Raw genomic sequence first — 56,272 nt, forward strand, 5'->3', positions numbered from 1 at the left:
ATATTTGCTGGCTCTCGAAGCGAGACACTCGCCCTTACTGAAGCCATAAAAAGCTTGTCGAATGTCTCAGGGCGTGATATGAAAAGAGTATTCGTTGCCGGCGCGATTCTGCTGCTCGCGGGCTGTAGCATCACCCGTAAGGCTGAGGTCAGCAGCATAGATGTACCTGGCGGGATAGTCCGACTCGACTACGGTCAGGCCATGCTGCAAAACGCCCATTATGATGACTATGTCACCAACGGCACGGCAACCCGCGAATGCCAAAATATGGGTTATGCAACCGCTTCTGCGTATGGCCAGCCAATCAAAACCTGTACCCTCACCAGCGGCTCTCTGTGTCTGAATGAGAGCATGACGATCCAGTACAAATGTTTGGGTTATGCCGTTAACCCAAATGCAAACCACACCTACTATTAATAATAGCTGCCAGCTCAGGCTGGCAGTATATTCAAACACGAACCAGAATAATTCTCATTAATAAATAAAAGATCGCCAATGCGTTTTATTCCCATTCGTATTTTTAATAAATAAGATATTTATTTTACTTTTTGCAAATAATTAAATAACAAATTATAGTGTCGTTCATCGTGAACCATAAATAATAACCCGGAGCAGCACCATGCTAAAAACTGAAATGATCGACAAGCTCAATGCGCAGATGAACCTTGAATTGTATTCGTCCCTGCTCTATCAACAGATGAGCGCCTGGTGCAGCTATCACAGCTTTGAAGGGGCCGCAGCGTTTCTTCGTCGTCATGCTCAGGAAGAGATGACGCACATGCAGCGCCTGTTTGATTATCTGACTGACACCGGTAGCCTGCCACGTATCAACACGGTTGAATCACCGTTTGCTGAGTACAATTCTCTTGATGAGCTGTTCCGCGCGACTTACGAGCACGAGCAGTTGATTACAGCGAAAATTAACGAACTGGCACATTCCGCAATGACCAACCAGGATTATCCGACCTTTAATTTCCTGCAATGGTACGTTGCTGAACAGCACGAAGAAGAGAAGCTGTTTAAATCTGTTCTGGATAAATTATCTCTGGCCGGTAAATCAGGTGAAGGTCTTTACTTTATTGATAAAGAACTCTCTACGCTCGATACTCAAAATTAATTATCCTGCGGTGCTGACTCTTCAGCACCGCATTATTTCAATGGCGACAGATTTTACTTTCGTGGGTAGAAAACCCTTCCGCTACCGGAATGAATTTTCCGCGTGCCGCCAGAAATGCGACCAGCTCTGCTGCCGTCATCTCCTGGGCTGAGCATGTATGAAAACGGGCGCTTTCGCCAAAACGTGTATGAATCGCCTGAACCAGGCTTTGTTCCGTGTATTGCTCACCTGACTCAATCATCATATTGAGTACCTCATGTCCGTGGATTGACATCGTTATCCCCTTAAAAAAACAACCAGATTAAAGGCTCCCGCTCAAACATGCTTTGCGCTGGCACAGGTTTACATACACCCGGCGCAGCTGGTACAACGCCAGTCATGGGGATTGATAGCCTGATAGAAGTAACGATAGTTCTCGGTTTCCAGCGGGATCCCGGCGTCGAAAAATAAATCCGTCACCCACTCAACGTTTTCGATTATCCAGTCATCTTCGGTTAAGCCCTGAGCAAACGTTTCATCCTCCGGGTCAATGATGGAGTAAATTGCCCACGTCCCCATATCTTTTTCCCGTCTGGATTCCGGAAGTACAAGTTCCCTTTCCTGCCAGTTAATCATCCAGTGACCGTGACACAGTAAATTCCCTCCGCGACTCCATGCCGCCCTGAATGGATTTGTCCCCGCCATCACCCCTCACTTTTTTTGATAATTTATCTTTACTCTTTAAGGTACGCCTGATTTTCGCGCGAAAACATTGTCCTTATGAAGTAGTCAAAACCACAAAAACGTTCAGTGAGTTGCCCTAATCACAACGCCCCGAAATCCGTAAATAAATTTTTACATCACTTGTAACGGTGATTTGACGAGATCATGCTTTTCCCTTACTCTGCGCCGCAGATTTTGTCGCGATGTGGAATCGTTGTAGAGGAAAGCGTGAAAAACAGAACCCTGGGAAGTATTTTTATCGTCGCCGGCACGACTATTGGCGCAGGAATGCTCGCGATGCCGCTTGCTGCAGCCGGTGTCGGATTTGGCGTAACACTGTTGTTACTGGTCTGCCTGTGGGCGCTGATGTGCTACACGGCGCTGTTACTGCTTGAGGTTTATCAGCACGTTCCCGCCGATACCGGCCTGGGATCGCTTGCCGCACGCTATCTGGGGCGTTATGGCCAGTGGATCACCGGCTTTAGCATGATGTTCCTGATGTATGCTCTGACGGCAGCCTACATTAGCGGTGCAGGAGAGCTTATCGCCTCCAGCGTAAATGACTGGTTTGGCTCTGCCATTACCCCTGCCACGGGCGCGATCTTCTTTGCCCTCATCGGCGGCGGTGTGGTCTGCGTTGGCACATCGCTGGTCGATCTGTTTAACCGCTTTCTGTTTAGCGCCAAAATTCTCTTTTTAGTGGTCATGCTGGTCTTGCTGGCTCCACATGTCCATCAGGTTAACCTGCTGACACTTCCACTGGAAAAAGGGCTGGCACTTTCGGCTATCCCCGTCATTTTCACCTCATTTGGGTTCCACGGTAGCGTACCCAGCATCGTGAGTTACATGAACGGCGATATTCGCAAACTGCGCCGCGTCTTCGTGGTCGGCAGTGCGATCCCGCTGATTGCGTATATTTTCTGGCAACTGGTCACATTAGGAAGCATCGATTCATCGACCTTTATCGGTCTGATGGCGGCGCATTCTGGTCTGAATGGGTTCTTGCTGGCATTACGCGAAGTCGTGACATCACCGCACGTCGAACTCGCAGTGCATCTGTTTGCTGACCTGGCGCTGGCTACGTCCTTCCTCGGGGTCGCCCTGGGTTTGTTCGATTATCTGGCCGATCTGTTCCAGCGTCGCAACAGCGTCCGTGGACGCCTGCAAACGGGCGCGATTACCTTCTTGCCCCCGCTGGCGTTTGCATTGTTTTATCCGCGCGGTTTTGTCATGGCATTGGGATATGCCGGTGTGGCGCTAGCCGTGCTCGCGTTGCTGCTACCTTCCTTGCTGGCATGGAAAAGCCGTAAACAACATCCGCAACAGGGCTACCGTGTTGCCGGGGGGACGCCTCTGCTTTGCATCGTTTTCGCCTGTGGGATTGCGGTGATTCTCGTGCAGTTCCTGATCGCGACGGGATTACTTCCTGAAGTAGGTTAAAAAAAGGGGCTCATCACGAGCCCCTTTTTTATTAGTGCAGACAGCAGCTTTTAAATTTCTTACCACTCCCGCAGGGGCAAGGATCATTGCGCCCGACTTTAGCGCCGTTCACTACGGGCTTTTGCACCACAGGTTGCTGCGGATTCGCCACCCAGTAGTTATACAAACGCAGTGCCGCAGGTCGTATGCTTTCAATGCTCACGGTATATTCTTCTTCCGTCAGCCCATCCAGCCTTGCACTGCCCTCTTCTGTCCCATGGATCGCAATCACGTCCAAATCAGCTTTCAGCTCATCAGGCAATGTTGACCAGTCTGTCAGTTCAACACCCCGCATATAGCCATAGCACCACTCTTCAACCACGGTATAACTCTTACCATCAACGTCGTTAAAGCCAAACATCGGGTCGAACTGATCCGGGTAATCACTCAGACGTTCTGCAATATCGTTCATATGCTTGAAGCAGAGATCGATAAAACGATTCATTTCACGATCGTTTTTCCAGCGGGGAATGTATTTTTCCCCGCCCCATACCGCCACCAGCCAGGTGTCGGGTTCAACCACGACAGGACCCGATAATACGGCAGTAAGCATGCCGTCGAGCTCGGACACGTCAATCACGGACGCATCTTCATGACCGTAAGACGTTAGCGCCTCTTCCAGCCACTCCATTTCGTTTTCATTTAATGGGCCTTCAGTCATTGCTGACACTCCTGATAAAAAAGGAAAAGATCCTGGCATATATCGCAGTTTATGCATATCTGAAGTTTAGATCTTTATTGGTGCAAATACGCACAAATCGCGACCACTGCATGACTTATGGGCTTTATTGTTAACAAGATGTGATCTCCGCTGTAATTTCACTTCGTGCTGCGAGGCCGCGTAAAACGGCGCTCTATACTCAAATTCGTCGCAACCCAGTCAATGGGCTCACCATTCTGGCAACTATTTTGCTTATTGTTCTGCACGCTAAAAAAGCGTAAGGAAACCTCGCCGTAATCAGCAGGATATTGCCGGGATAGCGTTCGTTTAGTGCATTTTGTTCTTGCTCTTGTTTTTGGATTGACGACGTCTTCAGGCGTTCGGGTTACAACCTGATGCAAAAACCTCTCTGCTAAGGAACATAATAATGTCGCTGAAATTTATCAGAAGTCCTCTTTCTCTTGTATTGGCTGGTTGTCTGGCGACGGCATTTTCCGCCCAGGCGGATATTGTGATTGGTGTCGCGGGGCCATTTACGGGCCCAAATGCCACATATGGCGATCAATACTGGCACGGCGCAACGCAGGCTGCAGAAGACATTAATGCTGCAGGCGGGATCAACGGTGAAAAAATTAAGCTGGTTCAGGGCGATGATGCCTGCGAGCCTAAACAGGCCGTTGCCGTCGCTAACCGATTAGTCGACCAGGACAAAGTGAAAGCCGTCGTTGGCCACTTCTGTTCCTCCTCAACCATGCCGGCTTCAGAGGTGTATAGCGATGCCGGGATCATTGCCATTACTCCCGGTTCAACCAACCCGCTCATCACCGAGCGCGGCATGAGCGATATGTTCCGTATGTGCGGACGTGACGACCAGCAAGGCCAGGTCGCCAGTGATTTCATCATTGACAAGCTGAAAGCCAAACGGGTGGTCATCATTCACGACAAAGACACTTACGGACAAGGCCTTGCCGACGCAACAAAAGCCGCTCTTGCTAAACGTGGTATCAAGGATGTGATGTACGAAGGCTTGTCTCGCGGTGAAAAAGACTTTAACGCGCTAGTCACCAAAATTGGTGCGCAAAAACCGGATGTCGTCTTCTTCGGCGGCTGTCATCCCGAAGCGGGCCCCCTGGTTCGTCAGATGCGCGAACAGGGTGTACAGGCCAAGTTCTTCTCCGGCGACTGTATCGTCAATGAAGAGATGGTTACCGCTGCTGGCGGCCCGCAATATACCAATGGCATTTACATGACATTCGGCAAAGATCCCCGCCTGATCCCGGAGGGTAAAGCCGTTATCGAAAAATTCCGCGCAGGTAAATTCGAACCAGAAGGCTACACCCTATACTCCTATGCCTCCGTCCAGGCCATCGCTGCAGCATTTAAGGCCACCGATGGTACTGATTCAGCAAAAGCCAGCGCCTGGCTGAAAGCTAACCCGGTCGATACGGTGATGGGTAAAAAAGCCTGGGACAGTAAAGGCGATCTTAAAGTCTCTGATTACGTGGTGTATCAATGGGACGACAAAGGTAAGTATAAGGAAGTGCAGTAACGGGACGGAATCACGCTCACCGTCGACCTCTTCTGTCGACGCGAAATACACATCAGGCTGCGCCGTGGCGCAGCCTATATCCCGAATGTTCAGGCTCATGCAACCTGAAATATGACGGGAATACAACACGAGCGCGCGATGATGAGTACATTCTTCCTGCAACAGTTAATAAATGGCTTAACACTGGGTTCCGTCTACGGATTAATTGCCATTGGCTATACCATGGTGTACGGCATTATTGGCATGATTAACTTCGCCCACGGCGAGGTGTATATGATATCCGCTTATCTTTGTGCCATCGGTCTGGCGCTGTTATCGTTCTTCGGTCTGCAGTCCTTTCCTTTATTAATTCTCGGCACGCTGGTTTTCACCATTGTGGTGACGGGAGTCTATGGCTGGACCATAGAGCGCATTGCCTATAAACCGCTACGCAATTCGACACGTTTAGCTCCGCTGATTTCCGCCATTGGGATGTCATTAATCCTGCAAAATTACGCCCAAATTAGCCAGGGTCCCCGTCAGCAAGGGGTTCCGACCATGCTTGATGGGGTGTTGCGTTTTCATCTGGGCGACGGGTTTGTTCAGATAACCTATACCAAAGTGTTTATCTTGATTGCCTCATTTGCAGGCATGCTGCTGCTTACCTGGATAATCAGCCATACCCGCTTAGGACGGATGTGTCGTGCGGTACAGCAGGATCGCAAAATGGCCTCAATTCTGGGGATTAATACCGACAGAATCATCTCTTTGGTCTTTGTCATCGGTGCGGCGATGGCAGGCCTGGCGGGCGTGTTAATCACCATGAACTACGGCACATTTGATTTCTACGTTGGGTTCGTCATCGGCATTAAGGCCTTCACCGCAGCGGTGCTTGGCGGCATTGGTTCCCTCCCCGGCGCAATGCTCGGCGGGCTGATTCTCGGTGTGGCTGAAGCGCAGTTTTCCGGGATGGTGAACTCAGATTACAAAGATGTATTTTCGTTTGGATTGCTGGTCGTGATCCTGATTTTCCGTCCTCAGGGACTGCTTGGCCGGCCCATCGTTGCCAAAGTATGAGGGAGAATGATATGACACCCCATGCGGTTTCACCTGAGCGTTTTTCGCTAAAACGCTGCATCCTGGACACCCTTTTTGCCGGAATGGTCGCGCTCGTTATTTTCGGTCCAATTGCCGGTGTCGTGCTGGATGGATACAGTTTTAACTTCGCTGGGCAACGTCTGGCATGGATTGTTTTCACCGTCATGCTGGGGCGTTTTTTACTCAGTGCGTTTCTGGGAAGCCCGGCTGGCGCGCGTTTCATGGCACGTTTTGAGACGGAAAACACCGGCGTTTACGTCCGTCCACCGGATTATAAGAGCCGCATGCGCTGGATCCTTCCCCTGATCATCGCCCTGGCGGTCTGCTTTCCGTTCGTCGCCACCAAATATGTGCTGACCGTGGCAATCCTGGGACTGATCTACGTGCTGCTCGGTCTGGGGCTGAACATTGTGGTCGGGCTGGCAGGCTTACTGGACCTCGGTTATGTCGCCTTTTATGCCATCGGGGCTTATGGGCTGGCGCTGGGATATCAATATCTGGGGCTCGGTTTCTGGACGATGCTACCGTTAGCGGCCCTAATGGCCGCTGCCGCGGGAGCATTACTGGGTTTTCCTGTACTGCGTATGCATGGTGATTATCTGGCGATTGTCACCCTGGGTTTCGGCGAAATTATCCGTCTCATACTGAACAACTGGCTGACATTTACCGGCGGCCCTAACGGTGTATCTGCCCCACCGCCTACCTTTTTTGGCCTGGAGTTTGGACGACGAGCAAAAGAAGGCGGTGTGCCGTTCCATGAGTTTTTCCATCTGACATATAACCCCAACATGAAGTTCATCTTTATTTATGCTGTTTTGTTGATGGTTGTCTTGCTGGTGCTCTATATCAAACACCGTCTGACGCGGATGCCTATTGGTCGGGCGTGGGAAGCGCTACGCGAAGATGAAATTGCCTGCCGTTCGATGGGGCTCAATCATGTTCTGGTCAAACTGTCGGCCTTCACGTTGGGAGCGTCTACAGCAGGGATTGCTGGGGTGTTTTTTGCCACCTATCAGGGGTTTGTTAATCCCACCTCATTCACCTTTTTTGAATCAGCCCTGATCCTTGCCATCGTCGTATTAGGTGGTATGGGTTCAACCGTCGGTGTGGTGTTGGCCGCCTTTGTGCTCACCGTCACGCCAGAACTTCTGCGCAGTTTTGCGGAATACCGCGTCCTGCTGTTCGGCATGTTAATGGTGGTGATGATGATATGGCGACCCCGAGGGCTGATCCGTATTAACCGCACGGGATTTGCGGTACGTAAGGGAGTCGCACCATGAACGGGACAATATTAAGCGTTGAGCATCTGATGATGCATTTTGGCGGTATCAAGGCGCTAAATGACGTTAACCTTGACGTTCAGCGTGGTTCGATTACCGCCCTCATCGGGCCAAACGGGGCGGGAAAAACCACGGTCTTTAACTGTCTTACGGGGTTCTATAAAGCTTCTGGCGGGAACATTTTGTTCAATACGCGCCATAAAACCACCAACATCATTCAGGTACTCGGGCAAAAATTCCAGCCAGGTGACTGGATAAATCCGGCGCAACTCGGGTCACGTATTTTCTACAAGATGTTTGGAGGTACACATCTGGTTAATCGCGCGGGGCTGGCGAGAACCTTTCAGAATATCCGCCTGTTTCGGGAAATGTCGGTTATCGAGAATCTGTTGGTTGCCCAACATATGCGCGTGAACCGTAACCTGATTTCCGGCGTGCTGAACACACCAGCCTATCGTCGGGCTGAAAGCAGCGCCCTGGATCGGGCCTTTTACTGGCTGGAAGTCGTCGATCTTGTGGATTGCGCTAACCGACTTGCGGGCGAAATGTCTTACGGGCAGCAACGACGCCTTGAGATAGCCCGTGCCATGTGCACCGCGCCAGAGATGATTTGTCTCGATGAACCCGCCGCCGGGCTAAACCCGGTAGAAACCCGCGCCCTGAGCAAAATTATCCGCTTTTTACGGGATCATCACGACATCACGGTACTTCTGATTGAACATGATATGGGTATGGTGATGGACATTTCGGACAACATCATTGTACTCGACCACGGCGATGTCATCGCACAAGGCAAGCCTGAGCAAATTCAACATGACGAAAAGGTCATTGCCGCCTACCTGGGCACGGATGAAAGCGAGATTAGCATATGAGCAACGTGATGCTGGAGTTTCGGGAGGTGGATGTTTTCTATGGCGTGATTCAGGCGCTAAAACAGGTTTCCTTGCAGGTAAATCAGGGGGAAACCGTGGCACTGATTGGGGCTAACGGGGCGGGGAAATCGACCTTGTTGATGTCGATTTTTGGTCAACCTCGCATTCGTGCGGGCCAGATCCTCTTTTGCGGGGATGATATCAGCCATAAATCGACCCATTTTGTAGCTTCCGGTGGTATTGCACAAGCGCCTGAAGGACGACGAATTTTTCCGGATATGACCGTCGAAGAGAATATGTTAATGGGCACAATCCCCATCGGCAACCAGTATGCAGCACAGGATATGCAAAGTATGTTCGACCTTTTCCCGCGCCTCAAGGAAAGGCGCAAGCAGCGGGCAATGACGATGTCGGGAGGCGAACAACAGATGCTGGCGATTGCCCGCGCGTTGATGAGCCGCCCCAAACTGCTGCTGCTGGATGAACCCAGTCTGGGATTAGCCCCCATCGTGGTTAAACAGATTTTTCAGACATTGCGTGAGTTGGCGCGTAACGGGATGACTATTTTTCTGGTTGAACAGAATGCGCACCATGCACTGAAACTTTCCGACCGTGGCTATGTCATGGTGAATGGTCAGATCCGGTTGAGCGGTAGCGGTGAAGAACTGCTGGGAAATCAGGAGGTGCGTAAAGCGTATTTGGGTGGCGTGTAGGCATTGTATCGCTACAGAAAACCGCCCGAAGGCGGTATAAATCAGTGGTGAGTGAGTTGTCCATCACTATGATGCGGGCCTATTCTACCCGCTTCTATCAAGATTTCCGCTATAAGCTCTTCGAGGCATTCCTTACCATGATGATCGCATACAAGATGCACCTGACGAGAAATCTCTTCTGTTTCCATGCCATCACATAATGCGGCTTTCAGCATTAAGGAGGCCCAGCGTTTCGCTTCAGAGTGAGTCAGCATAACCCCTCCTGATATAGGATATCTCTATAAGAATAGCTTACAGGGCGATAATCATGGGATTTTAGTCAGCGACAATTTGCTGAGAAATCCCTGTCATTTCCTGAATTTCAGGCACAAAAAAACCACCCGTAGGTGGTTTCACGACACTGCTTATTGCTTTGATTATTCTTGTCTTTCCCATGGTAGCCGGAGTGGGACTTGAACCCACACAGCGCGAACGCCGAGGGATTTTAAATCCCTTGTGTCTACCGATTCCACCATCCGGCCTCGGGAAGAAAGTGGAGGCGCGTTCCGGAGTCGAACCGGACTAGACGGATTTGCAATCCGCTACATAACCGCTTTGCTAACGCGCCTTAAATCTTTGTCTTTCGACAAGCACTCGCTAAACGCCAATGCTTTTAATTTGGAGCGGGAAACGAGACTCGAACTCGCGACCCCGACCTTGGCAAGGTCGTGCTCTACCAACTGAGCTATTCCCGCATGTCATCAAGCTGTTATCTAATCACTTGATTTCATTATCGTCCGGCTAACTGTGCCGCCGTTCGATGCGTTGCATTCTACTTATATGACGTTTTGAGTCAACGTTATTTTTTGCATCCCAGGATCGTTTGCTGAAAATTACGGCGAAACGATCACTGATCAAGCAAATCTCCGCGTGCAGCATTCAAATATTGCAGCATTGACCACAACGTCAGTACCGCGGCAACCCACAGCAGACCGATTCCCGCCCACTCAACCCACGCGTTTGGACGCCACAGCATCCAGACCAGAGCCGCCATTTGCGCTGTCGTTTTCACTTTACCAATCCACGACACCGCGACGCTGCTGCGTTTACCCAACTCGGCCATCCATTCCCGTAGCGCGGAAATGATGATCTCGCGCCCAATCATCGTCGCCGCAGGCAGCGTTACCCACCACGTATGATAATGCTCAGCAACCAGAACCATAGCGATAGCGACCATCACCTTATCGGCTACAGGATCAAGAAATGCGCCAAAACGTGTGCTCTGATTCCAGCGACGCGCCAGGTAGCCATCAAACCAGTCGGTCACTGCCGCGACGAGAAAAATGAGTGCACATGCGAAAGGCGCCCAGACAAACGGCAGGTAAAACGCCAATACAAAGAATGGGATGAGCACGACGCGAAAGAGTGTGAGCAACGTAGGGATATTAAATCGCATAATGACGGTAACTGTCTGTTGTCAGTAAAATTTAGCTCTATGTTGCTACAGAGCCCTCAATGTTTCAACGAGTAGTAGATCTTTTCTGCCAGGGCTTGCGAAATACCCGGCACTTTTGCAATTTCCTCTATGCTGGCATTGAGTAATCCTTGCAATCCGCCCATATACTTCAGCAACATTTGTCGACGTTTTGGCCCAACACCATCAATCGTTTCAAGGGTGCTGGTGTTTTTTACTTTGGCCCGTTTTTTACGATGACCGCTAATGGCGTGGTCATGCGATTCATCGCGGATATGCTGAATAACGTGTAGCGCAGGTGAATCCGGTGGCAAACTAAAGCCCTCACCTTCTGGCTCGAAAAACAGTGTTTCAAGCCCGGCTTTACGATCAGCCCCTTTTGCTACGCCTAATAACAGCGGGTGTTGCTTATCCCAGGGAACATCCAGGGATTCAAACACCGCTTTCGCCTGGCCAAGTTGCCCTTTGCCGCCATCGATCAAAATAACATCAGGGATCTTGCTCTCTTCAATGGCTTTACCATAGCGGCGTCGCAGGACCTGGTTCATCGCCGCGTAATCATCACCTGGGGTAATTCCGGTAATATTGTAGCGACGGTATTCCGCACGCAGCGGGCCATTAGCGTCAAACACAACACATGACGCGACCGTCTGCTCACCCATTGTATGGCTGATGTCAAAACACTCCATACGTTTTACTTCGGGTAATTTCAGGAGCGTCGCCAGTGCCGTTAAACGCTGGCTAACTGTCGACTGCTGAGACAGTTTTGTGGTGAGTGCTGTCGCCGCGTTTGTTCTCGCCAGCTTCAGGTAACGAGCGCGATCGCCACGTGGCTTTGTCTGCACATTGACGCGGCGACCTGCCAGCTCCGAAAGAGAGTCTGCCAGCAAGGTTTTATCATCAAGATTAAAGTCGAGCAGAATCTCAGAAGGCAACGTTCGCATCTGGCTGCCCTGCAGATAAAATTGCCCAACAAAGGTTTCAACAACTTCGCCCAGTTCCGTCCCACCGGGAACTTTCGGGAAATAGCTACGACTGCCGAGCACTTTACCCTGACGAATAAACAGTACGTGGACACACGCCAGACCCGCATCGAAGGAAACGCCAATTACATCAAGATCATCGCCCGTATTCGACACAAATTGCTTTTCAGTTACCCTGCGAACAGCCTGAATTTGATCTCGAATGCGCGCCGCTTCTTCAAAGGCCAGCGCCTGGCTGGCTTTTTCCATACGCGCAATCAATTGAGTCAGCACCTGGTCATCTTTTCCAGCCAAAAACAGGCGCACATAATCAACTTGCTGCGCGTACTCATCTTCGCTCACCAGGCCGGCGACACAAGGCCCCAGACAGCGACCAATCTGATACTGCAGGCACGGGCGCGAACGGTTGCGGTAAACGCTATTCTCGCACTGACGAACGGGGAAAATTTTTTGCAGCAGAGCCAATGTTTCACGCACAGCATAACCGTTCGGAAAAGGCCCAAAATATTCACCCTTAGCGTGCTTGGCTCCACGATGCATCGCCAGACGCGGATGAGTATCACCGCTCAGGAAAATAAACGGATAAGACTTATCATCTCGCAGCAGAACGTTGTAGCGAGGCTGATACAGTTTGATGTAGTTGTGCTCAAGCAGAAGCGCTTCTGTCTCCGTATGGGTGACAGTGACATCTATATTTTGTATGAGTGCAACCAGAGCTTCAGTCTTGCGTGAGGCAAGATTGCTGCGAAAATAGCTGGAAAGGCGTTTTTTAAGATCTTTCGCCTTACCCACATAGATAACCGTACCGCCAGCGTCATACATCCGATAGACACCTGGCTGGCTGGTTACAGTTTTTAGAAAAGCTTTTGAATCGAACACATCACTCACTGACTTGTTAAGGTCTCCGCATTACACAGACCATGACGAATGGCCAGGTGAGTGAGTTCGACATCGCCGTGAATGTTCAATTTACTGAACATCCGATAGCGGTAACTGTTCACCGTCTTAGGGCTGAGATTCAGTTGCTCAGAGATCTCATTCACCTTCTGGCCTTTGGTGATCATCAGCATAATCTGCAATTCGCGCTCAGACAAACTGGCAAAAGGCGACGCCATTTTATCTGGCTCAATTTGGCTCAATGCCATTTGTTGAGCAATATCTGATGCAATGTAACGTTGTCCGGCAAAGACGGAACGGATTGCATTGACGACTTCCTGCGGCGCAGCGCCTTTGCTTAGATAGCCTGCAGCACCGGCCTGCATGACTTTAGCGGGCAGAGGATTTTCGGTATGAACGGTCAGCATGATGACTTTGGTATCAACAAAGGTACGCGCGATTTTGCGCGTTGCTTCAAGGCCACCGATGCCCGGCATATTCATATCCATGAGCACCACGTCTGCGGAGTTTGCGCGACACCACTTCACGGCATCTTCGCCACAGCAGACTTCACCGGCAACTTTAATACCTTTAATGTCTTCCAGTATGCGTCGTATCCCTGCGCGCACGAGTTCGTGGTCATCAACAAGAAGGACGTTGATCAAAGGAAATGTCTCCAGAATAGGGATAAAGCGACTGACTGTTAATTTGGTTTATATTAACGGTTTTCGCCCCAAGATTAAAATGCTAAAAAAGCCGCTATTCGATTTCGCTCTCGTTTTTGGAAATTAGTCTGTACAGCGAGTGGAAAGAGAATCGATGTTGATTTGACTTTTGCTGTTATTTTTAAGTACCTGTATTCATAAGGTTACAAAAACTGCCCCTGAAATACGCTCAGAAAAACAGCTCTCAAACTTTTGTAACAATAATTAACCATCGTTAAACCGATGCTAAACAATTAATAGTGGAATTACGTGTTCTGACGTTCGTCCACAAATCGTTGTTTACCCAAATAAACGCCGCCCGACAAAGTACAAAAAACAACCATTGCATTTTTTTATCATACCTTGTGGTATACTCCGCCGCCTTAACTTTCATCGTCGCGCTCAAGCGCTGTTTTATAATGAGGAAAATAAATGAGCACACCAGAATTCGCCACCGCGGAGAATAACCAGGAACTGGCACAGGAAGTCTCCTGCCTGAAATCGCTGCTGACACTTATGCTGCAGGCAATGGGTCAGGCCGACGCGGGTCGTGTGATCATTAAGATGGAAAAACAAATCGCGCAGATGGAAGACCAGGCGGAATCAGCGGTATTTGCTAATACTGTTAAGCAAATTAAACAAGCTTACCGCCAGTAAAAAAAACGGCTGGATGCGATGCATTCAGCCGTTGTCTCGTCTGCCACGCAGAACGTTTTTTACATCAGATAAGACCCGTTGCCGCAGCATAGCAGGCAATCTGTGTCTTATTGGGTGCGTTGAATTTCTTCTGCATATTTTTCTGATGGAAATTTACTGTATTCTCCGAAATCGAGAGAATGATAGCTATTTCCGCCGATGTCTTTCCTTCTGCCGTCCACTTCAAAATTTCACGCTCACGTTTGCTGAATTTCATTTCTGGCGGCATGACCATCTCATGTTCAAATCGAAGAAGTGATGTTAAAGCCATCTGCACCAGCATTTGCAGACGCAACTCTAATTCATCATCGTCGATCATATTAACGACCAGGCTAGTACGTGAGACAGAAAGAAATCCTAACGCATGGTTGGGTAACATCAGGCACTGCGTTATTCCCTTGCGTAAACCATAGTCCCGTGCACCATCCCATAATTGCGGGGCATCCGCGAATAATTCATCCGTCCACGGTAAATGCCCCTGCACGAAATTCTCCGGCTTCAACACCGGATCGATGGCGAAATAATTCTCCGACTTATAATGCGCCATCCACTGTTGCGGGTAACTGGAGTGCACAGAAATCTTCGGACGCGTGAATGGTACTGGATGACGAACGCAGAGAGCAAAATAATCGAATTCAAGCGCCTGCGTTTGTCGCTGAAGTTCAAGATAAACCTCATCGGCAGTAGACAACTCCTGAAACCGGAGGAAGCAATCCCGCCGCCATGTGAAAAAGTCTGTATCCCTCATACTTACTGAATAGAGCCTCTGATAAAGATAATCATTATTATGGAAAATATAACGTAACACATAAATCTTATTTATATATACGAAATATCGGCCACAGAACAATTATCTTTAGTTTTGATACGATTTATCCTAACCGAACAGAATAAACGCATGATGAGATGGGTTAATAGGGGGAATATTTTGCTCCAGAGCAACAATCCGGAGCAAAATAGTGCATAAAGGTTACTGCATAAGGAATTTTTCCAGGAACTGCCGTGTGCGTGGCTGCTGCGGATGAGTAAATAAACTTTTTGCGGGTCCTTGCTCCACAATGCGTCCTTGGTCCATAAAAATAGCGCGATCGGCAACGTCACGGGCAAAGCTCATCTCGTGGGTCACAATCACCATCGTACGCTTCTCTTGTGCTAACTGGCGGATGGTGTTCAGCACCTCCCCTACCAGTTCAGGGTCCAGCGCTGACGTGGGTTCATCAAATAAAATGACATCCGGACGCATTGCCAGTGCCCGGGCGATCGCCACGCGTTGCTGCTGCCCACCGGACAAACGTCGTGGGTAGCTGGTCTCTTTACCGGAAAGCCCCACTTTCGCCAGCAGGTCGCGCGCCCTGGCGGTCGCTTCCGCTTTCGACTCCCCCTTCACAATAACCGGTCCTTCAATAATATTTTCGAGTACCGTCCGATGAGGGAAAAGATTAAAGTTCTGAAAAACGAACCCCACATGTTGGCGCAGGCGGCGAATCAGCCCTTTCTGCTGACTCATGGATTTCGCGGTATCAATAGTAATATCCCCGACACGGATCGTACCGCCTTCGGGTTGTTCAAGCAGATTGATACTGCGCAGCAGCGTCGTTTTCCCCGATCCGCTCGGCCCAATAATAGCAACCACTTCCCCCTGCTCGACTTCAAGATCAATTCCCTGAAGCACTGTTTGCCCGTGGAATTTTTTCACCAGGTTTTTGACATCAATCGCACTCATTTCGGATCTCGCTCCTGGCGGTTAAGCTGATTTTCAAAATAGTTTTGCAGTGCAGACAGTACCGTCGCCATCACCCAGTAAATCAGTGATGCCGCCAGATACATCGTAAACACTTCAAGCGTGCGTGATGTGATCAATTGCGCTTGACGGAACAACTCCGGAACCTGGATCGTCGCAGCAAGTGACGTATCCTTCACCAGGCTGATAAAGCTGTTACTCAGAGGGGGCAATGCCACGCGTGCCGCCTGTGGCAGGATAGCGCGTCGCAACGTTTGCCAGGGCGTCATCCCTATACTGGCTGCGGCCTCCCATTGCCCTTTATCAATAGAAGAGATCGCCGCACGCAGCGTTTCAGATGTGTACGCCGCCGTATTAAGTGACAACCCAATCATCGCTGCCGGGATCGGATCCAGTTCAATACCAAACTGAGGTAAGCCGTAATAAATCATAAAGAGTTGGGCGATAAGCGGCGTTCCACGAAACACGGAAATATAGAATCGCGCCAGCCAACGAACCGGCCAGACGGGCGACATCCGCATCAATGCCAGCACAAACCCCAACACCAGGCCAAAGAACATCCCCCCGATACTGAGTTGTAATGTAAACACAGCACCTTTGAGCAGATAAGGCAGTGAATCAATAACTAACTGGACACTTTCTTGCATTATCGTTTTTCGACCCGAAGATTAAACATGAGGGTGATAGGCAAACAGCGCAGGCGCTCCGCCCGTGTGAATAAACAGAATCGGACCTTCATCCTTAAAGCGTTTCTGACTGATACCGTCGACCAATCCAGCCATCGCTTTCCCGGTATACACAGGATCCAGCAAAATGCCCTCAAGGCGAGCCAGCAGTTTTATCGCTTCCAGTCCTTCCTCATTCGGCGTGCCGTAGCCCGGCGCAAAATAGTCATCCCAGAGCACAATATCTGCCTTCGCTTCAAGCTCCAGCTGCTGTGCCACAGCCTGTTGCAACGTGACAACTTTCGGTTTTTGGTCGGCAATGCTGCGCGACACAGTGACACCAATCAACTCAACGTCCGGCATCAGTTGTTCCAGCCCCACAGCAAGCCCGGCATGTGTCCCCGCACTTCCGGATGCCACCACAACAGATGACAGGTTTACCGCCCCTTCACACTGTTGAGCAATTTCCAGTGCGCTTTCAACATAGCCCAGCGCCCCCAGCGCATTTGATCCCCCAACCGGAATCACATAAGGTCGAAAACCTTGCGCCTCTATACGGGTTGCCAGCTCAGAAAGCTGGGCGGTGGGATCGGTCAGAGCATCACACATTTCAACCTGCACGTTGAACAGATCCAGCAACAACCGGTTTCCATTGGTGAGATAGTTTTCCGCCCGCGTACCGATAGGGTTTTCCAGTAATGCCACACAGTGCAAGCCCAACTTTGCCGCCACTGCCGCCGTCTGGCGAACATGGTTAGACTGAATTGCCCCGGCGGTGATCAGTGTGTCCGCCCCTTCACGCAGTGCGTCGGCCGCCAGGAACTCCAGCTTGCGTAACTTATTGCCCCCCATCGCCATGGGCGTCACATCATCACGCTTGATGAAGATATCGCGTCCTACATAATCAGAAAATCGTGGCAAATACTCCAGCGGCGTGGGTGCGCCAATGAACTCAAGACGCGGGAAACGCGTTAAATTCTGCAGTGACATGGAACCTCCGGTAACGCTCTATTTATGTAATATTTTTTATTATGCACACAGACGCGCAAGAAATAAAAAAGGCGCTTATAAAAGCGCCTTTTTTTTAGTCAACGACTTATTTGGTGATATCTGCCCCGAACCACTTCTCGGAGAGTGCCTTAAGACTACCGTCCTTCTGCATGTCCGCAATTGCACCATCAATGGCTTTCACGAGATCGTCATTCCCTTTACGCACAGCAATACCTGACTCCTGACGAGAGAACGCATCACCCGCAACGGCCAGGGTATCATTGGTTTTCTTCACCAGATCCAGCGCAGCCAGACGGTCAACCAGGATGGCATCGATACGGCCTACACGCAGATCCTGGTATTTTGTCGGGTCATCGTCATAAGTGCGAATATCCACGCCCTGGACGTTCTTGCGCAGCCACTCTTCGTAGTTCGTGCCAAGACCCACGCCAACTTTCTTACCTTTCAGATCCGCCGCTGTTTTGATCGTCCCTTCGTTACCCTTCTTCACCAGCGCCTGAATACCAGACACGGTGTATGGCGTAGAGAAATCATATTTCTTCTTACGCTCGTCAGAAATGGTCACCTGGTTGATCACAACATCTATACGTTTGGAATCAAGCGAGGCCAGCATACCGTCCCATTTGGTCGGTTTCAGCGAGGCTTCAACCCCAAGATGTTTTGCCAGTTCTTGTGCAAACTCCACTTCGAAACCGGTCAATTTACCGTCATCACCCTGGAAGCTGAACGGAGGATAGGTTCCTTCCAGTCCAACCAACAACGTGCCACGCTCTTTCACTTTATTCAGCAGATTTTCTGCTGCGAACGTTTTCACGCTCATACCCGCGACCAGCGCAATAGCCATTACACCCATCAGCGCCTGACGACCCAGAAGTGCTAATTTCATAATTACCCCGATATAGTGGAATTTTTGGGTAGTGTAGTGCCTTCATCTATAACGTCAAAGGCGACTGTGCTACATCTTATTCTTTTTTAATATATATCAGAAGTTGTCTCTAGGTGGACTTTCTGCTTCATCATGCCCGGCATTTGTACCTTATATTGTGCATACTTGCGCAGCGCGATACGGTAATTATTGGTACTTGTCGCAGGCAACCACGGTTCCAGATTCTCATCCAGATAACCGGTTTTCAGCAGATCACGAGAAATATTTTGCACGGTCAGATGCTGGCCCAGGCGGCGCAAGCGAACGACATATTCGCGCACCGTACCATGGCTCATCTCCGTTTGTTCAAACAGGAATTGTTTGAAGCCGATGATATCAAAGAAATCGCTCTGCTCTTTACAGTGCAGATCGCCACAGAAACGGCATAATGCCACCCACTCTTTTTGCTCTTCCTGCCATGCTGATTCATCCATCAACGTGTCGAGACGGGAAATCGCAATCTTATTGACGATTTCACCGCGGCGAACCAGCGTGATACGGTCGAGTAACTTGTTGCAATGGGCGCAATGCGTCTGGCTGTGTTTAAAGTCTTTCAGGTAGCGGCTTAAAGGCCGTCTTTTAGATTGCTGCACCGTCATGATAACTCCTGGTTGTCAATACGTTGTGCGGCACTTTTCAGGCGAATCACTCACCTATAACTTACCCAGCTTGGTGCGTAAGCGTTTAATGGCCTGGCTGTGCAGCTGACTAACCCGTGACTCCCCTACTTCCAGTACAGCGCCAATCTCTTTGAGATTGAGCTCTTCCTGGTAATAAAGGGTCAACACCAGTTGTTCACGCTCAGGTAAAGCTTCAATAGCTTCCATCACGCGGTGGCGTAAATTACCTTCCAGTAAATGGTGTAACGGGTTTTCTTGCTGGTGCTCATCGGTCACCAACTCGATACTATCGCCATGCTCTTCACGCCACTCATCATAAGAGAAGAGCTGGCTATTATTGGTATCGAGCAACATCTGGCGATACTCTTCAACAGCAATACCAAGACGTTCCGCGACTTCTGTTTCCGTCGCGTTGCGTCCCAATTCCTGTTCCAGCTGTCCCATCGCATGTGCCACTTCGCGTGCGTTGCGGCGAACACTGCGCGGAACCCAGTCGCGGCTGCGCAGTTCGTCCAGCATCGCACCACGAATACGCTGTACTGCGTAAGTAGTAAATGCCGTTCCTTGCAGAGCGTCGTATCGGTCCACTGCATTCAATAACCCGATACCGCCCGCCTGTAGCAGATCGTCCAGTTCCACGCTCGCCGGCAAACGCACCTGGAGGCGCAATGCTTCGTGACGCACCAGCGGGACATAACGCTGCCACAGCGAGTGTTTATCCATTACACCTTCAGCGGTATAGAGTGAATTCACGATAAACAGCCCTGCGTTAGTTGAGTTATCGGCATGATTATCCGATTCTGCAGGGGTTTTAATCGAGTGAATAGTGGGTGAAATAAGGGGTTATTTTGACAGTTGACCGCCAATGGGCAGCAACCAGGAGCAGTAGCTCCTGTGCTGTTCACCGGAAAAGGCAAATATTACTGACTAGCTATTAACAGCATATTTGCTATGAATAGTCTCTAATATTCTTGTGACCTTTTTCGTATTCTCAATTGTAATATCGACAGTCTGATAGCCATGTTTTTGTATAAAATACTGGTTGGCCACCGCCACGATCGCACGGAATGTCAACTCACCAGAAATCGTAGACTGCTTAACACTCCAGCCTTCATCGCCAATATAATCCTGCGAATCAGGAATATCTGCGAAGTACCCAAATGGAGGATGCATGCCCGCGTTAATGATCGCGATAGTGTGGTCAACATGTTCCAGAGCGTTATAAAAACGCTCATCCATCAGCCCAACCGTATCAAGGGAAAGCGCCGTGTAATAGCTAAATGCCCCGACGCAGGAAGGGAACATAAAGAGTTTATCTCTGCCAAAATCGCAGCGCATGCGCATCCTGGGCAGGCCCTGCTGATCCATGTTTTGTTTACCGTGCTGACTAAAATTGAAATGTTGCACGCCGGTGAGTCTGGACATCTCAATGTAGCGGAAAAAGACATCGCTACGTTTAACAAAAACATCGTCTTCAATCAGAAAGAAATGATCGACATCTCTCCCGCGAAGATAGGAAAGAGCGCGATTTTTGCTAACACCTACGCCAAGGTTTTCCTCATTCAAAATATAATGGCAATCCAGCCCTGCATACTCGGGAAAATGTTCGCCATCATTGACGATCACGAGTTCATCAATACATTCCCGCGGCAGTGAGTTAAATAGCTTGAGCAGCCCATCTTTACAATTATAGGTGACGATACCCACGCCAATCTTTTTACCCTGATACATACGCCACTCATCCGTTAATTAATTTACAGATCGCCAGAGATACGTATCCCCTGACGTGAAAGATGCTTTCCCGGGTGTTAATCGAGCCAGGCACGTTGCCAGTCCTCAAGACCGCTATCTTTTAACATCCAGTCTCGTTGCACTGCATCTCGCAGCGCTTCACCCGCACGATCCAGGGCATTCCAGTCGCTGATGTGTTCGCGAATGGCGGCAATCCAGGCATTCGGGGTATTTCTCACGCGCTGAACAGGCAATCCGCAGCGGTAGGGCTCAATATCGGTGCAAATAATCGGCACGCCACAACTGCCTAACTCAAGGAGACGCAGGTTACTCTTACATTCATTGAAGAGATTCTGCTCCAGCGGCACAAGCGCTAAATCCAGATCCAGCTCACTCAGTTTCTGAGGATAGTGCTCAAAAGGCACTGGAAGGTGGAACTCACATGCCACCCCAGCGGGTTTCATTCCCATAAATACCCATTCAACGTCGTTTTCCAGTTCACGCATAATCGGCAGAAGGATTTCGAGGTCACCCGTATGACTCGATCCCCCCGCCCAACCCACACGTGGCTTCTTGCCTCGGCGTTTGTTGGATTTGAGATGTCCCCAAAGCTCCATATCCAGGCGGTTTTTGGCAACCCGGATATCCGAATGGAAGCGCGAGTAAGCCTCGGCAAGAGGTTCGGTTGAGACAACAACCCAGTCAGCCATTGCCAGGCCCGCGCTCAGGCGATTCTGGATATCTTTTGGCACGTTGTCCCTGAAAATGTTTTTCTCCGGAACATTGAGATAATAATCATCAAACTCCATTATTATTTTTGCATCGCAGACCTGACGATAACGACGGATAGTCTGGGGAATATCATCCGCTATCGGTACTTCAAGGATCAAACGATCCGGCTGGAATTGCGCAACTTCCATCACCGTTGGCAGGCCGAGAATAAGGCCGCCATCAGCTTTCAGTTCCGTCTGTAAGGCCCTGAATGGCTTGATAACGCGATAATTACCACACCCTGTCCAGTTGACATGAGTGCCCATCACTACAGGCAGCGGTTTGCCGGGTAACGCCTCCGGTAAACGTGACATGCGGGTATTGAGGCTAAATGCTGACCCCAGGAGATTCATCCGTGGGTTATAGTAAGGATCACGGGCAAGCGCACTCCCCCATTTTTCGAGCAGTGCATCGAAGCACGTTTCATCCGCATGCGTAGCAACATGGAATTTCTCAGGGAATAAACGTGAGGCTCCCCCCAGATGCCGAACCCGGCTTGAAGGCGTCCAGACCGTAATATAACCGCTGGATTTCGCTTTTAACGCCAAATCAACATCAGAGAAGTAAACCGGGAATTCTTTTTCTTCAAAGCCCCCCAGTTCTTCGAAAACAGCTTTACGCATCATCATGCACGCGGCGCTAACGGCATGTGCACCACGAGGAACCTTGAGGCGATTCAGGAAGCCGTTGTCGCCAGGCTTACTTCCCCGCTCACTGACTATTACGCCATCATTAACACCCGTGATGTACCCACCATGCTCAAGTGAGCCATCAGGATATTCAAGGCGACTGCCCACAATGCCAACTTCAGGTCGCTGGGCGTGCTCAATCAGTGCGCTCATCCAGTTCCCGTCAATAATCTCAATATCGTTATTCAGGAAGAGCAGGAACTCACCCGTCGCATGCTGGCTCGCGAAATTATTGATTGCAGCAAAATTAAAGTCACTGTCATACCGCAGGACTTTAATTTGAGCAAGTTGCAGTGCATCGAGTTGATCCAGGTACATTCTGGCATCACCCTCGGTAGAGCCATTATCCACAATGATGATTTCATACTGGTGATGCTGCGTATTTTCCATCAGTGAATCGATGCATTTCTGGAGCAGTACAAAGCGGTCCTTGGTCGGAATGATGACTGAAACTTTAGCCATCTTTGGAAGGGCATAAACAACGTTTTGCACGCCGGTCTCATCATGTGCCGTGACGGTGGCATCTATCTGGCAACGCGACAAGTGTCCTGCCGTAATACGGGTCATTTCCTGAAGTAGTGTGCCTTCTTTAGTCCACTCATTCATGGTCTCAGTTCTGCTGATCAGGGGCTCCGCGATATGCCCAATACAGGCAGGGCCACTCTCCTCAACAAGTTTCCAGCACACATCAATATGGCTTAATGCGTTGAACGTCAGGTCAAATCCCTGATGGCGACGAAGGGCTTCAACAGAGATCACCACGCTCGAACCGATGTACGGAAACGCACGCAGCAAATCGATATCACACTCAGGCTTGAGTATTAACCCATCTTCTTTATTGTCTTTAACGATCAGTTCATCGTAGTACCAGAGGGATTTATGCGGTTCACGCATGGCGAATTCCGCAAACGTGAGCAAGGCATGCTCTTCAAGCCTATCCCCGGCATCCATAATGACAACCAGAGTTGATGGAATTTGCGCCAATGCCGTATTCAAATCAGGAGCATAATTAACGGCAGGAGAATCTGATGGCAGTTGTTGACCCACTGCGCCAATAACAAAAGTAACTTCGGCGCCGAGACTCTGCGTCTGAGCAGACGCTAACGTCGTCTGAAGTTTATCGGTGGAACCGTCACGATCGATAATAATGACGGCGATTCGTGAAAATTCAGGGAAAGACTGTAATAAGGTCGCGATAATCGCATTACGCAATTCCGTCGGTTTTCTGTCATTCAGCCAGCTATTTACAGACCGTGTTTTCTCTTCACCAATGCTGTCCATAACCTTACGGTGGAACTCAATTCGGCGACCTTGTTCTTCTGTAATATGTAATTTTTTTGCCGCAGGAGCGCGTTCCAGAATTCTGTCGACGGTGGCATCCAGCGCAAGCTGTGAAATAGCCGTTGACCGATATTCTTGTGCCCAACGGGAAGCTTTCGCATACCCCTCAACAATCTCTTTCACCCACCGGGTTTGATTCGTTATTTTATTTGCACCGGTCAAGGCAAAGTGATAATCACTGCGTTCAAGTAAATTGTCTTGTCCAAGGTAACCATGGGAGAAATCACCATTAGAGATCACCACAGGAAGTCCCATGCTCATGGCCAATGCCACACGCCCTTCATCTCCGATAACAATATGATATTCAGAGAGAAGTTCAGGCGTGACAGGCCCAGGGGCAGAGTCCAGATTGTAGTAGTCGAGCTCAATACCTTTGTTACGAAAAGCATCAATTTGAGCGACTAAATTTTTATTATATCCAGAAGAAATGAGCAGCACTTTTTCTGGCTTATCCGCAAAATGTGGTACGGTGTAAGAGGCGAACTCCTGATTCACCGTGAACGGGAAGATTTTAATTCGCGATTGTTTGATCCCTTTCTCAACCAGGCGAATATAACTGACGGTTGAACACGCCAGGCACACGCTTGCAAGCGAGTTTTCCACTTCAAAGCCATAAGGCAAATCATAATCTGCATAGCTGTAGAAATGGTGGAAAAAGACCTGAGCGGTATAACGCCCTTGTAAAAATGCGGTATTCAGTTCGGCCGTAATATACCCATTGAATACCCAGATCAGTCGATATTCAGGTTGTAATTTATCTTCGCTTTGTTCCAGCAAGTGAATGTTCTTGCTTTCATTAATAAGACTGATTTTATTCTGCCAGTGTCGCCCAATGGTTCTGGCTGCAACATCAACTTGCCAGTTATGGCGCTGAAAATAGTCTATCAAATCGAAAAAGATACTCTCGTGTTGACCGAAGTGCTCTAATCTGTCAATGGTAAGTAAAATTTTGCGCATGTTATTTTCAGTTCTACCAACAAATGGAATGATAATGTCAGGATAACAAAAACCCGGCAGCGCCGGGTTTTTGTTTATCAGGAAAGTACAGATTAACGCAGCAGAGACAGCATAGTCTGTGGAACCTGGTTTGCCTGAGACAGTACAGAAGTACCAGCCTGCTGCAGGATCTGCGCGCGAGACATGTTAGATACTTCAGTTGCGTAGTCAGCATCCTGAATACGAGACTGTGCAGCAGACAGGTTAGTCACGGAGTTGTTCAGGTTGTTAACAGTGGATTCGAAGCGGTTCTGCATCGCACCCAGGTTACTACGCGCACCATCAATGCCTTTCAGTGCGGTATCAACTGCATCGATAACTCTCTGAGCAGTGGTGTTGTCGCTGATGGTTACGCTGCTGCCAGACAGAGCAGTACCGGAAGCCAGTGAGCCCAGTTTAGCGTTGATCAGGGAGTCAGAACCGATGCTGATGGTGTCACCAGTGTTGGTGTTAGCGCCAACCTGGATGGTCACGCCGCCGCTCTGAGAACCGTCCAGCAGGTTTTTGCCGTTGAAGTTCGCTGCGCCAGCAATACGGTCGATTTCGGACAGACGTTGGTTGATTTCAGTGTTGATTGAAGTCAGGTCTGTGCCCTGGTTAGTACCGTTTGCTGCCTGTACAGACAGTTCACGAATACGCTGCAAGTTGGTGTTGATTTCGTTCAGGTTGCCTTCAGCAGTCTGAATCATGGAGATGCCGTCGTTGGCATTACGTGCAGCCTGAGTCATACCCTTGATCTGAGAGGTCATGCGGTTAGCAATCGCCTGACCAGCAGCATCGTCTTTAGCGCTGTTGATACGCAGACCAGAGGACAGACGCTCAATCGCGGTGCCCAGAGCAGACTGAGATTTGTTCAGGTTGTTCTGAGTGGACAGGGACAACAGGTTAGTATTGATTACTGCCATAATTTAATTCCTTCAAATTGGGTTCTAGGGTCGGTGCCTAACACTCACGGCGTCTCTCACCGTCAACTGGATTATCGACGCACCTGAAAAAGACTTTAGAATTTTTGCCATAATTTTTTTATTTATATGATTTTATTGATAAAAATGATGTGCATATATTTTCAATATTACAGTGAGATGAAATTTTTAAGAGTGGAATGTCTGAACATCAGGCGATATCCCCTCCCCCATTTTTGGGTATGCAGATAACAAAGGCCGCATATACCGACAAGGAGTCCTTCTATTCGGTCGATAATTTTTTCTACTGAACCTTAAACTAATTTGGAATGTCGCCGATAACTAGCTGAAACTACCATTGACTAAAGGAAACTAACTAATGGCCAGTGCAACAATCAGTAGTCTTGGCGTGGGCTCAGGTCTTGACCTCCAAACTCTCTATACCAACCTTGAGACGGCTGAGAAAACAAAATTAACAACAATCACGAATCAGCAAACGTCTTATAACGCTCAGCTCAGTGCATTCAGCAAGCTGCAAAGCGCAATGCAAACGCTGAACACCGCGACTGCTGCGCTTGCCAAAAAGGATACCTGGAACGCGACAGCTGTCGGGTCAACCAACACCTCTTTTACGGCAACAACCGCAACAGGCGCGACAGTAGGTGACTACACCGTACAGGTAAAAGCTCTCGCGAAGGCGCAAGTGTTGACGTCCGCCAGCCAGGCAAGCGCGACTACGCAACTTGGTGCAACAACGGGCGGAAGCCGCACCATTACTATCTCGCAGGAAGGCACGACCAAACCGCTGACGGTGACCCTTTCTGACTCTGACACGTCATTGAACGGCATTGCGAGTGCCATTAATAAGGCCAATGGCAACGTCACCGCGACCGTCGTTAAAGCCAAAGAGGGTGATTACACCCTGATGCTGACGTCAAAAACGTCAGGTACAACCAATGACATGACCGTGTCCGTTTCTGGCGACAACACATTACAAGGTATCATTGGTTACGATTCATCCACGCATACCGGTGCGATGAACCAACAAACGGCATCCCAGAATGCGCAGGTTGTCATTAACGACATCACCATTGAACGTTCAACAAATACAATCACCGATGCCCTGCCTGGCATCACGCTGAGCCTTAAAAATCAGAGCAGCAGCACCGAAAACCTGCAAATTACCCGCGCCGCTGACGCGACGCAAAAAGCGGTTACTGACTGGGTTACCGCTTATAACGCCCTGCAATCCACCATCACCTCTGTCACCAAATATGTGAAAGTGGACGCGGGTGAAGATCAATCCGCAAACAACGGTGCCCTGCTGGGTGACAGTACGGTTCGTTCTGTCCAGTCTCAGCTGCGCGGTTTACTCACGGAAGTGCAGTCCGGTTCTTATGCGATCCTGGCACAACTTGGTGTGACTCAGGATACAACGATGGGTGCCGACGGTTCGTTGGGTAACCTTAAAGTTGACTCCACCAAGCTTACCAAAGCGTTAACCGATAACCCGGAAGCGGTTCAGGCTTACTTTACAGGTGACGGCAAAACGACTGGCCTGGCAACGCAAATGGGTAATACGCTTACCACAATGCTAAGCACCACAGCCGGTAAAGAAGGGATCATTAAGAACGCCACTGACGGTATCAACACTACGTTGAAAACCTTAGATCAGCGTTACGATGCAATGGAAGCCAGCATCGAAGCAACAATGGCACGCTATAAAACACAGTTTACCAATTTAGATACGTTGATGAGCAAGATGAACAACACATCAACCTACCTCAAACAGCAATTTAGTACTTCCAGCAGTTAAGGAACTTCTATGTACTCACAGAATGGCGCACGAGCTTATCAACAGGTTGGGCTGGAAAGCGCGGTAATGAGCGCAAGCCCACATCATCTTGTGTCCATGCTTTTTGACGGGGCACTGAGTGCCCTTGTTCGCGCCCGACTCTTTCTTGAAGAAGGGCGTATTAGCGAAAAAGGTGAGGCTTTATCTAAGGCAATCAACATTATCGATAATGGCCTAAAGGCTGGTCTGAATATGGAAGTGGAAGGAGACCTCTCGGCGAACCTTTCCGCACTGTATGAGTACATGGTTCGTCGTCTATTACAGGCCAATTTACGTAATGACGCAGGAGCAATTGTCGAAGTTGAGGACTTGTTGAGTAACATTGCAGATGCGTGGAAACAAATAGGCCCAAATGCTTCCTCTCTCCAGGATAACTTTTGATGAACACTCCTAGCTCCGCACTTAGCGCCTGGCAGGCGCTATACAATCTTAGCCTCACAATGCTTACGCATGCTAAAGCGGGGCAATGGGATGAGCTGATTACACATGAGATCACCTATGTTCAGCTTATCGAACAGATCTCTCAAAATCCCATAGCCTCAGCCCCGCCTGCGCACATTGAACAAGCCAGATTTTTGCTCGAAAATGTTCTGAAAAATGAAAATGACCTTAAAGAATTGCTGGCGGCCCGAATGGACGAGCTGCGCAATTTGATTGGCCAGACCAGCAGGCAGCAATCAATAACCTCTACCTATGGCAAACTCTCGGGTAATATTCTCTACCCCGAAAGTCTGACACGCGACCCCCAATTATGATTTTGTCATCCATACTCCAGAAGTCAGCACAATGGCTTCTGGAGCACGGACGATGAAAAATCCCACTTTATTGCAATGTTTTCACTGGTATTACCCTGCAGGTGGAGAGTTGTGGCGAGAAGTCACTGCGCTCGCCCCCAACCTGAATGAAATTGGCATTAATATGATTTGGTTACCGCCAGCCTATAAAGGGGCATCAGGTGGCTTTTCGGTTGGATACGATTCATATGATCTTTTTGACCTTGGCGAATTCGACCAAAAAGGATCCGTCGCCACAAAATACGGTGATAAAGCACAATTACTCGACGCCATCGATGCCTTAAAGAGCAACCAGATTGCGGTATTGCTGGATGTGGTGGTCAATCACAAGATGGGTGCGGATGAGAAAGAGTCGATCCGGGTGCAGCGCGTAGACGAGCAAGATCGTAACCAAATCGCCGAGGATATTGTCGAGTGCGAAGCCTGGACCAGGTACACCTTCCCTGTCCGGGCGGGTCAATACTCTCAGTTTATCTGGGACTTCAAATGTTTCAGCGGTGTTGACCATATCGAAAACCCGGACGAGGACGGCATCTTTAAAATCGTCAACGACTACACCGGCGAAGGCTGGAATGACCAAGTGGATGACGAAATGGGTAATTTCGATTACCTGATGGGCGAGAATATCGACTTTCGCAACCGCGCGGTTACCGAAGAACTGAAATATTGGGCTCGCTGGGTGATAGAACAAACCCATTGCGACGGCTTTCGACTCGATGCGGTCAAACATATTCCGGCATGGTTTTACAAGGAGTGGATTGAACACGTCCAGGACACAACGGAAAAGCCGTTATTTATTGTTGCAGAGTACTGGTCACACGAAGTCGATAAACTCGAGCAATATATTGATCAGGTTGACGGTAAAACACTGCTTTTTGATGCGCCGCTCCAGATGAAGTTTCACGAGGCCTCTCGTCAGGGGCGTGATTACGATATGAGCCAGATTTTCACCGACACGCTGGTCTCAGTTGATCCCTTCCATGCCGTCACGCTGGTCGCCAACCATGACACTCAGCCGCTGCAGGCTCTCGAGGCCCCGGTCGAATCCTGGTTTAAACCCCTGGCGTATGCATTAATCCTGCTACGTGAAAACGGTGTTCCCAGCGTATTTTATCCAGACTTATTCGGTGCGAGCTACGATGACGTCGGGGGAGATGGTGAAACCTATCACATTGACATGCCTGTCATTGAACAGCTCCACGAACTGATCCTGGCCCGTCAGCGTTTCGCCCACGGTATACAGACGCTCTATTTCGATCATCCGAACTGTATCGCTTTTAGCCGAAGCGGTACTGACGAAAACCCAGGCTGTGTGGTGGTACTTTCCAACGGAGATGATGGAGAAAAAATCCTGTGTCTGGGGGAAAACTACGGTAATAAGACCTGGCGGGATTTTTTGGGAAACCGTGAGGAGACGGTAAGCACTGCAGCCGATGGCGAAGGTACATTTACCTGTAAGGGTGGCAGTGTGAGTATCTGGGTAATGGAAGATGTTCTGTAATCAGGCGTCGGGTGAGAATACTCACCCGACAATCCTTCTTATGGGTGATGGCTTTCGAGCGGGTTTTTGCTCAGATAATCAGCACACTCTACCGTCGGGCGCGCGACGTGCTGGAGCTCCATGCCGTCATATTCCAGCGTCATCCCGTCCAGGTGTAACGGATAGATATCCAGTTTGCTGGTAACGTTATAATACTTATCGGAACGCAACATGATTTTACCCGGCACAGCGATAACACGTTGCCATTGTCGGCAATCCAGCGTGTCACCATCTTTTGTCACCACGAGCGTGGCAATGGCCTCCGGGCTGACCAATTTCCCCTGCGGCCCTTTCGACTGCCAGTAACCGGCAAGATGAGAAGGGACAGGATGCTTAATAACATCCTTGTAGCTATCGACCTGAACACATCCAGACAAGGCCAGCAGAGCACCAATAATTGCTATCTTCTTCATAGATAAACCGTATACAAAGAAAAAATACATTGTGGCATTAAAGTCCACTGTACTCCAGCAACAACCCATGCCCTGCAACAACCAGCCCGCGATGAAACCGGACCCTCGAGATTACCCCGCACGCACCACGCGGGTCAGTTTTTCATTGTCATCACGAATGAAATCGACCTTCGCTTCGTTGCGCGGATGGTGAGCCAGGAAGTCATCAAACTGAATATGTTCAATGACATATCCCAGATCCAGAATGAAACCTATCAGTGCATCACGCTGCTCGTGGAACCACGGTAAATCCCATGCTTCGAATGAGAATGGCGGGAAATTGTTATGTTCAAGGAAGCCAACCGCTCCTTTCAGTACATCCAGTTCGAGACCTTCAACGTCGATCTTCAGGAAGCGCGTTTTCTGCTCAAAAAGAATATCGTTGAGCTTAACCACCTGAACAACATCTTTTTCAGCACTCATCGCCATCTGAACGCCGGTGTTTGAGCGATACTGCTCAACCATGGAGAAACCGCCAACATTATTCATTTTGTGGTAGTCAGGAACAGGAAGCTCAAGCAGTCCGCTCTCCTGTCCAACACCTTTATTAAGGGCGGTTACGTTATTCAGTCGATTGAGGAAAATATTGCCACACAGTTGATAATAAACCGTTTTCTGAGGTTCAAAAGAATAAACCTGCCCATTTTGTTCAGCAATCATCAGGGCTGTTGGGATGGTATATGCCCCGAGGTTAGCACCGAGGTCGAAAACAATAGGCTGGTCAAATCCACGCGTGAATTCTCCCGTGATGGCAAAAAGCCAGTTTTCCCAGTTATCTCGGGTAAAGAGATGATTTGAAATAACATCATTTCCAAAGGTCAAAAAGCTACCTTGTGATGAGTTAACGACATGCACTCTTGGTAACATAGGTAATCCTGTATTTTTCTTTATAAAAGCAACATTGTTGAAAAATCACTGGAAATGACGTCAGACACTACACCTGCATGCCCATCACTTCCTGGTAGGCTGACACCAGCTTGTTACGCACCTGGATCCCCATCTGAAGGGAAACGGATGCTTTTTGTAAATCGGTCATCACATCGTTAAGTGCCACGCCAGGTTCACCCAGGGTGAATTTTTCTGCCTGCGTCCGCGCTGCCGTCTGCGTATCGCTGATGCGATCGAGCGCAGCATGCAGTTGCCCGGCAAAGCTGATGGTCGGCTGTGCGTCCGCCACATTCTGATTCCGGGCCGTCATTGCCGTTGCCTGCAACTGACTGATTACCCCTTCAATGCCCTGTATAGCCATGACTTTCCCCTGGATGGTTTTTTACGCGGTCAAGACTAACAGCTTGTCAATAAGATAAAGGCGGTAAATAGCATGAAAAAACCAGGTTATTTGACGCATAGAAAATCCTGAATCATCAAATAATGGCAGGGCCATCAGTATGGAACTTTTGTCGTGTTTGCCGACCCGGGAGTCAGTTTTGTTTCTCTACACGAATAACGTAACCCACCAGGATTTAAGAGGTGCGCAATGAGTGCGACAGCATCGACAGCACCGCAAAATAAATCACTCGAGTGGATGAACCGCCTGCGTGCGAATCCTAAAATCCCGTTGATCGTGGCAAGCGCTGCCGCTATTGCGATTCTCGTAGCGATGGTCTTGTGGGCGAAAAGCCCTGATTACCGGACACTTTATAGCAACCTTTCCGACCAGGATGGCGGTGCGATCGTCACCCAACTCACCCAGATGAACATCCCTTATCGCTTTGCGGATAACGGCGGTGCGCTTGAGGTTCCTGCGGATAAAGTGCATGAACTGCGTCTGCGCCTGGCACAACAAGGTCTGCCAAAAGGGGGCGCTGTCGGCTTTGAACTGCTGGATCAGGAAAAATTCGGTATCAGTCAGTTCAGCGAGCAGGTGAACTACCAGCGTGCGCTGGAAGGTGAGCTGGCCCGAACAATTGAAACACTTGGCCCGGTAAAAAGTGCACGCGTGCATCTGGCCATGCCAAAACCGTCTCTGTTTGTCCGCGAACAAAAATCTCCGTCAGCGTCTGTTACCGTCAATCTCGAACCCGGCCGTGCGCTGGATGAGGGACAAATCAGTGCCGTAACGCATTTGGTATCCAGTGCGGTTGCAGGCTTGCCGCCAGGCAACGTTACGCTGGTTGATCAGAGCGGCCATCTGTTAACCCAATCCAATACTGCCGGTCGTGATCTGAACGACGCGCAGCTGAAATACGCGACAGACGTAGAGAACCGTCTCCAGCGTCGCATCGAAGCCATTCTTGGCCCTATCGTCGGTAACAGCAACGTACACGCACAGGTTACTGCGCAGATCGACTTTGCTAATAAAGAGCAAACCGAAGAGCAGTACAGCCCGAACGGTGATGCGGCACAAGCGGTAATGCGTTCCCGTCAGGTCAATGAGAACGAACAAATTGGTGGCGCTTACCCCGGTGGCGTACCCGGTGCGCTCTCTAACCAGCCTGCTCCGGCTAACGCTGCCCCCATCACGACACCTGCTGCCAATCAACAGAATGGTCAGCAGAACGGTCAGCAAAATAATCAACAGCAGGGCTCAACGGCGACCAATAATTCATCTGGACCACGTTCTACCAGCCGCAATGAGACCACCAACTACGAAGTTGATCGTACGATCCGCCACACCAAAATGAATGTCGGTGATGTGCAGCGTCTGTCAGTTGCTGTCGTGGTGAACTACAAAACGCTGCCGGATGGCAAACCGCTGCCGCTGACTGCCGATCAGATGAAGCAGATCGAAGACCTGACCCGCGAAGCCATGGGTTATTCAGAAAAACGTGGCGATACCCTCAACGTGGTGAACTCGCCATTCAGCGCAGTTGATGAAACGGGTGGCGAACTTCCATTCTGGCAACAGCAGTCGTTTATCGATCAGTTGATGTCCGCAGGTCGTTGGTTACTGGTGCTGATTGTGGCCTGGCTACTGTGGCGCAAAGGCATTCGTCCACAGCTCACGCGTCGTGCTGAAGAAGCGAAAGCAGCCCGGGAACAACTCTCGGCACGTCAGGAAGTGGAAGATGCGGTCGAGGTTCGCCTGAGCAAAGACGAGCAAATGCAGCAGCGCCGTGCTAACCAGCGCCTGGGTGCTGAAGTCATGAGCCAGCGTATTCGCGAAATGTCAGATAACGATCCGCGCGTTGTGGCGCTGGTCATTCGCCAGTGGATGAATAACGATCATGAGTAACACTACCCTTTCAGGCACAGATAAAAGTGTCATCCTGCTGATGACCATTGGCGAAGACCGCGCGGCGGAGGTGTTTAAACACCTCTCCGATCGCGAAGTCCAGACGCTCAGCGCCGCCATGGCGAACGTGCGTCAGATTTCGAACACCCAGTTAACGGAGGTGCTGGCTGAGTTTGAGCGCGAGGCAGAACAGTTTGCCGCCCTCAACGTCAACGCCAACGAATACCTGCGTTCAGTACTGGTCAAAGCGCTGGGTGAAGAACGTGCGGCCAGTCTGCTGGAAGATATTCTGGAAACCCGCGACACTGCCAGCGGCATCGAAACGCTCAACTTTATGGAGCCGCAGAGTGCCGCCGACCTTATTCGCGACGAGCACCCGCAGATCATCGCCACCATTCTGGTCCACCTCAAACGCGGCCAGGCAGCCGATATTCTGGCGCTGTTCGACGAACGTCTGCGCCACGATGTCATGCTACGTATCGCCACATTTGGTGGTGTCCAGCCAGCCGCGCTGGCGGAACTGACCGAAGTGCTGAACAACCTGCTCGACGGCCAGAACCTCAAGCGCAGTAAAATGGGCGGCGTGAGAACGGCAGCCGAAATTATCAACCTGATGAAAACACAGCAGGAAGAAGCGGTTATTACTGCAGTTCGCGAATTCGATGGCGAACTGGCACAAAAAATTATCGACGAGATGTTCCTGTTCGAAAACCTGGTCGAAGTGGACGATCGCAGCATCCAGCGCCTGCTTCAGGAAGTGGACTCCGAGTCGCTGCTTATCGCTCTCAAAGGGGCCGAACAGCCACTGCGCGAGAAGTTCCTGCGCAACATGTCTCAGCGTGCGGCGGATATCCTGCGCGACGACCTTGCCAACCGTGGCCCGGTTCGTCTCTCTCAGGTCGAAAACGAACAGAAAGCGATCCTGCTTATTGTGCGTCGTCTGGCGGAAACCGGCGAAATGGTAATTGGCAGCGGAGACGACACTTATGTCTAATGAGCTGCCGTGGACGCGCTGGACACCCGATGACCTCGCCCCTCCTGTGACCGAGTTCACGCCAGCAATGATGTTGCCCGATGAGGGCGATGTCACTGATGATGCTCCTGAGCTCAGTGAGGAAGAACAACGCACGCAGATGCTGGCTCAACTGCAAATGCAGGCGCACGAGCAGGGCTTTAACGCCGGTATGAACGAAGGGCGTCAAAAAGGCCATGAGCTAGGCTATCAGGAAGGTTTAGCACAAGGATTAGAGCAGGGTCAGGAACAGGCGCGTCAGCAGCAAGCGCCGATCAATGCCCGCATGCAACAACTGGTGAGTGAGTTCCAACATACTCTTGATGCGCTGGACAGCGTCATTGCATCGCGTCTGATGCAGATGGCGCTAGAGGCTGCACGCCAGGTGATCGGCCAGACACCCGTTGTCGATAACGCTGCACTGATCAAACAAATACAGGGTTTGCTGCAACAGGAACCGTTGTTCAGCGGCAAACCTCAGTTGCGTGTACATCCTGATGATTTACAACGTGTTGAAGAGAGCCTTGGCGCGACGCTTAGCCTTCATGGCTGGCGTTTACGCGGTGACCCGTCACTTCATCATGGCGGCTGCAAAGTCTCTGCCGATGAGGGCGATCTCGATGCCAGCGTGGCAACCCGCTGGCAAGAGCTGTGCCGTCTGGCTGCACCGGGAGTCGTCTGATGACTGCACGCCTCACGCGCTGGCTTAACACGCTCGATAATTTTGAAACGAAGATGGCGCAACTGCCATCTGTTCGTCGTTATGGACGTCTGACGCGCGCCACCGGGCTGGTGCTTGAAGCCACAGGTTTACAGTTACCGCTGGGAGCAACCTGTGTTATTGAACGCCAGGACGGAATTGAGACACGCGAAGTGGAAAGTGAAGTGGTTGGCTTTAACGGTCAACGTCTCTTTCTGATGCCGCTTGAAGAGGTAGAGGGCGTGCTTCCCGGCGCACGTGTCTACGCTAAAAACTACGCGGGCGACGGTCTGCAAAGCGGGAAACAGTTACCGCTTGGCCCGGCACTTTTAGGCCGCGTGCTCGATGGCAGCGGCAAGCCGCTCGACGGTCTGCCCTCCCCTGACACCACCGAAACCGGTGCGCTAATCACACAGCCGTTTAACCCGCTACAACGTACGCCTATCGAGCACGTGCTGGATACTGGCGTTCGTCCGATCAACGCCCTGCTCACCGTGGGTCGAGGGCAGCGTATGGGTCTGTTTGCCGGTTCCGGTGTTGGTAAATCGGTTCTGCTCGGCATGATGGCACGCTATACCCAGGCCGACGTGATTGTGGTGGGGCTGATTGGTGAACGTGGTCGTGAAGTTAAAGATTTTATCGAGAATATTCTCGGTGCTGATGGCCGCGCACGCTCGGTGGTGATCGCCGCTCCGGCCGATGTTTCGCCGCTGCTGCGTATGCAAGGGGCTGCTTATGCCACGCGTATCGCTGAAGATTTCCGTGACCGTGGGCAGCACGTCCTGCTGATCATGGACTCGCTTACCCGTTATGCCATGGCGCAGCGTGAAATTGCCCTGGCAATCGGCGAACCACCAGCCACTAAAGGTTATCCACCTTCTGTATTCGCCAAACTTCCCGCTCTGGTTGAACGCGCGGGTAACGGCATCACTGGCGGCGGTTCAATTACGGCATTTTATACCGTACTGACCGAAGGCGATGACCAGCAGGACCCGATTGCCGACTCAGCACGTGCGATCCTCGACGGACACATTGTACTGTCGCGTCGTCTGGCTGAAGCAGGACACTATCCTGCAATCGATATTGAAGCCTCAATCAGCCGTGCAATGACGGCACTGATTACAGAGAAGCATTACGCCCGTGTGCGTAACTTCAAACAACTGCTCTCCAGTTTCCAGCGTAACCGCGATTTGGTCAGCGTGGGGGCGTATGCCAAAGGCAGCGACCCGATGCTCGATAAAGCGATTGCCTTATGGCCGCAACTGGAAGCGTTCTTGCAACAAGGTATTTTTGAACGTGCCGACTGGGAAGATTCAATTCAGGCTCTGGATCTGATTTTCCCGCAGGTGTAACACAGGTGGAGGGCGAAGGTCATGGCGCAAAATAGCGCGTTATCAACGCTAAAAGATCTGGCTGAAAAAGAAGTTGATGATGCCGCATTGCAACTTGGTGCAATGCGGCGTGGATGTCAGCAGGCTGAAGAACAGTTGAAGATGTTAATCGACTATCAGCATGAGTATCGCACCAACCTCAATACCGATATGACACAAGGCATTGGTAGCCAGCGATGGATTAACTATCAGCAGTTTATCCAGACGCTCGAAAAGGCGATCGAACAGCATCGCCTGCAGCTTAACCAGTGGACCCAAAAAGTGGATACAGCGCTGAATTTCTGGCGCGAGAAAAAGCAGCGACTGCAGGCCTGGCAAACATTACAGGATCGGCAAGTTGCTGCAACGACCCTCGCCGAAAACCGCCTGGATCAGAAAAAAATGGATGAGTTTGCCCAGCGCGCATCAATGAGGAAACCTGAATGATCACACTGCAACAACTGTTGGTGTCCGACCTCGACCTGTCTGGCGGTTCACAGACGGGAAAATCAGCCGATGGCGCGCAAGATTTTCTCTCGCTGCTGGCCGGAGCCTTAACGGATACCGCAGGCCAGGGCAAAGACGCTCCGCTGACCCTTGCCGACCTCAAAGCGGCCGGAAGTAAGCTGTCCAAAGCCGCGCTTGAAAAAGATGGCGACACGACGCTACAGGCGAAAATTGCCGATCTGCTCTCCCGTCAGGAGACGCTCAGTGGCGATGACACGGCGCAAACTACTGCGCTGCAAAGTCTTGTCTCCGGCCTGATGCCGGTTAAAGCTGGGGAGGCACTCAAAGCGCTGAACACCACGGCGACAAAAGATGACAGCAAGACCGAGCTTAATGAAGAAGAGTTGGCTGGCTTAAGTGCGCTGATGGCGATGTTGCCACACCAGCAAACAACCGCGCCGGTTACTCCCCAGTCAACACATGCTGAAGGTGTTACTGCACAAGCGGCTCTCAATTCTACCGGATTAGCGCAAATCGCTACTGGCCAACAGCCCGTGCAGAGCAATGTTTCCGCTGGACATGATAAGACGTCACCACAGTCTCAATATCAGGCTCTGACCCAGAGTGCTGACACGACGCTGCCAGCCAATACAACGGCTACACCGGCAGTCGCCGCCATTGCCGAAAAACAGGATCTGGCGAGTAATACCTCGTCGACAACACCGACGGCCACTCTGGCTCCGATTGTCAGCAGCCAGGCGACCTCTCAGCCTGCCGCAACCGTTGCAACGGCTCCGGTGCTGAGCCAACCGTTGGGAAGCAGTGAGTGGCAACAGACGTTGAGCCAGCACATCACCCTGTTTACCCGCCAGGGACAACAAACAGCGGAATTACGTCTGCACCCGGAAGATCTGGGCCAGGTTCAGATTTCGCTTAAACTGGATGATAACCAGGCGCAACTGCAGATGGTCTCTGCACACAGCCATGTACGTGCAGCCCTGGAAGCGGCCTTGCCGGTACTGCGTACTCAACTGGCGGAAAACGGCATTCAGCTGTCTCAGAGCAGCGTCAGCAGTGAGAGCTTCGCCGGACAGCAGCAGTCGTCATCCCAGCAACAACAGCAGGCTTCACGTTCCGGCCAACAAGGCGGTTTTAATGAAGAGAGTGATGAGTTACTGCTAACCCCTGCTGCGTTGCAATCCGCCGCACGTGGAAACGGTGCAGTAGACATCTTCGCCTAAACGCCAGAGGTAGCGTGATTATCTCCGTCTTTTCCACGCTTTGACGTAAGCAGGACACGGGATAATCACCTCATTAGCTGTACCGAAACAGGAAGCTCGTATCAGATGACTGACTCCGCTATCACCAAAAAAAGTAAGCGTTCCATCTGGATCCCGCTGCTGGTGTTGATCACGCTCGCAGCCTGCGCAACCGCAGGCTATAGTTACTGGCGCATGCAGCAGGAACCTACTGCAGCAGCCAAAGCTGAACCCCCGCCACCGCCGGTCCCGGTATTTTTCCCACTGGATACCTTTACCGTTAACCTGGGTGATGCGGATCGTGTGCTGTACATCGGTATTACGCTACGTCTGAAAGACGAGGGAACCCGTTCCCGTCTGAATGATTACCTGCCGGAAGTGCGCAGCCGTTTGCTGTTGCTGTTCTCTCGTCAGGATGCCTCGACGCTTGCTACCGATGACGGAAAGCAAAAGCTGGTCGAAGCCATCAAACAAGCATTGGCCGCTCCGTTGGTCAGTGGTCAACCTAAGCAGGAAGTCACTGACGTTCTGTATACAGCCTTCATTCTGCGGTAACGACATGGGCGACAGTATTCTTTCTCAGGCAGAAATCGACGCGCTGCTCAACGGCGATAGCGATAAAAGTGATGACCCGCAACCGGGGCTCGGTGGCGATAGCGATATTCGTCCCTATGACCCGAATACACAGCGGCGCGTGGTGCGTGAGCGTCTTCAGGCACTGGAGATCATCAACGAACGTTTTGCACGACAGTTCCGTATGGGGCTGTTCAACCTGTTGCGTCGTAGCCCGGACATTACCGTCGGTGCGATCCGCATTCAGCCGTATCATGAGTTCGCCCGCAACTTGCCGGTGCCAACCAACCTTAACCTGATTCATCTGAAGCCTCTGCGCGGAACCGGGCTGTTCGTGTTTTCTCCGAGTCTGGTTTTCATCGCAGTAGATAACCTGTTCGGCGGTGATGGTCGCTTCCCGACGAAAGTCGAAGGACGTGAATTTACCCACACTGAGCAGCGTGTCATCAACCGCATGCTGAAACTGGCGCTGGAATCTTATAGCGACGCATGGAAAGCGATTAACCCGCTGGAAGTGGAATATGTCCGTTCTGAGATGCAGGTGAAATTCACCAATATCACCACCTCTCCGAACGACATCGTCGTGAACACGCCATTCCATGTGGAAATCGGTAACCTGACCGGTGAGTTTAATATTTGTCTGCCATTCAGCATGATTGAACCGTTGCGCGAGCTGCTGGTAAACCCACCGCTGGAAAACTCCCGTAATGAAGATCAGAACTGGCGTGAAAATCTGGTGCGTCAGGTGCAGCATTCACAACTCGAGCTCGTGGCGAGCTTCGCTGATATCTCATTGCGGTTATCACAGATCCTGAAATTACAACCCGGTGATGTTCTGCCGATAGAAAAACCCGACCGCATTATTGCCCATGTGGATGGTGTCCCCGTACTGACAAGTCAGTACGGCACAGTAAACGGCCAGTATGCGTTACGCGTTGAGCACTTGATCAACCCGATATTGAATTCGCTGAATGAGGAACAGCCCAAATGAGTGACATTAACAATCCGTCCGATGAAAACAGCGGAGCACTGGACGATCTGTGGGCTGACGCGTTAAACGAGCAAAAAACGACACCCGCTAAAAGTGCAGCAGATGCTGTCTTCCAGCAGTTGGGCGGTGGTGACGTTAGCGGGACGCTTCAGGATATCGACCTGATCATGGATATCCCGGTCAAACTGACCGTGGAACTGGGCCGTACCCGCATGACCATTAAAGAACTGCTGCGCCTGACGCAGGGTTCTGTGGTAGCGCTTGACGGCCTGGCCGGTGAACCACTGGATATTCTGATCAACGGTTATCTGATTGCTCAGGGTGAAGTTGTGGTCGTGGCCGATAAATATGGCGTGCGCATCACCGACATCATCACGCCGTCTGAACGTATGCGTCGTCTGAGCCGTTAAGAATGAAAACGGAGGCAACAGTATCGCACCCTTCCGCCGTCCCGGATTCACCGCTACTCCAGGTGAGCGGCGCACTGTTCGGTATTATTGCCTTTATTCTCATCGCCGCCTGGCTGGCAAAGCGCTTTGGCCTGGCGGGGAAAACGGCCACTGCTCGCGGCCTCAAAGTCAGTGCCAGCACATCGCTTGGGCCACGTGAACGTGTGGTGATTGTTGATGTTGAAGATGCACGACTGGTGTTGGGCGTGACCGCATCACAGATCAATGTCTTGCATAAACTGCCTCCGGCGCCTGTCTCTGGCGAAACGGATGCAGAGAAACCTGCGGATTTTCAGTCCGTCATGAAGAGTTTGCTTAAGCGTTCCGGGAGATCCTGATGCGCCGTTTGTTGTCCCTTACGCTTGCAGGCGTTGGTCTGTTTGCTCCCGCCGTCTATGCACAACTGCCAGGTTTAGTCTCAACTCCCCTTGCCGGTGGCGGGCAGAGCTGGTCACTTCCGATACAGACTCTGGTGTTTATCACGTCGTTGACGTTTATTCCGGCAATCTTGCTGATGATGACCAGCTTCACGCGCATCATCATCGTATTCGGTTTGCTGCGAAATGCGCTCGGTACACCTTCCGCGCCACCTAACCAGGTTCTGCTGGGACTTGCACTGTTCCTGACCTTTTTCATTATGTCGCCGGTGATTGATAAGATTTATACCGACGCCTATCAGCCATTTAGCGAAGATAAGATTTCCATGCAGGTTGCACTGGAAAAAGGTGCTCAGCCTCTGCGCGAGTTCATGCTGCGTCAAACGCGTGAAGCGGATTTAGCCCTCTTTGCCCGTCTGGCCAATGCGGGCCCGATTCAGGGGCCGGAAGCTGTGCCAATGCGTATTTTGCTGCCAGCCTATGTCACCAGCGAGCTGAAAACGGCATTCCAGATTGGATTTACTATTTTTATTCCATTTCTGATTATCGACCTGGTTATCGCCAGTGTCCTGATGGCCCTCGGGATGATGATGGTTCCACCTGCAACCATTGCGCTGCCATTTAAGATTATGCTCTTCGTTCTGGTTGATGGCTGGCAGTTGCTGGTCAGTTCGCTGGCGCAAAGTTTCTACAGTTAAGGAGCGCGCAATGACACCAGAATCGGTCATGATGATGGGCACGGAGGCGATGAAAGTAGCTATCGCTGTTGCCGCGCCCCTGTTGCTTGTTGCCCTGGTTACCGGTCTGATTATCAGTATTCTTCAGGCCGCCACGCAGATTAACGAAATGACACTGTCCTTTATCCCAAAAATCATCGCCGTATTCGTGGCGATTATTGTTGCCGGACCGTGGATGCTGAATTTGTTGCTGGACTATATGCGCAATCTGTTTACCAACTTGCCGTACATCATCGGCTGATATCAGGATGCTGCACTTTACCAGCGATCAGTGGGTCCAGTGGCTTGGCGTCTATTTCTGGCCGATGCTGCGCGTGCTTGCGCTGATTTCAACCGCCCCAATACTCAGTGAAAAATCGATACCTAAGCGCGTCAAAGTTGGGCTGGGCATCATCATTACGATTATTATTGCCCCTTCGCTACCGCCTGTTGATGTGCCTATTTTTTCAGCCAACGCGATATGGCTCGCCTTGCAACAGATCCTTATCGGTGTTGCGGTCGGTTTTACCATGCAACTTGCCTTCGCCGCCGTGCGTACGGCGGGGGAACTCATCGGTTTGCAGATGGGCTTGTCATTCGCCACCTTTATCGACCCTGGAAGCCATCTGAACATGCCTGTGCTGGCTCGTATCATCGACCTGCTCGCCATGTTGTTGTTCCTCTCTTTCAATGGGCATCTGTGGCTGATCTCTATGCTGGTGGACACCTTCCACACGCTGCCCATTGGTGCGAGTCCTGTAAACAGTAACGCGTTTCTGGCGCTCACTCGAGCCGCAGGACTTATTTTCCTCAATGGTCTGATGCTGGCGCTGCCGATCATCACGCTTCTGCTGACCGTAAACCTGTCATTAGGTTTGCTGAACAGAATGGCGCCACAGCTCTCCGTATTTGTCATCGGCTTTCCGGTGACATTGACGGTCGGACTTTTATTAATGTCATTACTAATGCCACTTATCGCCCCCTTCTGCGAACATTTATTCAGCGAGATATTCAATCTTCTGGCGGATATTGTCAGCGAACTACCACGTAAATAATAACCCGCATTGTTTACATTGTCTTTCTGAGGATATTCCTAAAATAAAACATGAAAAACATCTTCCAGGATATATCTGGTGCGGTTTATTTGTTTCTAACCACCTCACAATACTTAATATTTACTTTACTTTAAGATGATTCCTGGCAAATTATACGTAACTTTACGGGATAGTGAGTTCGCCTGAAAGTCTTTGTCATGCTCACAGGTTATTAATTTTTTCCATCCCGTATGGCTGTTTATGAGCTCTCAGGCAGATGGTGAATTATCGTTACGCATTGAGTGAGGGTATGCCATGTCAACGATCATTATGGATTTATGCAGTTACACCCGGCTAGGGTTAACCGGGTATCTGGCAAGCAGAGGGGTAAAAAAGAGAGACATCAACGATGTACACACCGTTGACGAACTCTCAGCCGCTTGTGAAGAACACAAGCCTGGCGTGGTGTTTATTAATGAGGACTGTTTCATTCACGATCCAGCCAACAGTCAGCACATTAAGCAAATCATTAATCAGCATCCTAAAACTCTGTTTATTGTTTTTATGGCTATTGCAAATATTCATTTCGATGAATATTTGTTAGTTCGTAAAAATTTATTGATCAGCTCCAAATCGATTAAACCAGAGTCGCTGGATGACATTCTGGGCGATTATTTGAATAAAGAAGTAGAGAATGTAGGAGCGGTTAACTTACCCACCCTATCATTAAGCAGAACTGAATCAAGTATGTTGCGAATGTGGATGGATGGGCAAGGGACGATTCAGATCTCGGACCAAATGAATATCAAAGCAAAAACTGTTTCGTCACATAAAGGAAATATTAAAAGGAAAATTAAAACGCATAATAAGCAAGTGATCTACCACGTCGTCCGCCTGACAGATAATGTGACGAATGGTATTTTCGTTAACATGCGTTAGCACGCACAATACCTTTTAGCAATCACCTTGATCTCTGGCCTGGCCAGAGATTTTCGCATTTTGCCGGGAAAGCGCACGCCTCCCGACACAACACTATTCTGCGGTTTCAACAAAGATCCCGTCGGGATGTCCTGCTTCGTTAAAGAACCAAATACCAAGCGGGTAGTCTTCCAGCGATACCAGGTACATTGTGCCTTCATTAAACTGCTCTATCGCCAGCACCACGCCAGGGCGGCGCGGCCCACCGTCCGTTTTGACGGTTACCCGATCGTTGACCTTCATACATTCCTCCTGTGGTTTTGAGCCAGTGTAGAACAAAACACATTATCTGGCATCGCTCGCCCGGTGCGAATGACGTTTTTCTGAGCAGTCTATACTTACCCATGGAGAAGGTGGAATGAGGTACGTGTAATGAAGAGTGGTAAAGAGAGCAGTAACGTCGACGTAAATGTCGATGCCCTGCTTGCAGCAATCAATGAAATCAGTGAAAGCGAGGTTCGCCGTACGGAAGACGACCCCACGAGGGTGATTGTCAATGGAAGGGATTACCATACCTACCGCGAGCTGGCCGAGGCGTTTGAACTCGACATTCACGACTTTAGCGTGACTGAAATAAACCGCTGAAGTGAAAAAAATCCCGGTCATGGGGATGACCGGGATGAAACTTGCTAATGCAAGAAGCACTTGAAAATTCGTTACACCAGGAAATCTGATGTGCCGTAGCACAGTATCTCCAACATTTTTGTATGACAAGTAATTATTTCCACTATAAATGTTTAATTGAATCAATGAGATTTTTTTAATTATACGTCTGAGCGGCCATCCGATGCGGGTTGGCAGGGATCGATTCCAGGTCATCCTCCTTCTTATCGCCCCTTTTCATTTGGGAATAATCTTAGGAAGATCATCAATACGTTGCAGGAGTTACTATGCTTTCACTCCAGGATTCGCTGTTGATTTTCACCGATCTTGATGGAACGCTACTGGATGTGCATACCTACGACTGGCAGCCTGCGGCAGCCTGGCTGGACACGCTGCTGGATCACCAAATCCCGGTGGTTCTTTGCAGCAGTAAGACCGCTGAAGAGATTATTGATATTCAGCAAGATCTCGGTCTGGAAGGGCTGCCGTTTATTGCTGAAAATGGGGCAGTCGTTCAGGCGGATATTCGCTGGGACGCATCCTACACCGCACCGCGACTTATACTGGGTGTACCACATAACGAAATTCGCCATGTGGTTGAACACCTCCGTCAACATCAAGGTTATCGATTCACCACTTTCGACGACGTTGATGAGCATACTGTCAGCCAGTGGACGGGCCTTAATCGTTCCCGATCAGGGCTGGCCCGCAAGCACGAAGCTTCCGTAACGCTGATCTGGCGCGATAGCGATGAGAACATGGCGCATTTTGAAGAGGCCCTTGTCAGGCAGGGTTTGAAATTCGTTCAAGGCGCACGCTTCTGGCACATTCTGGATGCCCGATGTGGCAAGGACTGGGCGGTTAAATGGGTCATTGAACAATACCGGCAACTCGACGGTATAGCCCTCACGACCATTGGCCTCGGTGATGGCCCTAACGATGCACCTCTGCTGGACAGCGTTGATTACGCCGTCATTGTGAAAGGGATAAACCGCCACGGTGTTCACCTTCTGGATGATCGCCCCGCGAGGGTTTATCACACTCAGCTACCCGGCCCTGCGGGTTGGCGTGAAGGGCTTGATCATTTCTTCTCGTGATCGTGCCATACCACCTGGTTGCGTCCAGATTGCTTGGCCTGATACAGACGTGCATCAGCGATAGACTGCAGCTGTTCAAAGTCATAATGACCTTTCTCTTGCGAGCCACTCACCCCCAGCGAGGCACTGACGCGTATTGTCGTGCTCTTTTTCACCAGAATCTCTTTGCTGTTAATGCGTGCGCGAATGCGCTCTGCAATCCCGGCGGCGGCCTCAAGCGTGATGCCTGGAAGCACAACACAGAACTCTTCCCCACCCACTCGCCCCGCCACATCATTACTGCGTAATCCGCTGGCAATTAACCCTGCGGCATGTGAAAGCACCTTGTCTCCGGCCTGATGGCCAAAGCGATCGTTAATGCTCTTAAAATGGTCCAGATCTATCTGAATCACCGCCAGCGGCAGTGACTTCTCCTGACACTGCACCGCCAGTATTTTAGCGCGCTCAAACAATGCACCTCGGTTATTCAGACGCGTCAGTGGATCATGCCATGCCTGCCACTGAAGCGAATGCTGAAGGGTATACATATTGCTCACCATTCGGCGGATGACCAGCCAGGAGATCAGCAGCATGGCGGTGAACAGCGCCCAAAGTAATGCCAGCGCGATGCTGATACTCCCAAAATCACCGCGCACGCCCTCATGCAGGGTGTGGATGCGCAGAACGACACCATCAAAATGGTCGAGCCGTTCCCAGGTTACAAAACGCGTTCCCATGCGAATTTCGCCCTGGGTATCGCTCTCAATAGCATGCGCTACCTGTGCCATTTCACGTTCATCAAAGCGATTAATATGACGGACAGAAGGTTCAGAAGAGGCAATCATATTGAGCCTGCTGTCGTAAAGCTGATACTCGCCTTCCGTATGATCATCCATTGCGTCCATCAGGAAGCGCTTCATGGTCGTTAAGGCAAAATCCATTGCGACAACGCCATACCAGTAGTGGTCATAATAGATTGGTACGCTTGCAGTAATTACCGGGGCATTGCCCGTGTACGCTGTCGGCGGAGAGACAAACCACCGTATCGCACGTGAACGATTTTCCCGCTCTGATTGTTGCGTAAACCAGGGCTGAGTGACGAACCGGTAGTAACGCGAGACGATATCAACGGTTTGAGATGTCGTGTCCGTAGAAAGATAAAAACCAGCACGCGAAATATAAAAAACCCGCTCTTCCCTTTGCGGTGACGAAGAGGCCAGACGGAGCAAATAGCCTAACTCAAGTGCCGCAGAAAGCTCGTTGTTCACCCGTTCGTCATCACGAGACAACAACGTTGTTTTTTCGACAAAAGCATCTGAGACGCCGTTTATCGGAAGTGTACGGTCTTTATCGACAGCAAGTTGCCAGAATGGCGTGTTACGTACCGTTTTAAAGCGAAAGACGGCATCATGCAGTACGCCAAAGGCAAGGGGTGTTTGCAGGGCATCACGCATGCTGTGACGGAAAAAAAGCAATTTATCAACATTAAACTGCAGTTGCCTGTCCAGTGCGTTGGCAACATTTTCCAGATGGTTACGTTGGCTGGATATATAAGCATCTTCCAGCACCACAACTTCACGCCAGGTCAATAGCGTGGAGAAGATCAAGACCACAAGAAAACAGAGATTCACAATCCGCCCTGGATTGCTTTGCTTTTGCAGCCACTGCAGAAAGGATCGTTTTACAACATAGGTATCACGCTGCACACACACTCCCTGATTACCCGTCTTCCCCTGCGTATACCCACCACGCGTGGAGACCTATGTAGAGACTCGCCAGTAAAAACGCCCGGACAAGCCGGGCGTTATGTGATTAAGCCTTGTCGCACTTTTGCCGTCCATCCCCCGGCTTGAGTTCGTCTTCACGAAACGCTTCTCGCTTGATGCCATAACCATCGTACCACCGGCATTCCACCATACCACTGGAATATCCGGTGACAATCATGCGAGGACCGCCCTTCTTAGGCTTAACTTCATCACTGACCAAAAAGACCATACCTGCCTCCTGTATCAGGGTGAAACTGTTTCAATTTAGACGAGGAATGGCCTTTTTGCATCCTTCAGGATGAAACAATTAGTGCGACGTTCCGCGGATCTTTCCGACAACCTTAACCGCCATGACGACGACGCCGCCAACGATAAACCCAAGAACCAGATTGAGCAGCGTCGGCAGGATTGCCGCCATCAACGCCCCCTGGGACGTTGCGAAATGTTCAATCGCATGGTGAAGTGGCGCAATACCATGTACCACAATCCCCCCTCCGACGAGAAACATCGCCAGCGTCCCGATAACGGACAAACTCTTCATCAACCAGGGAGCAAGGACCAGCAGTCCTCCACCAATCGCTTTCGCCACCTTACTGGATTTATCCGCCAGCCAGTAGCCGATATCATCCAGTTTGACGATGATCCCCACCAGACCATACACGCCCACGGTAACCAGAATCGCAATGCCGGACAGAATCAGCACCTGATTCAGCAACGGCGACTCAGAGACAATGCCCAGTGTGATCGCGACGATTTCTGCTGACAGAATAAAGTCGGTGCGAATGGCTCCTTTGATCTTATCGCGTTCAAACGTTTTTGGATCTTGTGCTGCAAGTGCCTCCAGTCGCTGCTGACGCGCCTCGGGCGTTTCTTTTTCTTTGCGGGAGGCCAGGGTATGCAGTACTTTTTCCACGCCTTCAAAGCACAGAAACGCCCCCCCAACCATCAGCAAAGGCGTAATCGCCCAGGGAATGAACGCACTGATCAGCAATGCCAGCGGGACCAGGATCACTTTATTGAGGAACGATCCCTTTGCCACTCCCCACACAACCGGTAATTCCCGGTTTGCGCGAACACCGCTGACCTGCTGCGCATTAAGCGACAAATCATCACCCAACACACCCGCGGTTTTTTTGGCCGCCAGTTTTCCCATAACCGAAATATCATCCAGCAAAGTGGCAATATCATCCAGCAATGTTAACAAGCTACTTCCTGCCAAAATCTCTATCCTTCTTTTTTTGATAATTAAGTGAATAGTATGGAGCAAAAGTGAAAGCGCTGGAACAAGTGCTTTAAGTCAACAATAAATTCACATCAACGCCACAATTAAGGGCTCGCCAGCGCGATAGTTTTGACGTTTACTATGAGCGACCTTTTTATTCCGTCGTGAGGGATTATGCGTTTCCGGCACTTATTACCACTCATTGGAGCACTTTTTTCGCTCTATATCATCTGGGGTTCGACCTATTTCGTCATTCGTATCGGTGTGGAAAGCTGGCCACCGCTAATGATGGCTGGCATTCGTTTTCTCTCTGCTGGCATTCTGCTGTTGGCTTTTCTACTGTTACGTGGGCATAAACTTCCCCCGTTACGACCGTTACTCAATGCCGCATTGATTGGTTTGCTGTTATTAGCTGTCGGGAATGGCTTTGTCACCGTAGCGGAACATCAAAATGTGCCATCAGGCATCGCGGCGGTTGTTGTGGCCACCGTTCCGCTGTTTACGCTCTGTTTTAGCCGCCTCTTTGGCATCCGTACCCGTAAACTGGAATGGCTGGGCATCGGAATTGGACTGGCCGGGATTATTCTGCTTAACAGCGGCGGCAATTTGAGCGGCAATCCCTGGGGGGCGTTATTGATTTTGATTGGCTCGATGAGCTGGGCGTTCGGCTCGGTGTATGGCTCACGTATCGAGTTGCCCTCCGGCATGATGGCCGGTGCAATCGAGATGCTGGCTGCGGGTATTGTACTGCTTACGGCCTCCATGCTGACCGGTGAGAAGTTAACGGCGATGCCGGACTTATCCGGTTTCCTGGCGGTGGGATATCTGGCCTTGTTTGGTTCGATCATCGCCATTAACGCCTATATGTTCCTGATCCGCAGTGTGTCACCTGCCGTCGCGACCAGTTATGCCTATGTTAACCCTGTTGTTGCGGTATTACTGGGAACAGGTTTTGGCGGAGAAACGTTATCAACCGTCGAATGGCTGGCTCTTGGGGTGATCATTCTTGCAGTTGTGCTCGTGACACTGGGCAAATATTTACTGCCCGCTAAACCCGTGGTGACACCTTGTGAGGCAGAGAAACCTTAACCATGTGAATGCCCTGAGTATCGATCTGCGCGGCTTGTCCGCCGTCGCAGATCCACTCTTCCAGTCGGTCGATTAACGCAACATCATCCAGCTTCATTTTGCCGCGTAGTGCACACTCCCAGACGACCAGAACCCGCCATCCCTGCGCAACAAGTGCGGCAATGTCCCGCGCATCTCGCGCAACGTTTTTGCCAATTTTATCCAGCCAGAATTCGGTTCGCGTGGCAGGAACCTTAAACAAATAGCAATGATGGTGATGCCAGAAACAACCGTGGGTGAAAATAATGCACTGGTACTCGTCGATGACAAAATCAGGACGGCCGGGAAGCGTCGTTTCCTGCACCCGGAATGCAAAACCTGCCTGTGAAAGCCCTCTGGCAAGGCGCTTTTCAATCTCGGTATCACGCGTGCCTATCGCACGCATGTTTTTACTGCGCATAGCCTTATTGTGCACATCCGTCATTAACGGCCTCACGCTGGCGAAGTTTGGCCGCCTGTTTAATTCGCGACTCCAGCAGTTTTGCCACCGCCGCAAAAGCCGGAACCACGACTGAGTTGCCAAATTGTCGGTAAGCCTGCGTATCTGATACAGGGATGCGGAAACTGTAGCCTTGAGGCGTCTCAAACCCCATCAAACGGGCGCACTCACGTGGAGTCAAACGACGGGGACGATGGCGCTGGTTTTGCGGGTCGTCAAAGTCCTTCTCCCCTAGCGCTTTATCCCAGCCTCTGTCGATCAGGATCTCTGCGCCATCTTTATAGTAGCGAGCAGACAATGTTCGGGTAACGCAGTGTGGGTCTGTTGGGTCGACCATCCCAAAACCAAAGCCGTTGCCTTTCGCCTGGTGCTTTTTGGCATAACGGTAGAGATATTTCCACAACACGGGCGTCAGGATAAATTTTGCATCCACAACAGGCTCCAGCAGGCTGGCAAGTGATGGCCGGCGAGTTGGATATAAAGCCGGAATATCACGCAGGGTAAAATCACCGCGCAAATTGAGATCGCGACGGAATCCCACCAGCACAATGCGCTCCCGATGCTGAGGAAGAAAATGCTTACCATCAATAATTTTAGGGTCGTCAGCGCCCATATCCTGCGCATCAGCCACGTCATAACCCAGCTCATCAAGAGTTTGCATGATAATGCGGAAGGTTTTCCCCCCATCATGGCTCTTGAGATTCTTGACGTTTTCCAGCACAAAAATAGCCGGGCGGCGCGCATCAATAATACGGACAACATCAAAAAACAGCGTTCCCTGCGTATCGCAGGCAAAACCATGCGCACGCCCCAGTGCATTTTTTTTCGAGACCCCCGCAAGGGAGAATGGCTGACACGGGAATCCCGCCAGCAGAACATCATGGGCAGGGATCGTTGCGCGAATATGCTCTGCGGCCTCTTCATCCGTGACTCCGCTTTTGTGGCTCAACGTAACATCACGAATATCGGTATTAAAATGGTGAGCGGAAGGATCACAATACCAGTTGGCTTTATAAGTGCGCACCGCATGTTTGTTCCATTCACTGGTAAACACACATTGCCCGCCAATCGCTTCAAACCCGTGACGAATCCCCCCTATCCCGGCAAAGAGATCGATAAATCGGAAAGCATACGCCGGATGAGCTGCACAAGGCCGCGGCAGCAGATTCTGCAAGAGCCGAAACTCGCCGTCACTCATGCGATGCCCGGCGCGCTCACTGGTAAGCAGTCGTTTAAGAATCGCCGGGCTCCAGTGACTCTCACCGTGAGCCTCCAGCTGATTTGCCAGAGTTTTAGCATCATAAATGTCCAGCAGATGCTGCAATAACGCCTGCACAGCGGCCGTGGATTTCTCTGCCAGCTGAAGTTCGGGCTCAGTCACTGATCGATTTTCCTGCATTCTTTTAACCGGACAATAAAGACGGCGGACAGATTACCACAGTTCAGGATGTCAAACTGCGGCGGAAACGGCGTTGAACCTGGCTATCTAAACCCAGGCAATCCCCCTGTAATTCAGCGCTCAATTTGGCCATGAATTGGATCAGAAAATCGGCATTGTGGCGTGCCAGTTCACGGCCTATTTCTGTTTGCATCGTTTCGGGTAAACGGAGCAGCTTGGTCTGGAAATGATCGAGGGCAAATTTCCGGTCATCCAGCGTACGGGCATCCGCAAAGGGGTCCTCGGCATCAAATAATGCAACGCCAAGTGCACCAGACACAGCAAAAACGCGCGCCAGGCCAATAGCGCCTAATGCTTCTAGCCTGTCGGCATCCTGGACAATGCAGGCCTCCACCGTTTTTGGCGCAATCGCGGCGCTGAAGCTGTGCGCTTCAATGGCATGCTCGACGGCAGCATAGCTTTCTGTCGGAAAATCAGGGAAATCACGACTCAGAATTTGGCGAGTTTTACGTGCCGCTAACTGAGATGACTGACTGCGTTGCGGATGGTTTTTGGGCAGGCTAACAATGTCATGAAAATAGCACGCCGTGAGGACGACCAGGTGATCGACTGTTTGGTTAACCATGATGCGCTGCGCCGTCATCCAGACACGGCGGAAATGGGAAATATCATGTGCTGCGTCGTCCGTAGCATGATTTTCTTCAAGCCAACATTCGAAACGGTGTTGCCACTGAGAAAGTGTCATTATCACGTCCTGTCACCGGAAATCGCTACAATAACAACTTTTCTCAGCGCTATCACGAGTTGTCCGCACGAGGGCGCGTATACCAGGCAATCCCGCCCAGGATCAGTCCCACCGTACCCAGGACCAGGAAACCCAGCAATGCACCCAGCCATTTACCGCTGGTCGATCCTAAATCGCCCTCAACCACTGTACCAGACAGGGCTGGAATTTTACTGACAACCCACATATAGCGGACCATAGCCCAGACAAAGTAGCCGCAAAATGCGTAGAACACCCACAGGGCCAGTTTGCCTCCCAGGCTACGTTCGTTTTGTTGTTCCATCTTGAACCCTTACTCAACGGTCAATACGCGTGACCGTTTTCACATAGCACACACCATTTTGTGATATTTATCACATTTTGTCATTTAATGCTGCCATCGGCGACCCTTTCAAGCCATCAGTTTGCGTTAAGTTGATCTCAGGCAAGTTTTCCCGCGTCCCCCCTGATCCAGTAATACGAATGAGCATAATAGATGACACGTCTGATTTTATTGAATGATATGAATAAGTGAGTTCCTGGCATTTCAGAATAAAAAATGCTGAGAAATATTTCCTGAAGAGTAAGTAAAAGTAATCATTACTGGACTCAAAAATAACACCATACCCATTATTTATATTTCAACCAGAAAACATAGATATCGCAACTAATATACAAATAAAAAATATCCATAAAACGACAATAAACATAGCAAATACATAATCATGCATTAAATTAATGCATTTCAAACAATCATTCACATGAAAAATAAAGAGACAAACTGAAATATATAGAAATACTTTTTATCATTTAATTACATATATTTTTGAAACTAAATGCGAACACTTAGAATAGTATCAACCCCGTGATTCCGGAGGGTAATCACGTATATTCATAATATCTATATTTAAAGGGAATATATAATGAAAAGAAAAGTTCTGGCTATTCTTGTACCCGCATTATTAGTGGCTGGCGCAGCAAATGCAGCTGAAATCTACAGCAAAGACGGCAACAAAATAGATTTCTACGGCAAAATGGTCGGTGAACGCGTCTGGTCGAGCACTGATAGCAACAACAGCGAGAATGCTGATACCTCTTACGCACGTTTCGGCGTCAGAGGCGAAACGCAAATCAACACTCAACTGACGGGTTTCGGCCAGTTTGAATACAACATCGATGCCAGCAAACCTGAAGGTAGCCAGGACGAAAGCACCCGTCTGGCTTTTGCTGGCCTGAAATACGCTGACTACGGCTCATTCGATTATGGCCGTAACTACGGCGTAGCCTATGATGCAGCTGCGTATACTGATATGTTAGTTGAATGGGGTGGCGATTCATGGGCCTCTGCAGACAACTTCATGAATGGTCGTGCCAACGGTGTAGCAACTTACCGTAATACCGATTTCTTCGGCATGGTTGATGGCCTTAATTTCGCGCTGCAATACCAGGGCAAGAATGACAACCGCGTCCAAAGCAAAGCAAATGGCGACGGCTACAGTATGTCCGTCAACTACAATGTAGATGGTTTTGGCTTTGTCGGCGTTTATGGTAAATCTGACCGTACCAACCAGCAGAGTGCTGATGGCTACGGCGACAACGCAGAAGTCTGGTCACTGGCTGCAAAATATGACGCAAACAGTGTCTATGCTGCAGTGATGTACGGCGAAACCCGTAACATGACGAAAACGGGCTCAGACCACGGTTTTGCTAACAAAACCCAGAACATTGAAGCTGTCGTTCAGTACCAATTCGATTTCGGCCTGCGTCCATCCCTGGGCTACGTCTATTCTCAGGGCAAAGACCTGGGTGCTAAAGACGGCCAGAAAGGCGTTAATGCAGATCGTGTCAATTACATCGAAGTGGGTACCTGGTACTACTTCAACAAAAACATGAACGTGTACACCGCTTATAAATTCAACCTGCTGGATGAAGAAGACGGTGCGATTACCGGTAACGCCACTGACGACCAGTTCGCAATGGGTATTGTTTACCAGTTCTAATCCCCATCAATACCAAAGCCCGCGTTAGCGGGCTTTTTTTGTCTTTAAGGCTTATTCTTAAGGTGCTTCCTGCAATGCCACGCGAATAAATCCATTATTCTGTGCAAGCAAGTCATGGGCTTTCCATGCATCCAGCCCAGTGAGCACCATCAACACCGCTGTTTTGCAATTACCGTTACAACTCTCCAGCGCGGCTTTCGCGACAGACCGGTTACACCCTCCCGCTTCCATCACGATGGCAATTTGCCGCTCAGCCCATTTGGTGCTGCTGGCTTCAAGGTCAACGCGCAAGTTGCTGTATACGCGGCCGGAACGAATAGCCAGGCCAGTCATAATCATATTGAGGATCATTTTTTGGGCGATCCCCGCTTTCGCATTCACGTACCCCGCCACCACATCTGCACCAAGTTCAGGGGCAATCACCATGCTCGCTAATTGTGCGGCTTCACTTTGCGCATCCTCAGTAATGATAGCGACAGGCGAACCCAGCGACCAGCCATGGCGCATCGCTCCCCAGACCCAGGGCGTCTTTCCACTGACGGTGAGCGCCAACATCATATCGTGCTCGCCAAAGTTGATATCCTGAAGGGCGGCAACACCGCGTTCATAGCTTCCCGCCACATCACCCGCCGTCAGGCTGATGACTGGATGTTTTCCAGGCGCAAATTCTGCCGCCGCTTGTTCGGCCATGCGTCCCGAAGGCCCCGCGCCAACGATCACTAAACGGCCACCGTGACTAAGCGTCGCCGCCGCATTATCCACGACACGAGCAATGGTATTTAAAAATGGTGTAATCGCGTCGGAGATCTGTGCATCGTCCTGGTGAATGACATTCAGCATATCCAGCGTAGACAATCTGTCGATATTCATCGTGCTGGCGTGCCGTCTTTCCTTGACTGAACCGGTAAGCATAATGCTCATAAACTGCCTCCTTCTTATGAGTTCCCACACACTATAAAGTGTTTTATATGGATGACCTGCGAAGGGGGTCACGAAAAGAAGAGCATTTGCATGCTTTTACATGGCTTTAAGAAAAGCGCGTCATCGGCGATAATTAGCCCTTTCTTATTCATCGCGGAGTTTTAATGAGCGATTTACAGCCTTTCACTCTGACGCGCAAGCGTCCCATGAAACTGAACACATTAGTGACGTTAATGGTGTGCGGGATTATCGGCTCGGTTTTGCTGGTCGTGTTTGCACTCTATTCAGTGCAGATCACCAGAGCAACTCGTGATGATGTCAAAGATACAGCCCTCGGGATTGCCAGAACCCTTGCTGACAGCCCGGAAGTCAAACGCGGGCTAATGCAACCGCCTCAAGCCGATATCATTCAGCCCATTGCCCAGGCCGTGACACAGCGCAACGACCTGCTGTTTGCGGTTGTCACTGACATGCGGGGCATCCGTTATTCTCACCCGAACGAAGCCCTGCTTGGGCTGCATTTTATTGGTGATGACCTGCTTCCGGCTTTAGAGGGCAAAGAGAATGTCTCGGTGAACCGGGGCGTCCTCGCTGAAGCCTTGCGCGTTTTTACCCCCATCTATGATGCCCAACACCAGCAGATTGGCGTTATCGTGGTAGGGATCTCACTCAATAAAGTGGAAGAACAGATTACTCGAGGTCGCCAAAACGCCCTCTGGACCATTCTTTTCAGTATTCTGATGAGTTCATTGGGGATCTGGGGTCTGGTTCGGGTCCTGAAGCGCATCCTGTTTGGTCTCGAACCCTATGAAATTTCGGCGTTATTTGAACAACGCCAGGCGATGTTGCAGTCGCTCAGAGAAGGTGTTGTTGCTGTCGATATTCAGGGGCGGGTTACGATGATAAACCATGCCGCACGGCAGATGTTACTTCTGCCCGCAGGTCACCAGACCGAAACATCAGGTGAAGCGCCCCACTCTCCTCTGCTGGCAAGCCTGCGCGACGTATCGAAAACGGGTGTTGCGCGGCAGGATCAGGAAATTAACTGCAATGGGCGGCTGTTACTGTGCAATATGGTTCCAGTCAAAAGTCAAAACCAGATCATTGGTGCAATCAGCACCTTCCGCGATAAAACCGAGATCAGCCAGTTGATGCAACGTATTGACGGTATGGTCAACTATGTCGATGCGCTTCGCTCCCACACCCATGAATTTATGAATAAGCTGCATGTAATTCTGGGCCTGCTGCACATGAAGCGTTATGACAAACTGGAAGAGTACATTATCCAGACAGCACATAATTATCAGACCGATATTGGGGCGATTCAGCACAAAATTAAATCGCCGGTGATTGCCGGCTTTCTGCTGGGCAAAATTAATCGCGCCAAAGAGGCCGGAGTCAGCCTGTCATTGGCGGATGAATGTCAATTGCCGGATACCGCCAATGAACAACAGGTGGCAGTGCTGATTACCGTTCTGGGCAATTTGATTGAAAATGCCCTGGATGCCATGGTCGGTCAGGCTGAAGGTGAAATCAGCCTGCTGCTGCACTATCAAAATGGCTGGCTCAGTTGTGAGGTCAGCGATGACGGTCCGGGAATCGACCCCATGCGGCTTGACGATATTTTTACGAAGGGCTACTCAACGAAGGGTGAAAACCGTGGTGTTGGGCTGTTCCTT

60 protein-coding genes, 3 tRNA genes and 1 pseudogene (1 of these 64 cut by a window edge) are annotated in these 56,272 nt (G+C 50.4%); 32 read left to right on the forward strand and 32 right to left on the reverse strand.

From position 1 onward, the window contains the following. The first annotated feature begins 78 nt into the window (after window positions 1-78). Window positions 79-417 carry a YecR family lipoprotein gene (gene yecR / locus GF617_RS18480; RefSeq protein WP_181619873.1) on the forward strand — a complete coding sequence of 113 codons (339 nt, stop codon included), beginning with the start codon at window positions 79-81 and terminating at the stop codon, window positions 415-417. Between the two features lie 202 nt (window positions 418-619). Further along, window positions 620-1,117, forward strand: a complete 498-nt coding sequence (ftnA, locus tag GF617_RS18485) for a non-heme ferritin (RefSeq protein WP_181619874.1) — start codon at window positions 620-622, stop codon at window positions 1,115-1,117. A gap of 37 nt (window positions 1,118-1,154) precedes the next feature. Here the strand turns inward: ftnA and GF617_RS18490 are convergent, their stop codons facing one another. Together GF617_RS18490 and GF617_RS18495 are read right to left on the reverse strand one after the other, a co-directional pair. Further along, complete coding sequence (locus GF617_RS18490; protein ID WP_203452228.1) at window positions 1,155-1,391, reverse strand: YecH family metal-binding protein; 237 nt, start codon at window positions 1,389-1,391, stop codon at window positions 1,155-1,157. Window positions 1,392-1,459: 68 nt separating this feature from the next. Beyond that, window positions 1,460-1,801, reverse strand: coding sequence for a hypothetical protein (locus GF617_RS18495; RefSeq protein ID WP_181619876.1), 342 nt, complete (start codon window positions 1,799-1,801; stop codon window positions 1,460-1,462). Window positions 1,802-2,047: 246 nt separating this feature from the next. Here GF617_RS18495 and tyrP point away from each other — a divergent pair, with 246 nt between their 5' ends. Continuing rightward, the gene (gene tyrP, locus GF617_RS18500; protein ID WP_181619877.1) at window positions 2,048-3,259 is read left to right on the forward strand and encodes a tyrosine transporter TyrP; all 1,212 of its coding nucleotides are present in this window, start codon (window positions 2,048-2,050) and stop codon (window positions 3,257-3,259) included. A 31-nt stretch (window positions 3,260-3,290) separates the two neighbouring features. Here the strand turns inward: tyrP and GF617_RS18505 are convergent, their stop codons facing one another. Beyond that, complete coding sequence (locus tag GF617_RS18505; RefSeq protein ID WP_203452229.1) at window positions 3,291-3,959, reverse strand: YecA family protein; 669 nt, start codon at window positions 3,957-3,959, stop codon at window positions 3,291-3,293. A 427-nt stretch (window positions 3,960-4,386) separates the two neighbouring features. On the opposite strand from GF617_RS18505, the gene GF617_RS18510 reads away from it, so the two are divergent. The 5 genes from GF617_RS18510 (at window position 4,387) to GF617_RS18530 (ending at window position 9,450) form a co-directional block, all read left to right on the forward strand. Continuing rightward, window positions 4,387-5,508, forward strand: coding sequence for a branched-chain amino acid ABC transporter substrate-binding protein (locus GF617_RS18510; protein ID WP_181619879.1), 1,122 nt, complete (start codon window positions 4,387-4,389; stop codon window positions 5,506-5,508). Window positions 5,509-5,649: 141 nt separating this feature from the next. Beyond that, window positions 5,650-6,564, forward strand: a complete 915-nt coding sequence (locus tag GF617_RS18515) for a branched-chain amino acid ABC transporter permease LivH (protein ID WP_181623784.1) — start codon at window positions 5,650-5,652, stop codon at window positions 6,562-6,564. An 11-nt stretch (window positions 6,565-6,575) separates the two neighbouring features. Continuing rightward, complete coding sequence (gene livM, locus GF617_RS18520) at window positions 6,576-7,865, forward strand: high-affinity branched-chain amino acid ABC transporter permease LivM (RefSeq protein ID WP_203452230.1); 1,290 nt, start codon at window positions 6,576-6,578, stop codon at window positions 7,863-7,865. Further along, complete coding sequence (locus tag GF617_RS18525; protein ID WP_203452231.1) at window positions 7,862-8,737, forward strand: ATP-binding cassette domain-containing protein; 876 nt, start codon at window positions 7,862-7,864, stop codon at window positions 8,735-8,737. Before livM ends, GF617_RS18525 begins: the two co-directional genes overlap by 4 nt. Continuing rightward, window positions 8,734-9,450: an ABC transporter ATP-binding protein gene (locus GF617_RS18530; protein WP_181619882.1), complete on the forward strand. Its 717-nt coding sequence runs from the start codon at window positions 8,734-8,736 to the stop codon at window positions 9,448-9,450. Before GF617_RS18525 ends, GF617_RS18530 begins: the two co-directional genes overlap by 4 nt. Window positions 9,451-9,491: 41 nt before the next feature. On the opposite strand, the gene GF617_RS18535 is transcribed toward GF617_RS18530, so the two are convergent. From GF617_RS18535 to uvrY, 7 genes are all read right to left on the reverse strand, one after another. Then, window positions 9,492-9,704 (reverse strand): hypothetical protein, encoded by a 213-nt coding sequence (locus GF617_RS18535; RefSeq protein WP_181619883.1) that lies wholly within the window; start codon window positions 9,702-9,704, stop codon window positions 9,492-9,494. Window positions 9,705-9,884: 180 nt separating this feature from the next. Beyond that, a tRNA-Leu gene (locus GF617_RS18540) sits at window positions 9,885-9,971 on the reverse strand. A 12-nt stretch (window positions 9,972-9,983) separates the two neighbouring features. Further along, a tRNA-Cys gene (locus GF617_RS18545) sits at window positions 9,984-10,057 on the reverse strand. 51 nt (window positions 10,058-10,108) lie between these two features. Continuing rightward, window positions 10,109-10,184, reverse strand: a tRNA-Gly gene (locus GF617_RS18550). Between the two features lie 152 nt (window positions 10,185-10,336). Beyond that, a complete protein-coding gene (gene pgsA, locus GF617_RS18555) occupies window positions 10,337-10,885 on the reverse strand; it encodes a CDP-diacylglycerol--glycerol-3-phosphate 3-phosphatidyltransferase (protein ID WP_181619931.1) in 549 nt (182 codons plus the stop codon). Window positions 10,886-10,941: 56 nt separating this feature from the next. Continuing rightward, window positions 10,942-12,774, reverse strand: coding sequence for an excinuclease ABC subunit UvrC (gene uvrC / locus GF617_RS18560; RefSeq protein ID WP_181619932.1), 1,833 nt, complete (start codon window positions 12,772-12,774; stop codon window positions 10,942-10,944). Then, a complete protein-coding gene (gene uvrY / locus GF617_RS18565) occupies window positions 12,771-13,427 on the reverse strand; it encodes a UvrY/SirA/GacA family response regulator transcription factor (protein WP_181619933.1) in 657 nt (218 codons plus the stop codon). The genes uvrC and uvrY overlap by 4 nt, the downstream gene beginning before the upstream one ends. Window positions 13,428-13,898: 471 nt before the next feature. On the opposite strand from uvrY, the gene GF617_RS18570 reads away from it, so the two are divergent. Continuing rightward, window positions 13,899-14,123 carry a DUF2594 family protein gene (locus GF617_RS18570; RefSeq protein WP_014070751.1) on the forward strand — a complete coding sequence of 75 codons (225 nt, stop codon included), beginning with the start codon at window positions 13,899-13,901 and terminating at the stop codon, window positions 14,121-14,123. 64 nt (window positions 14,124-14,187) lie between these two features. Here the strand turns inward: GF617_RS18570 and sdiA are convergent, their stop codons facing one another. The 10 genes from sdiA to GF617_RS18620 form a co-directional block, all read right to left on the reverse strand. Then, window positions 14,188-14,910, reverse strand: coding sequence for a transcriptional regulator SdiA (gene sdiA, locus GF617_RS18575; RefSeq protein ID WP_181623790.1), 723 nt, complete (start codon window positions 14,908-14,910; stop codon window positions 14,188-14,190). Between the two features lie 222 nt (window positions 14,911-15,132). After that, a complete protein-coding gene (gene tcyN, locus GF617_RS18580) occupies window positions 15,133-15,885 on the reverse strand; it encodes an L-cystine ABC transporter ATP-binding protein TcyN (RefSeq protein ID WP_181619934.1) in 753 nt (250 codons plus the stop codon). Then, the gene (gene tcyL / locus GF617_RS18585) at window positions 15,882-16,550 is read right to left on the reverse strand and encodes a cystine ABC transporter permease (RefSeq protein ID WP_181619935.1); all 669 of its coding nucleotides are present in this window, start codon (window positions 16,548-16,550) and stop codon (window positions 15,882-15,884) included. The genes tcyN and tcyL overlap by 4 nt, the downstream gene beginning before the upstream one ends. Before the next feature lie 21 nt (window positions 16,551-16,571). Further along, window positions 16,572-17,558 (reverse strand): D-cysteine desulfhydrase, encoded by a 987-nt coding sequence (dcyD, locus tag GF617_RS18590; protein ID WP_181619936.1) that lies wholly within the window; start codon window positions 17,556-17,558, stop codon window positions 16,572-16,574. Window positions 17,559-17,664: 106 nt separating this feature from the next. Next, window positions 17,665-18,465, reverse strand: coding sequence for a cystine ABC transporter substrate-binding protein (gene tcyJ / locus GF617_RS18595; protein WP_181619937.1), 801 nt, complete (start codon window positions 18,463-18,465; stop codon window positions 17,665-17,667). An 86-nt stretch (window positions 18,466-18,551) separates the two neighbouring features. After that, entirely contained in the window at window positions 18,552-19,103 is a 552-nt protein-coding gene (gene fliZ / locus GF617_RS18600; RefSeq protein WP_181619938.1) for a flagella biosynthesis regulatory protein FliZ, read from the reverse strand. Window positions 19,104-19,157: 54 nt separating this feature from the next. Continuing rightward, a complete protein-coding gene (locus tag GF617_RS18605) occupies window positions 19,158-19,877 on the reverse strand; it encodes an RNA polymerase sigma factor FliA (RefSeq protein WP_181619939.1) in 720 nt (239 codons plus the stop codon). 174 nt (window positions 19,878-20,051) lie between these two features. Beyond that, the gene (locus GF617_RS18610) at window positions 20,052-20,855 is read right to left on the reverse strand and encodes a glycosyltransferase family 2 protein (RefSeq protein WP_203452232.1); all 804 of its coding nucleotides are present in this window, start codon (window positions 20,853-20,855) and stop codon (window positions 20,052-20,054) included. A 77-nt stretch (window positions 20,856-20,932) separates the two neighbouring features. Further along, window positions 20,933-24,613 (reverse strand): glycosyltransferase, encoded by a 3,681-nt coding sequence (locus tag GF617_RS18615; protein WP_203452233.1) that lies wholly within the window; start codon window positions 24,611-24,613, stop codon window positions 20,933-20,935. 92 nt (window positions 24,614-24,705) lie between these two features. Continuing rightward, window positions 24,706-25,557, reverse strand: a complete 852-nt coding sequence (locus GF617_RS18620; protein WP_239006538.1) for a flagellin domain-containing protein — start codon at window positions 25,555-25,557, stop codon at window positions 24,706-24,708. A 376-nt stretch (window positions 25,558-25,933) separates the two neighbouring features. Here GF617_RS18620 and fliD point away from each other — a divergent pair, with 376 nt between their 5' ends. Genes fliD through amyA form a run of 4 tightly spaced genes read left to right on the forward strand, consistent with a single transcriptional unit; the run spans window position 25,934 to window position 29,704 of the window. After that, the gene (fliD, locus tag GF617_RS18625) at window positions 25,934-27,370 is read left to right on the forward strand and encodes a flagellar filament capping protein FliD (protein WP_181619943.1); all 1,437 of its coding nucleotides are present in this window, start codon (window positions 25,934-25,936) and stop codon (window positions 27,368-27,370) included. A gap of 9 nt (window positions 27,371-27,379) precedes the next feature. Then, window positions 27,380-27,790, forward strand: a complete 411-nt coding sequence (fliS, locus tag GF617_RS18630) for a flagellar export chaperone FliS (protein WP_203452234.1) — start codon at window positions 27,380-27,382, stop codon at window positions 27,788-27,790. Next, the gene (gene fliT, locus GF617_RS18635; protein ID WP_181619945.1) at window positions 27,790-28,164 is read left to right on the forward strand and encodes a flagella biosynthesis regulatory protein FliT; all 375 of its coding nucleotides are present in this window, start codon (window positions 27,790-27,792) and stop codon (window positions 28,162-28,164) included. The genes fliS and fliT overlap by 1 nt, the downstream gene beginning before the upstream one ends. A gap of 52 nt (window positions 28,165-28,216) precedes the next feature. Then, on the forward strand, window positions 28,217-29,704 hold the full coding sequence (gene amyA / locus GF617_RS18640) for an alpha-amylase (RefSeq protein WP_181619946.1): 1,488 nt from the start codon (window positions 28,217-28,219) through the stop codon (window positions 29,702-29,704). 38 nt (window positions 29,705-29,742) lie between these two features. Here amyA and yedD read toward each other — a convergent pair whose 3' ends face one another. From yedD to fliE, 3 genes are all read right to left on the reverse strand, one after another. Next, window positions 29,743-30,156, reverse strand: coding sequence for a lipoprotein YedD (yedD, locus tag GF617_RS18645; protein WP_181619947.1), 414 nt, complete (start codon window positions 30,154-30,156; stop codon window positions 29,743-29,745). 111 nt (window positions 30,157-30,267) lie between these two features. Continuing rightward, window positions 30,268-31,017 (reverse strand): FkbM family methyltransferase, encoded by a 750-nt coding sequence (locus GF617_RS18650; protein ID WP_239006539.1) that lies wholly within the window; start codon window positions 31,015-31,017, stop codon window positions 30,268-30,270. A gap of 112 nt (window positions 31,018-31,129) precedes the next feature. Beyond that, a complete protein-coding gene (gene fliE / locus GF617_RS18655; RefSeq protein WP_203452236.1) occupies window positions 31,130-31,444 on the reverse strand; it encodes a flagellar hook-basal body complex protein FliE in 315 nt (104 codons plus the stop codon). A 228-nt stretch (window positions 31,445-31,672) separates the two neighbouring features. On the opposite strand from fliE, the gene fliF reads away from it, so the two are divergent. From fliF to rcsA, 14 genes and pseudogenes are all read left to right on the forward strand, one after another. Beyond that, window positions 31,673-33,370, forward strand: coding sequence for a flagellar basal-body MS-ring/collar protein FliF (fliF, locus tag GF617_RS18660; RefSeq protein WP_181619950.1), 1,698 nt, complete (start codon window positions 31,673-31,675; stop codon window positions 33,368-33,370). Beyond that, window positions 33,363-34,364 (forward strand): flagellar motor switch protein FliG, encoded by a 1,002-nt coding sequence (fliG, locus tag GF617_RS18665; protein WP_181619951.1) that lies wholly within the window; start codon window positions 33,363-33,365, stop codon window positions 34,362-34,364. Before fliF ends, fliG begins: the two co-directional genes overlap by 8 nt. Further along, window positions 34,357-35,064 (forward strand): flagellar assembly protein FliH, encoded by a 708-nt coding sequence (gene fliH, locus GF617_RS18670; protein ID WP_181619952.1) that lies wholly within the window; start codon window positions 34,357-34,359, stop codon window positions 35,062-35,064. The genes fliG and fliH overlap by 8 nt, the downstream gene beginning before the upstream one ends. Then, window positions 35,064-36,434: a flagellar protein export ATPase FliI gene (fliI, locus tag GF617_RS18675; protein ID WP_181619953.1), complete on the forward strand. Its 1,371-nt coding sequence runs from the start codon at window positions 35,064-35,066 to the stop codon at window positions 36,432-36,434. Before fliH ends, fliI begins: the two co-directional genes overlap by 1 nt. A gap of 21 nt (window positions 36,435-36,455) precedes the next feature. Next, the gene (gene fliJ, locus GF617_RS18680) at window positions 36,456-36,899 is read left to right on the forward strand and encodes a flagellar export protein FliJ (RefSeq protein WP_181619954.1); all 444 of its coding nucleotides are present in this window, start codon (window positions 36,456-36,458) and stop codon (window positions 36,897-36,899) included. Next, the gene (gene fliK / locus GF617_RS18685; RefSeq protein WP_203452237.1) at window positions 36,896-38,140 is read left to right on the forward strand and encodes a flagellar hook length control protein FliK; all 1,245 of its coding nucleotides are present in this window, start codon (window positions 36,896-36,898) and stop codon (window positions 38,138-38,140) included. Before fliJ ends, fliK begins: the two co-directional genes overlap by 4 nt. Window positions 38,141-38,245: 105 nt before the next feature. Continuing rightward, window positions 38,246-38,713, forward strand: a complete 468-nt coding sequence (gene fliL, locus GF617_RS18690) for a flagellar basal body-associated protein FliL (RefSeq protein ID WP_181619956.1) — start codon at window positions 38,246-38,248, stop codon at window positions 38,711-38,713. A gap of 4 nt (window positions 38,714-38,717) precedes the next feature. Continuing rightward, window positions 38,718-39,722, forward strand: a complete 1,005-nt coding sequence (gene fliM / locus GF617_RS18695) for a flagellar motor switch protein FliM (RefSeq protein WP_181619957.1) — start codon at window positions 38,718-38,720, stop codon at window positions 39,720-39,722. Further along, entirely contained in the window at window positions 39,719-40,132 is a 414-nt protein-coding gene (gene fliN, locus GF617_RS18700) for a flagellar motor switch protein FliN (protein ID WP_181619958.1), read from the forward strand. Before fliM ends, fliN begins: the two co-directional genes overlap by 4 nt. A 2-nt stretch (window positions 40,133-40,134) precedes the next feature. Beyond that, on the forward strand, window positions 40,135-40,509 hold the full coding sequence (fliO, locus tag GF617_RS18705; protein ID WP_181619959.1) for a flagellar biosynthetic protein FliO: 375 nt from the start codon (window positions 40,135-40,137) through the stop codon (window positions 40,507-40,509). Continuing rightward, window positions 40,509-41,246 carry a flagellar type III secretion system pore protein FliP gene (gene fliP / locus GF617_RS18710; protein WP_181619960.1) on the forward strand — a complete coding sequence of 246 codons (738 nt, stop codon included), beginning with the start codon at window positions 40,509-40,511 and terminating at the stop codon, window positions 41,244-41,246. The genes fliO and fliP overlap by 1 nt, the downstream gene beginning before the upstream one ends. Window positions 41,247-41,256: 10 nt before the next feature. Further along, window positions 41,257-41,526, forward strand: a complete 270-nt coding sequence (gene fliQ, locus GF617_RS18715; protein WP_003859587.1) for a flagellar biosynthesis protein FliQ — start codon at window positions 41,257-41,259, stop codon at window positions 41,524-41,526. A 7-nt stretch (window positions 41,527-41,533) separates the two neighbouring features. Continuing rightward, window positions 41,534-42,326, forward strand: a pseudogene (fliR, locus tag GF617_RS18720) (flagellar biosynthetic protein FliR); the annotation flags it as partial. Window positions 42,327-42,613: 287 nt separating this feature from the next. Further along, complete coding sequence (gene rcsA, locus GF617_RS18725; protein ID WP_181619962.1) at window positions 42,614-43,237, forward strand: transcriptional regulator RcsA; 624 nt, start codon at window positions 42,614-42,616, stop codon at window positions 43,235-43,237. A 93-nt stretch (window positions 43,238-43,330) separates the two neighbouring features. Here the strand turns inward: rcsA and dsrB are convergent, their stop codons facing one another. Beyond that, on the reverse strand, window positions 43,331-43,519 hold the full coding sequence (gene dsrB, locus GF617_RS18730) for a protein DsrB (protein WP_181619963.1): 189 nt from the start codon (window positions 43,517-43,519) through the stop codon (window positions 43,331-43,333). 129 nt (window positions 43,520-43,648) lie between these two features. Between dsrB and yodD the strand changes: the two genes are divergently transcribed. Together yodD and GF617_RS18740 are read left to right on the forward strand one after the other, a co-directional pair. Further along, the gene (gene yodD, locus GF617_RS18735; protein WP_203452238.1) at window positions 43,649-43,861 is read left to right on the forward strand and encodes a YodD family peroxide/acid resistance protein; all 213 of its coding nucleotides are present in this window, start codon (window positions 43,649-43,651) and stop codon (window positions 43,859-43,861) included. Window positions 43,862-44,166: 305 nt separating this feature from the next. Continuing rightward, window positions 44,167-44,976 carry a mannosyl-3-phosphoglycerate phosphatase-related protein gene (locus tag GF617_RS18740; RefSeq protein WP_203452239.1) on the forward strand — a complete coding sequence of 270 codons (810 nt, stop codon included), beginning with the start codon at window positions 44,167-44,169 and terminating at the stop codon, window positions 44,974-44,976. On the opposite strand, the gene dgcQ is transcribed toward GF617_RS18740, so the two are convergent. The 3 genes from dgcQ to GF617_RS18755 all read right to left on the reverse strand — a co-directional run bounded on the left by dgcQ (window position 44,961) and on the right by GF617_RS18755 (window position 47,940). Further along, a complete protein-coding gene (gene dgcQ, locus GF617_RS18745; RefSeq protein ID WP_203452240.1) occupies window positions 44,961-46,661 on the reverse strand; it encodes a cellulose biosynthesis regulator diguanylate cyclase DgcQ in 1,701 nt (566 codons plus the stop codon). The two genes, GF617_RS18740 and dgcQ, sit on opposite strands and share 16 nt — an antisense overlap. A gap of 106 nt (window positions 46,662-46,767) precedes the next feature. After that, the gene (locus GF617_RS18750) at window positions 46,768-46,950 is read right to left on the reverse strand and encodes a YodC family protein (protein WP_181619967.1); all 183 of its coding nucleotides are present in this window, start codon (window positions 46,948-46,950) and stop codon (window positions 46,768-46,770) included. A 78-nt stretch (window positions 46,951-47,028) separates the two neighbouring features. Beyond that, window positions 47,029-47,940, reverse strand: a complete 912-nt coding sequence (locus GF617_RS18755) for a DUF808 domain-containing protein (protein WP_181619968.1) — start codon at window positions 47,938-47,940, stop codon at window positions 47,029-47,031. A gap of 177 nt (window positions 47,941-48,117) precedes the next feature. Here GF617_RS18755 and yedA point away from each other — a divergent pair, with 177 nt between their 5' ends. Continuing rightward, window positions 48,118-49,032 (forward strand): drug/metabolite exporter YedA, encoded by a 915-nt coding sequence (gene yedA, locus GF617_RS18760; RefSeq protein WP_203452241.1) that lies wholly within the window; start codon window positions 48,118-48,120, stop codon window positions 49,030-49,032. On the opposite strand, the gene GF617_RS18765 is transcribed toward yedA, so the two are convergent. The 4 genes from GF617_RS18765 to drpB are packed head-to-tail and all read right to left on the reverse strand — an operon-like array spanning window position 48,992 to window position 51,976. Next, the gene (locus tag GF617_RS18765; protein WP_203452242.1) at window positions 48,992-49,495 is read right to left on the reverse strand and encodes a very short patch repair endonuclease; all 504 of its coding nucleotides are present in this window, start codon (window positions 49,493-49,495) and stop codon (window positions 48,992-48,994) included. The genes yedA and GF617_RS18765 overlap by 41 nt on opposite strands. Beyond that, window positions 49,476-50,909 carry a DNA cytosine methyltransferase gene (locus tag GF617_RS18770; RefSeq protein WP_203452243.1) on the reverse strand — a complete coding sequence of 478 codons (1,434 nt, stop codon included), beginning with the start codon at window positions 50,907-50,909 and terminating at the stop codon, window positions 49,476-49,478. Before GF617_RS18770 ends, GF617_RS18765 begins: the two co-directional genes overlap by 20 nt. Before the next feature lie 43 nt (window positions 50,910-50,952). Beyond that, window positions 50,953-51,654, reverse strand: coding sequence for a phosphohydrolase (locus tag GF617_RS18775; protein WP_181619972.1), 702 nt, complete (start codon window positions 51,652-51,654; stop codon window positions 50,953-50,955). Window positions 51,655-51,706: 52 nt separating this feature from the next. Continuing rightward, window positions 51,707-51,976: a cell division protein DrpB gene (drpB, locus tag GF617_RS18780; RefSeq protein ID WP_181619973.1), complete on the reverse strand. Its 270-nt coding sequence runs from the start codon at window positions 51,974-51,976 to the stop codon at window positions 51,707-51,709. 619 nt (window positions 51,977-52,595) lie between these two features. On the opposite strand from drpB, the gene GF617_RS18785 reads away from it, so the two are divergent. Next, window positions 52,596-53,672, forward strand: coding sequence for a porin (locus tag GF617_RS18785; protein WP_203452244.1), 1,077 nt, complete (start codon window positions 52,596-52,598; stop codon window positions 53,670-53,672). Window positions 53,673-53,729: 57 nt separating this feature from the next. Here GF617_RS18785 and GF617_RS18790 read toward each other — a convergent pair whose 3' ends face one another. Next, a complete protein-coding gene (locus GF617_RS18790; protein ID WP_181619975.1) occupies window positions 53,730-54,593 on the reverse strand; it encodes an N-acetylmuramic acid 6-phosphate etherase in 864 nt (287 codons plus the stop codon). A gap of 164 nt (window positions 54,594-54,757) precedes the next feature. On the opposite strand from GF617_RS18790, the gene GF617_RS18795 reads away from it, so the two are divergent. Continuing rightward, on the forward strand, window positions 54,758-56,272 hold the 5' portion of the coding sequence (locus tag GF617_RS18795) for a sensor histidine kinase (RefSeq protein WP_203452245.1). It continues 114 nt past the right edge of the window; 1,515 of the gene's 1,629 nt are visible here — the first part of the coding sequence; it begins with the start codon at window positions 54,758-54,760; the stop codon falls past the right edge of the window.

The organism is Lelliottia sp. RWM.1 (genome assembly GCF_016859735.1).
Lineage (GTDB): Bacteria > Pseudomonadota > Gammaproteobacteria > Enterobacterales > Enterobacteriaceae > Enterobacter.

Excerpts from the sequence above, each read along its gene's own strand:
- yodD (WP_203452238.1), top strand. The coding sequence starts at position 43,649 with ATGAAGAGTGGTAAAGAGAGCAGTAACGTCGACGTAAATGTCGATGCC.
- tcyL (WP_181619935.1), bottom strand. The coding sequence starts at position 16,550 with ATGCAAGAAAGTGTCCAGTTAGTTATTGATTCACTGCCTTATCTGCTC.
- amyA (WP_181619946.1), top strand. The coding sequence starts at position 28,217 with ATGAAAAATCCCACTTTATTGCAATGTTTTCACTGGTATTACCCTGCA.
- GF617_RS18525 (WP_203452231.1), top strand. The coding sequence starts at position 7,862 with ATGAACGGGACAATATTAAGCGTTGAGCATCTGATGATGCATTTTGGC.
- dsrB (WP_181619963.1), bottom strand. The coding sequence starts at position 43,519 with ATGAAGGTCAACGATCGGGTAACCGTCAAAACGGACGGTGGGCCGCGC.
- fliO (WP_181619959.1), top strand. The coding sequence starts at position 40,135 with ATGAAAACGGAGGCAACAGTATCGCACCCTTCCGCCGTCCCGGATTCA.
- GF617_RS18495 (WP_181619876.1), bottom strand. The coding sequence starts at position 1,801 with ATGGCGGGGACAAATCCATTCAGGGCGGCATGGAGTCGCGGAGGGAAT.
- fliZ (WP_181619938.1), bottom strand. The coding sequence starts at position 19,103 with ATGACGGTGCAGCAATCTAAAAGACGGCCTTTAAGCCGCTACCTGAAA.
- GF617_RS18610 (WP_203452232.1), bottom strand. The coding sequence starts at position 20,855 with ATGTATCAGGGTAAAAAGATTGGCGTGGGTATCGTCACCTATAATTGT.
- GF617_RS18535 (WP_181619883.1), bottom strand. The coding sequence starts at position 9,704 with ATGCTGACTCACTCTGAAGCGAAACGCTGGGCCTCCTTAATGCTGAAA.
- GF617_RS18530 (WP_181619882.1), top strand. The coding sequence starts at position 8,734 with ATGAGCAACGTGATGCTGGAGTTTCGGGAGGTGGATGTTTTCTATGGC.
- fliI (WP_181619953.1), top strand. The coding sequence starts at position 35,064 with ATGACTGCACGCCTCACGCGCTGGCTTAACACGCTCGATAATTTTGAA.
- fliH (WP_181619952.1), top strand. The coding sequence starts at position 34,357 with ATGTCTAATGAGCTGCCGTGGACGCGCTGGACACCCGATGACCTCGCC.
- GF617_RS18515 (WP_181623784.1), top strand. The coding sequence starts at position 5,650 with ATGAGTACATTCTTCCTGCAACAGTTAATAAATGGCTTAACACTGGGT.
- fliN (WP_181619958.1), top strand. The coding sequence starts at position 39,719 with ATGAGTGACATTAACAATCCGTCCGATGAAAACAGCGGAGCACTGGAC.
- rcsA (WP_181619962.1), top strand. The coding sequence starts at position 42,614 with ATGTCAACGATCATTATGGATTTATGCAGTTACACCCGGCTAGGGTTA.
- fliG (WP_181619951.1), top strand. The coding sequence starts at position 33,363 with ATGAGTAACACTACCCTTTCAGGCACAGATAAAAGTGTCATCCTGCTG.
- fliJ (WP_181619954.1), top strand. The coding sequence starts at position 36,456 with ATGGCGCAAAATAGCGCGTTATCAACGCTAAAAGATCTGGCTGAAAAA.
- fliQ (WP_003859587.1), top strand. The coding sequence starts at position 41,257 with ATGACACCAGAATCGGTCATGATGATGGGCACGGAGGCGATGAAAGTA.
- GF617_RS18765 (WP_203452242.1), bottom strand. The coding sequence starts at position 49,495 with ATGACGGATGTGCACAATAAGGCTATGCGCAGTAAAAACATGCGTGCG.
- GF617_RS18790 (WP_181619975.1), bottom strand. The coding sequence starts at position 54,593 with ATGAGCATTATGCTTACCGGTTCAGTCAAGGAAAGACGGCACGCCAGC.
- GF617_RS18770 (WP_203452243.1), bottom strand. The coding sequence starts at position 50,909 with ATGCAGGAAAATCGATCAGTGACTGAGCCCGAACTTCAGCTGGCAGAG.
- GF617_RS18570 (WP_014070751.1), top strand. The coding sequence starts at position 13,899 with ATGAGCACACCAGAATTCGCCACCGCGGAGAATAACCAGGAACTGGCA.
- fliP (WP_181619960.1), top strand. The coding sequence starts at position 40,509 with ATGCGCCGTTTGTTGTCCCTTACGCTTGCAGGCGTTGGTCTGTTTGCT.
- GF617_RS18750 (WP_181619967.1), bottom strand. The coding sequence starts at position 46,950 with ATGGTCTTTTTGGTCAGTGATGAAGTTAAGCCTAAGAAGGGCGGTCCT.
- yecR (WP_181619873.1), top strand. The coding sequence starts at position 79 with ATGAAAAGAGTATTCGTTGCCGGCGCGATTCTGCTGCTCGCGGGCTGT.
- sdiA (WP_181623790.1), bottom strand. The coding sequence starts at position 14,910 with ATGAGGGATACAGACTTTTTCACATGGCGGCGGGATTGCTTCCTCCGG.
- fliL (WP_181619956.1), top strand. The coding sequence starts at position 38,246 with ATGACTGACTCCGCTATCACCAAAAAAAGTAAGCGTTCCATCTGGATC.
- GF617_RS18775 (WP_181619972.1), bottom strand. The coding sequence starts at position 51,654 with ATGACACTTTCTCAGTGGCAACACCGTTTCGAATGTTGGCTTGAAGAA.
- tcyJ (WP_181619937.1), bottom strand. The coding sequence starts at position 18,465 with ATGAAATTAGCACTTCTGGGTCGTCAGGCGCTGATGGGTGTAATGGCT.
- fliE (WP_203452236.1), bottom strand. The coding sequence starts at position 31,444 with ATGGCTATACAGGGCATTGAAGGGGTAATCAGTCAGTTGCAGGCAACG.
- GF617_RS18620 (WP_239006538.1), bottom strand. The coding sequence starts at position 25,557 with ATGGCAGTAATCAATACTAACCTGTTGTCCCTGTCCACTCAGAACAAC.
- fliF (WP_181619950.1), top strand. The coding sequence starts at position 31,673 with ATGAGTGCGACAGCATCGACAGCACCGCAAAATAAATCACTCGAGTGG.
- pgsA (WP_181619931.1), bottom strand. The coding sequence starts at position 10,885 with ATGCGATTTAATATCCCTACGTTGCTCACACTCTTTCGCGTCGTGCTC.
- tcyN (WP_181619934.1), bottom strand. The coding sequence starts at position 15,885 with ATGAGTGCGATTGATGTCAAAAACCTGGTGAAAAAATTCCACGGGCAA.
- yedA (WP_203452241.1), top strand. The coding sequence starts at position 48,118 with ATGCGTTTCCGGCACTTATTACCACTCATTGGAGCACTTTTTTCGCTC.
- fliD (WP_181619943.1), top strand. The coding sequence starts at position 25,934 with ATGGCCAGTGCAACAATCAGTAGTCTTGGCGTGGGCTCAGGTCTTGAC.
- yedD (WP_181619947.1), bottom strand. The coding sequence starts at position 30,156 with ATGAAGAAGATAGCAATTATTGGTGCTCTGCTGGCCTTGTCTGGATGT.
- GF617_RS18785 (WP_203452244.1), top strand. The coding sequence starts at position 52,596 with ATGAAAAGAAAAGTTCTGGCTATTCTTGTACCCGCATTATTAGTGGCT.
- GF617_RS18615 (WP_203452233.1), bottom strand. The coding sequence starts at position 24,613 with ATGCGCAAAATTTTACTTACCATTGACAGATTAGAGCACTTCGGTCAA.
- GF617_RS18505 (WP_203452229.1), bottom strand. The coding sequence starts at position 3,959 with ATGACTGAAGGCCCATTAAATGAAAACGAAATGGAGTGGCTGGAAGAG.
- GF617_RS18740 (WP_203452239.1), top strand. The coding sequence starts at position 44,167 with ATGCTTTCACTCCAGGATTCGCTGTTGATTTTCACCGATCTTGATGGA.
- fliK (WP_203452237.1), top strand. The coding sequence starts at position 36,896 with ATGATCACACTGCAACAACTGTTGGTGTCCGACCTCGACCTGTCTGGC.
- dcyD (WP_181619936.1), bottom strand. The coding sequence starts at position 17,558 with ATGTCACTGCAGAATTTAACGCGTTTCCCGCGTCTTGAGTTCATTGGC.
- livM (WP_203452230.1), top strand. The coding sequence starts at position 6,576 with ATGACACCCCATGCGGTTTCACCTGAGCGTTTTTCGCTAAAACGCTGC.
- fliM (WP_181619957.1), top strand. The coding sequence starts at position 38,718 with ATGGGCGACAGTATTCTTTCTCAGGCAGAAATCGACGCGCTGCTCAAC.
- ftnA (WP_181619874.1), top strand. The coding sequence starts at position 620 with ATGCTAAAAACTGAAATGATCGACAAGCTCAATGCGCAGATGAACCTT.
- drpB (WP_181619973.1), bottom strand. The coding sequence starts at position 51,976 with ATGGAACAACAAAACGAACGTAGCCTGGGAGGCAAACTGGCCCTGTGG.
- fliT (WP_181619945.1), top strand. The coding sequence starts at position 27,790 with ATGAACACTCCTAGCTCCGCACTTAGCGCCTGGCAGGCGCTATACAAT.
- fliS (WP_203452234.1), top strand. The coding sequence starts at position 27,380 with ATGTACTCACAGAATGGCGCACGAGCTTATCAACAGGTTGGGCTGGAA.
- GF617_RS18490 (WP_203452228.1), bottom strand. The coding sequence starts at position 1,391 with ATGTCAATCCACGGACATGAGGTACTCAATATGATGATTGAGTCAGGT.
- GF617_RS18510 (WP_181619879.1), top strand. The coding sequence starts at position 4,387 with ATGTCGCTGAAATTTATCAGAAGTCCTCTTTCTCTTGTATTGGCTGGT.